General features: G+C 65.8%; 55 protein-coding genes and 1 tRNA gene (1 of these 56 running past the window's edge). 43 read left to right on the top strand and 13 right to left on the bottom strand.

The window, feature by feature from the left end; genetic code table 11:
• Positions 1–45 precede the first annotated feature (45 nt).
• The 6 genes from BC358_RS08625 to BC358_RS08600 all read left to right on the top strand — a co-directional run bounded on the left by BC358_RS08625 (position 46) and on the right by BC358_RS08600 (position 6269).
• Complete coding sequence (locus BC358_RS08625) at positions 46–975, top strand: branched-chain amino acid ABC transporter permease (protein ID WP_066153243.1); 930 nt, start codon at positions 46–48, stop codon at positions 973–975.
• A 16-nt stretch (positions 976–991) separates the two neighbouring features.
• Positions 992–2089: a branched-chain amino acid ABC transporter permease gene (locus BC358_RS08620; RefSeq protein WP_079365490.1), complete on the top strand. Its 1098-nt coding sequence runs from the start codon at positions 992–994 to the stop codon at positions 2087–2089.
• A gap of 16 nt (positions 2090–2105) precedes the next feature.
• Entirely contained in the window at positions 2106–2876 is a 771-nt protein-coding gene (locus tag BC358_RS08615; RefSeq protein ID WP_066153250.1) for an ABC transporter ATP-binding protein, read from the top strand.
• 19 nt (positions 2877–2895) lie between these two features.
• Positions 2896–3612, top strand: coding sequence for an ABC transporter ATP-binding protein (locus tag BC358_RS08610; RefSeq protein WP_066153253.1), 717 nt, complete (start codon positions 2896–2898; stop codon positions 3610–3612).
• Positions 3613–3682: 70 nt separating this feature from the next.
• A complete protein-coding gene (lysS, locus tag BC358_RS08605) occupies positions 3683–5230 on the top strand; it encodes a lysine--tRNA ligase (RefSeq protein WP_079365489.1) in 1548 nt (515 codons plus the stop codon).
• 7 nt (positions 5231–5237) lie between these two features.
• Complete coding sequence (locus BC358_RS08600) at positions 5238–6269, top strand: metallophosphoesterase (protein WP_079365488.1); 1032 nt, start codon at positions 5238–5240, stop codon at positions 6267–6269.
• A gap of 10 nt (positions 6270–6279) precedes the next feature.
• Here the strand turns inward: BC358_RS08600 and rpoH are convergent, their stop codons facing one another.
• Positions 6280–7236 (bottom strand): RNA polymerase sigma factor RpoH, encoded by a 957-nt coding sequence (gene rpoH / locus BC358_RS08595; RefSeq protein ID WP_066153259.1) that lies wholly within the window; start codon positions 7234–7236, stop codon positions 6280–6282.
• Positions 7237–7391: 155 nt separating this feature from the next.
• Between rpoH and imuA the strand changes: the two genes are divergently transcribed.
• Genes imuA through BC358_RS08580 form a run of 3 tightly spaced genes read left to right on the top strand, consistent with a single transcriptional unit; the run spans position 7392 to position 12564 of the window.
• The gene (gene imuA, locus BC358_RS08590) at positions 7392–8180 is read left to right on the top strand and encodes a translesion DNA synthesis-associated protein ImuA (protein ID WP_079365487.1); all 789 of its coding nucleotides are present in this window, start codon (positions 7392–7394) and stop codon (positions 8178–8180) included.
• Positions 8125–9432, top strand: coding sequence for a DNA polymerase (locus tag BC358_RS08585; protein WP_079365486.1), 1308 nt, complete (start codon positions 8125–8127; stop codon positions 9430–9432). The genes imuA and BC358_RS08585 overlap by 56 nt, the downstream gene beginning before the upstream one ends.
• Before the next feature lie 9 nt (positions 9433–9441).
• Positions 9442–12564: an error-prone DNA polymerase gene (locus BC358_RS08580; protein ID WP_079365485.1), complete on the top strand. Its 3123-nt coding sequence runs from the start codon at positions 9442–9444 to the stop codon at positions 12562–12564.
• On the opposite strand, the gene BC358_RS08575 is transcribed toward BC358_RS08580, so the two are convergent.
• Positions 12515–13234 (bottom strand): Crp/Fnr family transcriptional regulator, encoded by a 720-nt coding sequence (locus BC358_RS08575; protein ID WP_066153272.1) that lies wholly within the window; start codon positions 13232–13234, stop codon positions 12515–12517. The two genes, BC358_RS08580 and BC358_RS08575, sit on opposite strands and share 50 nt — an antisense overlap.
• 125 nt (positions 13235–13359) lie before the next feature.
• Here BC358_RS08575 and BC358_RS08570 point away from each other — a divergent pair, with 125 nt between their 5' ends.
• Positions 13360–13893 carry a DUF962 domain-containing protein gene (locus tag BC358_RS08570; protein WP_079365484.1) on the top strand — a complete coding sequence of 178 codons (534 nt, stop codon included), beginning with the start codon at positions 13360–13362 and terminating at the stop codon, positions 13891–13893.
• Here BC358_RS08570 and BC358_RS08565 read toward each other — a convergent pair.
• Positions 13868–14338, bottom strand: coding sequence for an EVE domain-containing protein (locus BC358_RS08565; protein ID WP_079365483.1), 471 nt, complete (start codon positions 14336–14338; stop codon positions 13868–13870). The genes BC358_RS08570 and BC358_RS08565 overlap by 26 nt on opposite strands.
• Before the next feature lie 73 nt (positions 14339–14411).
• Between BC358_RS08565 and BC358_RS08560 the strand changes: the two genes are divergently transcribed.
• The 3 genes from BC358_RS08560 to BC358_RS08550 all read left to right on the top strand — a co-directional run bounded on the left by BC358_RS08560 (position 14412) and on the right by BC358_RS08550 (position 17044).
• Positions 14412–15632: a multidrug effflux MFS transporter gene (locus BC358_RS08560; protein WP_079365482.1), complete on the top strand. Its 1221-nt coding sequence runs from the start codon at positions 14412–14414 to the stop codon at positions 15630–15632.
• Positions 15633–15731: 99 nt separating this feature from the next.
• A complete protein-coding gene (locus tag BC358_RS08555) occupies positions 15732–16256 on the top strand; it encodes a DUF2889 domain-containing protein (protein ID WP_256861451.1) in 525 nt (174 codons plus the stop codon).
• 5 nt (positions 16257–16261) lie between these two features.
• Positions 16262–17044 (top strand): hypothetical protein, encoded by a 783-nt coding sequence (locus BC358_RS08550; RefSeq protein WP_079365480.1) that lies wholly within the window; start codon positions 16262–16264, stop codon positions 17042–17044.
• Between the two features lie 59 nt (positions 17045–17103).
• Here the strand turns inward: BC358_RS08550 and BC358_RS08545 are convergent.
• Positions 17104–17195 (bottom strand) — tRNA-Ser (locus BC358_RS08545).
• Between the two features lie 102 nt (positions 17196–17297).
• On the opposite strand from BC358_RS08545, the gene BC358_RS08540 reads away from it, so the two are divergent.
• Entirely contained in the window at positions 17298–18716 is a 1419-nt protein-coding gene (locus BC358_RS08540; protein WP_079365479.1) for a HAMP domain-containing sensor histidine kinase, read from the top strand.
• Between the two features lies 1 nt (position 18717).
• On the opposite strand, the gene BC358_RS08535 is transcribed toward BC358_RS08540, so the two are convergent.
• The 6 genes from BC358_RS08535 to ppc form a co-directional block, all read right to left on the bottom strand.
• Positions 18718–19311 (bottom strand): LuxR C-terminal-related transcriptional regulator, encoded by a 594-nt coding sequence (locus BC358_RS08535; RefSeq protein WP_079365478.1) that lies wholly within the window; start codon positions 19309–19311, stop codon positions 18718–18720.
• A gap of 212 nt (positions 19312–19523) precedes the next feature.
• Positions 19524–20819 carry a tryptophan--tRNA ligase gene (locus tag BC358_RS08530; protein ID WP_079365477.1) on the bottom strand — a complete coding sequence of 432 codons (1296 nt, stop codon included), beginning with the start codon at positions 20817–20819 and terminating at the stop codon, positions 19524–19526.
• An 18-nt stretch (positions 20820–20837) separates the two neighbouring features.
• Positions 20838–21506: a site-2 protease family protein gene (locus tag BC358_RS08525; protein ID WP_079365476.1), complete on the bottom strand. Its 669-nt coding sequence runs from the start codon at positions 21504–21506 to the stop codon at positions 20838–20840.
• A 4-nt stretch (positions 21507–21510) separates the two neighbouring features.
• Entirely contained in the window at positions 21511–22152 is a 642-nt protein-coding gene (locus tag BC358_RS08520; protein WP_079365475.1) for an L-threonylcarbamoyladenylate synthase, read from the bottom strand.
• 102 nt (positions 22153–22254) lie between these two features.
• The gene (locus tag BC358_RS08515; RefSeq protein ID WP_066153302.1) at positions 22255–23109 is read right to left on the bottom strand and encodes a 3',5'-nucleoside bisphosphate phosphatase; all 855 of its coding nucleotides are present in this window, start codon (positions 23107–23109) and stop codon (positions 22255–22257) included.
• 52 nt (positions 23110–23161) lie between these two features.
• Complete coding sequence (ppc, locus tag BC358_RS08510) at positions 23162–25993, bottom strand: phosphoenolpyruvate carboxylase (protein WP_079365474.1); 2832 nt, start codon at positions 25991–25993, stop codon at positions 23162–23164.
• 149 nt (positions 25994–26142) lie between these two features.
• On the opposite strand from ppc, the gene hemC reads away from it, so the two are divergent.
• The 4 genes from hemC to BC358_RS08490 are packed head-to-tail and all read left to right on the top strand — an operon-like array spanning position 26143 to position 30403.
• Positions 26143–27099, top strand: coding sequence for a hydroxymethylbilane synthase (hemC, locus tag BC358_RS08505; protein ID WP_079365571.1), 957 nt, complete (start codon positions 26143–26145; stop codon positions 27097–27099).
• A gap of 3 nt (positions 27100–27102) precedes the next feature.
• Positions 27103–27948 (top strand): uroporphyrinogen-III synthase, encoded by an 846-nt coding sequence (locus BC358_RS08500; protein ID WP_256861450.1) that lies wholly within the window; start codon positions 27103–27105, stop codon positions 27946–27948.
• Positions 27945–29090, top strand: coding sequence for a uroporphyrinogen-III C-methyltransferase (locus BC358_RS08495; RefSeq protein ID WP_079365473.1), 1146 nt, complete (start codon positions 27945–27947; stop codon positions 29088–29090). Before BC358_RS08500 ends, BC358_RS08495 begins: the two co-directional genes overlap by 4 nt.
• Positions 29090–30403, top strand: coding sequence for a heme biosynthesis protein HemY (locus BC358_RS08490; RefSeq protein ID WP_306292790.1), 1314 nt, complete (start codon positions 29090–29092; stop codon positions 30401–30403). The genes BC358_RS08495 and BC358_RS08490 overlap by 1 nt, the downstream gene beginning before the upstream one ends.
• A 100-nt stretch (positions 30404–30503) precedes the next feature.
• Here BC358_RS08490 and BC358_RS08485 read toward each other — a convergent pair whose 3' ends face one another.
• Entirely contained in the window at positions 30504–33407 is a 2904-nt protein-coding gene (locus BC358_RS08485) for an Rne/Rng family ribonuclease (protein WP_079365471.1), read from the bottom strand.
• Here BC358_RS08485 and BC358_RS08480 point away from each other — a divergent pair.
• From BC358_RS08480 to galU, 7 genes are all read left to right on the top strand, one after another.
• Positions 33406–33762: a hypothetical protein gene (locus BC358_RS08480; protein ID WP_066153320.1), complete on the top strand. Its 357-nt coding sequence runs from the start codon at positions 33406–33408 to the stop codon at positions 33760–33762. The two genes, BC358_RS08485 and BC358_RS08480, sit on opposite strands and share 2 nt — an antisense overlap.
• A 276-nt stretch (positions 33763–34038) precedes the next feature.
• A complete protein-coding gene (locus BC358_RS08475) occupies positions 34039–35025 on the top strand; it encodes an RluA family pseudouridine synthase (protein ID WP_079365470.1) in 987 nt (328 codons plus the stop codon).
• Positions 35026–35059: 34 nt separating this feature from the next.
• Positions 35060–35410: an H-NS histone family protein gene (locus BC358_RS08470; protein WP_255284176.1), complete on the top strand. Its 351-nt coding sequence runs from the start codon at positions 35060–35062 to the stop codon at positions 35408–35410.
• 90 nt (positions 35411–35500) lie between these two features.
• A complete protein-coding gene (locus tag BC358_RS08465) occupies positions 35501–36160 on the top strand; it encodes an HAD family hydrolase (protein WP_066153328.1) in 660 nt (219 codons plus the stop codon).
• Between the two features lie 3 nt (positions 36161–36163).
• Positions 36164–36544, top strand: coding sequence for a Rieske 2Fe-2S domain-containing protein (locus BC358_RS08460; RefSeq protein WP_066153331.1), 381 nt, complete (start codon positions 36164–36166; stop codon positions 36542–36544).
• An 11-nt stretch (positions 36545–36555) separates the two neighbouring features.
• Positions 36556–37539 carry a S49 family peptidase gene (locus BC358_RS08455; protein ID WP_079365469.1) on the top strand — a complete coding sequence of 328 codons (984 nt, stop codon included), beginning with the start codon at positions 36556–36558 and terminating at the stop codon, positions 37537–37539.
• A 26-nt stretch (positions 37540–37565) separates the two neighbouring features.
• Positions 37566–38453 carry a UTP--glucose-1-phosphate uridylyltransferase GalU gene (gene galU / locus BC358_RS08450; RefSeq protein ID WP_079365468.1) on the top strand — a complete coding sequence of 296 codons (888 nt, stop codon included), beginning with the start codon at positions 37566–37568 and terminating at the stop codon, positions 38451–38453.
• 12 nt (positions 38454–38465) lie between these two features.
• Here galU and BC358_RS08445 read toward each other — a convergent pair whose 3' ends face one another.
• Together BC358_RS08445 and BC358_RS08440 are read right to left on the bottom strand one after the other, a co-directional pair.
• Positions 38466–39263: an SAM-dependent methyltransferase gene (locus tag BC358_RS08445; protein ID WP_066153340.1), complete on the bottom strand. Its 798-nt coding sequence runs from the start codon at positions 39261–39263 to the stop codon at positions 38466–38468.
• Entirely contained in the window at positions 39260–39874 is a 615-nt protein-coding gene (locus tag BC358_RS08440) for a nucleoside triphosphate pyrophosphatase (RefSeq protein WP_066153343.1), read from the bottom strand. Before BC358_RS08440 ends, BC358_RS08445 begins: the two co-directional genes overlap by 4 nt.
• Positions 39875–39921: 47 nt before the next feature.
• Between BC358_RS08440 and BC358_RS08435 the strand changes: the two genes are divergently transcribed.
• From BC358_RS08435 to era, 18 genes are all read left to right on the top strand, one after another.
• Positions 39922–40476, top strand: a complete 555-nt coding sequence (locus BC358_RS08435; protein WP_079365467.1) for a DUF177 domain-containing protein — start codon at positions 39922–39924, stop codon at positions 40474–40476.
• A 130-nt stretch (positions 40477–40606) separates the two neighbouring features.
• On the top strand, positions 40607–40789 hold the full coding sequence (gene rpmF, locus BC358_RS08430; RefSeq protein ID WP_011794326.1) for a 50S ribosomal protein L32: 183 nt from the start codon (positions 40607–40609) through the stop codon (positions 40787–40789).
• Positions 40790–40938: 149 nt separating this feature from the next.
• Positions 40939–42000, top strand: coding sequence for a phosphate acyltransferase PlsX (plsX, locus tag BC358_RS08425; protein WP_079365466.1), 1062 nt, complete (start codon positions 40939–40941; stop codon positions 41998–42000).
• Between the two features lie 19 nt (positions 42001–42019).
• Positions 42020–42997: a beta-ketoacyl-ACP synthase III gene (locus tag BC358_RS08420; RefSeq protein ID WP_066153351.1), complete on the top strand. Its 978-nt coding sequence runs from the start codon at positions 42020–42022 to the stop codon at positions 42995–42997.
• Between the two features lie 59 nt (positions 42998–43056).
• Positions 43057–44007, top strand: a complete 951-nt coding sequence (gene fabD / locus BC358_RS08415; RefSeq protein ID WP_066153354.1) for an ACP S-malonyltransferase — start codon at positions 43057–43059, stop codon at positions 44005–44007.
• Positions 44008–44021: 14 nt separating this feature from the next.
• Complete coding sequence (gene fabG, locus BC358_RS08410; protein ID WP_066153359.1) at positions 44022–44783, top strand: 3-oxoacyl-ACP reductase FabG; 762 nt, start codon at positions 44022–44024, stop codon at positions 44781–44783.
• Positions 44784–44885: 102 nt separating this feature from the next.
• Entirely contained in the window at positions 44886–45125 is a 240-nt protein-coding gene (gene acpP, locus BC358_RS08405) for an acyl carrier protein (protein WP_066153362.1), read from the top strand.
• A 7-nt stretch (positions 45126–45132) separates the two neighbouring features.
• Positions 45133–46377, top strand: coding sequence for a beta-ketoacyl-ACP synthase II (fabF, locus tag BC358_RS08400; RefSeq protein ID WP_066153365.1), 1245 nt, complete (start codon positions 45133–45135; stop codon positions 46375–46377).
• A 32-nt stretch (positions 46378–46409) separates the two neighbouring features.
• Positions 46410–46865: a hypothetical protein gene (locus tag BC358_RS08395; protein WP_079365465.1), complete on the top strand. Its 456-nt coding sequence runs from the start codon at positions 46410–46412 to the stop codon at positions 46863–46865.
• Positions 46866–46922: 57 nt separating this feature from the next.
• A complete protein-coding gene (gene rpoE / locus BC358_RS08390; RefSeq protein WP_079365464.1) occupies positions 46923–47567 on the top strand; it encodes an RNA polymerase sigma factor RpoE in 645 nt (214 codons plus the stop codon).
• 42 nt (positions 47568–47609) lie between these two features.
• Complete coding sequence (locus BC358_RS08385; protein ID WP_179130038.1) at positions 47610–48260, top strand: sigma-E factor negative regulatory protein; 651 nt, start codon at positions 47610–47612, stop codon at positions 48258–48260.
• A complete protein-coding gene (locus BC358_RS08380; RefSeq protein WP_256861449.1) occupies positions 48241–49302 on the top strand; it encodes a MucB/RseB C-terminal domain-containing protein in 1062 nt (353 codons plus the stop codon). Before BC358_RS08385 ends, BC358_RS08380 begins: the two co-directional genes overlap by 20 nt.
• A 112-nt stretch (positions 49303–49414) precedes the next feature.
• Positions 49415–50857 carry a DegQ family serine endoprotease gene (locus tag BC358_RS08375; RefSeq protein WP_174545253.1) on the top strand — a complete coding sequence of 481 codons (1443 nt, stop codon included), beginning with the start codon at positions 49415–49417 and terminating at the stop codon, positions 50855–50857.
• A 519-nt stretch (positions 50858–51376) separates the two neighbouring features.
• Positions 51377–53185 carry a translation elongation factor 4 gene (gene lepA, locus BC358_RS08370; protein ID WP_066157781.1) on the top strand — a complete coding sequence of 603 codons (1809 nt, stop codon included), beginning with the start codon at positions 51377–51379 and terminating at the stop codon, positions 53183–53185.
• Positions 53185–54165: a signal peptidase I gene (lepB, locus tag BC358_RS08365; protein WP_373270133.1), complete on the top strand. Its 981-nt coding sequence runs from the start codon at positions 53185–53187 to the stop codon at positions 54163–54165. Before lepA ends, lepB begins: the two co-directional genes overlap by 1 nt.
• Before the next feature lie 26 nt (positions 54166–54191).
• The gene (locus BC358_RS08360) at positions 54192–54539 is read left to right on the top strand and encodes a DUF4845 domain-containing protein (RefSeq protein ID WP_066157784.1); all 348 of its coding nucleotides are present in this window, start codon (positions 54192–54194) and stop codon (positions 54537–54539) included.
• Positions 54540–54573: 34 nt separating this feature from the next.
• On the top strand, positions 54574–55278 hold the full coding sequence (gene rnc, locus BC358_RS08355) for a ribonuclease III (RefSeq protein ID WP_066157787.1): 705 nt from the start codon (positions 54574–54576) through the stop codon (positions 55276–55278).
• Positions 55279–55317: 39 nt separating this feature from the next.
• On the top strand, positions 55318–56038 hold the 5' portion of the coding sequence (era, locus tag BC358_RS08350) for a GTPase Era (RefSeq protein ID WP_079365462.1). It continues 311 nt past the right edge of the window; only the first 721 of its 1032 coding nucleotides appear in the window; its start codon is at positions 55318–55320; its stop codon lies off the right edge, out of view.

The raw sequence follows: 56038 nt of genomic DNA, 5'->3' as shown, positions 1-56038 counted from the left end.
GCGGGATCGGATTTCCCGGCCTGTCAAAAACACGGAGAAAACTTCATGGACGTCTTGCTGCAGCAGATCATCAACGGTCTGGTCCTGGGCAGTATGTATGCGCTGGTGGCGCTTGGGTACACGATGGTGTACGGCATCATCGGTCTCATCAACTTCGCGCACGGTGATGTGCTCATGGTCGGCGCGCTGACCAGCTGGACCATCATAGGCTGGATGAGCAACGCCTCGCCCGGCCTGCCCGGCTGGATGGTGCTGCTGCTGGCCACGGTCATTGCGATGGTGGTGTGCGGTGCGCTGAACTACACGATCGAGAAGCTGGCCTACCGGCCGCTTCGCAACTCGCCCCGGCTGGCGCCGCTGATCACCGCCATCGGCATGTCGCTGCTGCTGCAGACTTTCGCGATGATCATCTGGGAACCCAACCCCAAGGCCTATCCCGCGACCCTGTCGCGTGAGCCGATCGAGTTTGCCGGCGCCGTGATCTCGGTGACGCAGATCGTCATCCTGGCCGCGACGGCCATCACGCTGGCCTTCCTGATGTGGCTGGTGAACAAGACCAACCTGGGCCGTGCCATGCGGGCCACCGCCGAGAACCCCCGGGTCGCCGCGCTGATGGGCATCAAGCCCGACGTGGTCATCTCCGCCACCTTCATCATCGGTGCCATGCTGGCCGCCATCGCCGGCGTGATGTGGGCTTCCAACTACGGCACGGTGCAGCACGCCATGGGCTTCATGCCCGGCCTCAAGGCCTTCGTGGCCGCGGTGATGGGCGGCATCGGCAACCTGGCCGGTGCCGTGGTGGGCGGCGTCGCGCTGGGCCTGATCGAGTCGCTGGGCGCCGGTTACCTGGGCCAGCTCACCGGTGGTGTGCTGGGCAGCCAGTACGTCGACATCTTTGCCTTCATCGTGCTGGCCCTGGTGCTCACGCTGCGTCCCTCGGGCCTGCTGGGCGAGCGTGTCGCCGACCGAGCCTGATACCGGGAGAACCATCATGACGAAGACCAATCCCGGCAAACTTGCGGTCTGGGCCCTGGCCGCCATCGCGCTGTTCATGCTGCCGCTGCTGCTGCAGGCCACAGGCAGCAATTCCTGGGTCCGCATCGTGGACCTGGCACTGCTCTATGTGCTGCTGGCCCTGGGCCTGAACATCGTGGTTGGTTATGCCGGCCTGCTGGACCTGGGCTACATCGCGTTCTTCGCGGTCGGTGCCTATATCTACGGCCTGCTGGCGTCGCCGCACCTGGCCGAGACCTTCCCGGCCATCCAGGCGATGTTCCCCAACGGGCTGCATGTCAACATCTGGCTGGTCATGCTCCTGGCGGCCGTCGTGGCCGGCGTGGTCGGCATGCTGCTCGGAGCACCGACGCTGAAGCTGCGCGGCGACTACCTGGCCATCATCACGCTGGGGTTCGGTGAAATCATCCGCATCTTCATGCTCAACCTGGATCGCCCGGTGAACATCACCAACGGACCCAAGGGCATCGCGCAGATCGATCCGCTCACCGTATTCGGTTTCAACATGGGACAGCGCCACACGCTGACCATTGGCGACTGGAGCTACACCATTCAGCCGGTGACGCTCTATTACTACCTGTTCCTGTTCTTCGTGATCCTGTCGATCGTCCTGTCCTACCGCCTGCAGGACTCCCGCGTCGGCCGCGCCTGGATGGCCATCCGCGAAGACGAGATCGCCGCCAAGGCCATGGGCCTGAACACCCGCAACCTCAAGCTGCTGGCCTTTGGCATGGGCGCCACCTTCGGCGGCATGTCGGGTGTGTTGTTTGCCTCGTTCCAGCGTTTCGTGTCGCCCGAATCCTTCTCGCTGATGGAGTCGGTGATGGTGGTGGCGATGGTGGTGGTGGGCGGCATCGGCCACATCCCGGGCGTGATCCTGGGGGCGCTGCTGCTGGCTGGTCTGCCCGAGGTGCTGCGCCACGTGGCCGGCCCGCTGACCGAACTGACCGGTGGCCGCCTCGGCCCTGAAATCCTGCGCCAGCTGCTGATCGCCCTGGCGATGGTGGTGGTGATGCTGTTGCGTCCGAAGGGACTCTGGCCCGCGCCCGAACACGGCAAGTCGTTGGCCAAGTGAGCGAGAGGACACGAACATGAGCGAAACCATTCTCAAAGTCGCCAACGTCTCCAAGCGCTTTGGCGGTCTGCAGGCCCTCAGCGATGTGGGCATCACCATCCAGCGTGGCCAGGTCTATGGCCTGATCGGCCCCAACGGCGCCGGCAAGACCACATTTTTCAACGTGCTGACCGGCCTTTACACGCCCGACAGCGGCACCTTCGAGCTGGCCGGCAAGCCCTACACGCCGACGGCCGTGCACGAAGTGGCCAAGGCCGGCATTGCCCGCACCTTCCAGAACATCCGCCTGTTCGCTGAAATGACGGCGCTGGAGAACGTGATGGTCGGGCGCCACGTGCGCACCCACTCGGGCATCCTGGGGGCCGTGCTGCGCACCCCTGGCTTCAAGAAGGAAGAGGCAGAAATCGCCGCCCGTGCGAAGGAACTGCTCGACTACGTGGGCATCGGCAAGCTGGCCGACTACAAGTCGCGCACCCTGAGCTACGGCGACCAGCGCCGGCTGGAGATTGCGCGCGCGCTGGCGACCGACCCGCAGCTGATCGCGCTGGACGAGCCGGCTGCCGGCATGAACGCCACCGAAAAGGTGCAGCTGCGCGAGCTGATCGACCGCATCCGCAACGACAACCGCACCATCCTGCTGATTGAACACGACGTGAAGCTGGTGATGGGCCTGTGCGACCGCGTGACCGTGCTCGACTACGGCAAGCAGCTCTCGTCCGGCACGCCGGCCGAGGTGCAGAGCGATCCCAAGGTGATCGAGGCGTATCTGGGCACGGGCGGCCACTGAAAGAGAGAGCGAGAACAACATGGCAAACACACTCCTCAAAGTCAGCGGCCTGAAGGTGGCGTACGGCGGCATCAAGGCTGTCAAGGGCGTCGACCTGGAAGTGCGCGAAGGCGAACTGATTTCCCTGATCGGCTCCAACGGTGCCGGCAAGACCACCACCATGAAGGCCATCACCGGCTCTCTGGGTTTCGAAGGCGGTGACATCGAGTACCTGGGCCAGAGCATCAAGGGCCGTGGCGCCTGGGATCTGGTCAAGCAGGGTCTGGCAATGGTGCCGGAAGGCCGCGGCGTCTTCACCCGCATGACCATCACCGAGAACCTGCTGATGGGCGCCTACATCCGCACCGACAAGGCCGGCATCGAGGCCGACATCGAGCGCATGTTCGGCATCTTCCCGCGCCTGAAAGAGCGCAAGGACCAGTTGGCCGGCACCATGTCGGGCGGCGAGCAGCAGATGCTGGCGATGGCCCGCGCGCTGATGAGCCAGCCCAAGGTGCTGCTGCTGGACGAGCCGTCGATGGGTCTGTCGCCGATCATGGTGGACAAGATCTTCGAGGTGGTGCGCGACGTCTCCGCCCAGGGCGTGACCATCGTGCTGGTGGAGCAGAACGCCCAGCGCGCGCTGCAGATCGCCGACCGCGGCTATGTGATGGACTCCGGTCTGATCACCATGACGGGCGCCGGCAAGGACCTGCTGGTGGATCCGAAGGTGCGAGAGGCCTACCTCGGTCATTGACCGTTTCGCGGAAAACTACAATGACGGGTTGCGCTTTTGTGGCGCAGCCCGTTTTTATTTGTCCAACACCATGACCACCGAACACGCCCACGCCATCCCCGCCGCCGACGACAACCAGCTGATTGCGGAGCGGCGCGAGAAACTCAAAGGCCTGCGCGAGGCGCAGCAGCGCGGCGAGGGCGTGGCGTTTCCCAACGATTTCAAACCGCGCGACACGGCCGAGGCGCTGTTCGCCGCGCACGGCGAATCGAGCAAGGAAGCGCTGGAGGCGAACCCGGTGCGCGCCTGTGTCTCGGGCCGCATGATGCTCAAGCGCGTGATGGGCAAGGCCTGTTTCGCGACCATCCAGGATTCGTCGTTCGGCCCCAGCGGCGGCCGCATCCAGCTCTACCTGAACACCGACAGCGTGGGTGAAGAGAAGCTGGCCGCCTTCAAGCACTGGGACCTGGGCGACATCGTGGCGGCCGAAGGTGTGCTGATGCGCACCCGCACCGGCGAGCTGTCCATCCACGCCGACCAGATCCGCCTGATCACCAAGAGCCTGCGCCCGCTGCCCGACAAGTTCCACGGCGTGGCCGACCAGGAAATCAAGTACCGCCAGCGCTATGTGGACCTGATGACCGACGAAGGCGCCCGCAAGCGCTTCGTCACGCGCAGCAAGGCCCTGGCCAGCATCCGCGAATACATGGTCGGTCACGGCTTTCTCGAAGTCGAAACGCCCATGCTGCACCCCATCCCCGGCGGCGCCAACGCCAAGCCGTTCAAGACCCACCACAACGCGCTGGACCAGGAGATGTTCCTGCGCATCGCGCCCGAGCTGTACCTCAAACGCCTGCTGGTCGGCGGTTTCGAGCGCGTGTTCGAGATCAACCGCAACTTCCGCAACGAAGGCATCTCGGTCCGCCACAACCCCGAGTTCACCATGATGGAGTTCTACGCGGCGTACTGGAACTACCAGGACCTGATGGACTTCAACGAGCAGCTGATCCGTCATGTCGTGAAGCAAGTGCATGGCGACACGCCACTGACCTACAACGGCCAGCCGGTGGACGTGTTCTCGCCCTTCGAGCGCCTGACCATCCGCGAAGCCATCCTCAAGTACACCGACGCCGGCAATGGCGTGGACGACCCGGCCTGGCTGATCCCGGCCCTGCGCAAGCTGGGCATGAGTGAAGAGAAGCACCAGCTCTCGACCCGCTCGCTCGCCAGCCTGCAGGTGCTGTATTTCGAGGAGACGGTGGAAGAGAAGCTCTGGAACCCGACCTTCATCATGGAGCACCCGACCGAGATTTCGCCGCTGGCCCGCGCCAACGACGACCGGCCCGAGGTGACCGAGCGCTTCGAGCTCTACATCACCGGCCGCGAGTTCGGCAACGCCTTCTCCGAGCTGAACGACGCCGAGGACCAGGCCGCGCGCTTCCACGCGCAGGTCGCGGCAAAGGACGGCGGCGACGAAGAGGCGATGTACTACGACGCCGACTTCATCCGCGCGCTCGAATACGGCATGCCGCCGGCCGGTGGTTGCGGCATCGGCATCGACCGCCTGATGATGCTGCTGACCGACTCGCCCAGCATCCGCGACGTGATCCTGTTCCCGGCACTGCGCCGCGAACACTGACACCCCCGTGAGCGACCTGCAGCGCCTGGACCGCCGCGTCTGGTGGCTGTTGGGCGGGGCGCTGCTGCTGTCGCTGGCCATCACGGCCTGGGACCACTGGGGGCGCTGGCACACCCCGCGCCTGGAAGTGCGCAACTTCGTCATGCTCTGGCTCTACTGGGCGCCGCGCCTGGCGGGGCTGCCGCTGCTGGTGGGCCTGTGGCTGCGCTGGCGCATCGAGCGTGGCGCGCGCCGCTGGCGCCACCCGGTCTATGCGACTTTGGTGCTGGTGGGCCTGTGGTCGTCGTGGATCGAGCCTTACTGGATCCGCGTGCGCCACACCACCCTGTCCGGCATTCCGGCCGAAGCACAGCCGCTGAAGCTCGCGCTGGTCGCCGACATCCACTGGGGCCTGTTCTTCCGCGACCGGCAGCTGGACGATCTGGTGAGCCGCATCAACGCCATGGATGTCGACGCGGTGATCGTCGCGGGCGACTGGACGCACGAGCCGACGCAGGACCTGCGTGCGGGCTTCGCACCGCTGGCCCGTCTGCGTCATCCGGTCTGGGGCGTGCTGGGCAACCACGATGTGCAGGCGCCGGGGCCGAAACTCACCGCGCCGCTGCGCGAAGCGCTGACGCAGCACGGTGTTCGCCTGATCGAAGGGCAGGCCGTGCCCTTGAAGGGCTGGGAGCTGGTGGGCCTGGACGACCAGTGGGGTGGTCGGCCACAGCCTCAGATTGAGCGCCTCTGGCCAGGCGGCCTCAGCAACGACTCAACGCGGCGGCTGGTGGTGGTGCACCAGCCCGACACCGTGGCCCTGCTGCCGAAGGGCGCGGCGTTCCTGTCCATGGCCGGGCACACCCATGGTGGGCAGATCTGGATTCCCGGTTTTTCGCCCTGGTTCCTGCGCAAGACCAATTCCCTGCAGCCCTGGTGGAACGGGCTGTACGGCACAAGGGCCGGGCAGCTGCTGGTGACGCCCGGTGTGGGCACGATCGGCCTGCCGGCGCGGCTGGGGGTGCGGCCGACCATCGACCGCATCGATCTCGTGCGCTGAGCCCGCGGGCTCAGGCGAATTCGGCCAGCGCCTTGCGCATCTTCTTCATGGCCGCGACCTCGATCTGGCGGATGCGCTCGGCGCTCACGCCGTACTCGGCGGCCAGTTCGTGCAGCGTCATGCCGCCCGAGCCGTCGTCGTTCACCTTGAGCCAGCGCTCGGTCACGATGCGGCGCGAGCGGTCGTCCAGTTCGCCCATGGCCTGCGCGATGCCTTCGGTGGCCAGCACGTCGCGCTGGGCCGATTCGATCATCGCGGTTGGCTCGTGGTTGGCGTCGGCCAGCCAGGCGATCGGGCCGTAGGTCTCTTCGCCGTCGTCTGCCGGCGAGGGGTCGAGCACCACGTCGCCGCCGGACAGGCGGGTCTCCATCTCGCGCACTTCCTCGGGCTTGACCTTGAGGTCGCGCGCGACCACGTCGATCTCGCTGTCGGACAGGGCCTCGCGGTGGGTGTCGCCTTCGGCGGCCTCGGCGCGGAAGCCCTGCTTCATCGAGCGCAGGTTGAAGAACAGCTTTCGCTGGGCCTTGGTCGTGGCGACCTTGACCATGCGCCAGTTCTTCAGGATGTATTCGTGGATCTCGGCCTTGATCCAGTGGATCGCGTAGCTCACCAGGCGCACGCCCTGGTCGGGGTCGAAGCGCTTGACGGCCTTCATCAGGCCCACGTTGCCTTCCTGGATCAGGTCGCCGTGCGGCAGGCCGTAGCCCAGGTACTGGCGGGCGATGGACACCACCAGGCGCAGGTGCGACATCACCAGCTGGCCGGCGGCTTCCAGGTCGTTGTGGTCGCGCAGGCGGCGGGCGGCCGACTGCTCTTCTTCGAGCGTCAGCAGCGGCATGCGGTTGACGGCGGAGATGTACGCGTCCAGATTGCCCAGCGGCGGCAGCGTCAGCGAACGGTTCCACGGGCTGGCGACGGCCAGCGTGGTGGTCGGCAGGGCGGCGGGGGCGAGCAGGGTGGTGGACATGTGAAGAACCTCCTCAGTGGTCTTGCAGAAATGTTAGCACTCTCTATGAGTGAGTGCTAATTGAATGGTTCCATGACCGTGATATCCGGGGGTGGACAATCGGTTCGATTTCTTTTACTGTATATAAAAACAGTATTTGAATCCTTGCTGCCACCATGCCCACCCCGTTCATCCGCCCGTCCGGCGATCTGCCGGCCAGCCTGTCCGCCCTCGTCTGGCGCGGCGATGCGCTGGGCCGGCCGGTCACGGCCAGCTGCGCCAGCGGGTTCGGGGCGCTTGACGCAGCCTTGCCGGGCGGGGGCTGGCCCGGATTCGGGCTGACCGAACTGTTGTCGAGCCCAGCGGGTGCCCTGGAGTTCCGCCTGCTGGGGCCGGCGCTGGGCCGGGTCTGTGCCGCCGGGCGGGAGGTGGCGCTGGTCGGGCCGCCGCAGTTGCCGCATCTGCCGGGCCTGATGCCGCACGGTGTCACGGCCCGGCAGCTGGTCTGGGTGCAGGCCGGCACCCTGGTCGAGCGCCTCTGGGCCACCGAACAGCTGGTCAAGGCCGGCAGCTGCGGGGCGGTGCTGGCCTGGCTGCCCCAGGCACGGCCGGCGCAGCTGCGGCGCCTGCAGGTGCTGGCCAGTGAGCACGAAGGCCCGGTGTGGCTGTGCCGGCCGGCAGTCTCAGCGCGCGAATCGTCGGCGGCGCCCCTGCGCCTGCTGGTGCGTCCGGGTGCCGGCTGGGCCCTGGCGGTCGACGTGATCAAGCGCAAGGGCCCACCACTGGCGCACACGCTGCAGCTGCCGGCGCTGCCGGCCGGGCTGTCGGCGGTGCTGCCGCCCCGGCTGCTGGACCTGGACCTGGGCCATGGAGCCGCCGACCGTTTCCCTGTTCCTCGCGAGGCCGACCATGCTGTGGTCCGCACTCCGACTGCCGAGCACCGACGACCCGCCGTCCCCCACTGACGCGGCGCTGCAGGCGCTGGCGGTCTGGGCGCTGCAGTTCACGCCCCGTGTCGCCATCGCCGAAGAGGCCGTGTTGCTGGAGGTGGCGGCCAGCCTGCGCCTGTTCGGCGGGCGGGCGGCGCTGCGCGAACGGCTCTGGGGCGGGGCGCAGGAACTGGGGGCGGTGGCCCTGGCCTGGGCACCGAATGCCCTGGCTGCGCTGGCGCTGGCGCGCGCGGGGGTGGAGGACGGGGTGTCGCCGCCGCTGGCGCGCGCGCTGGACGCGCTGCCGATGGCGACCCTGAGCGCCGTGCGGCCGCATCTGCCGACCCTGGCGCGCATCGGCTGCCGCACGCTGGGCGATCTGCGGCGGCTGCCGCGCGCCGGCCTGGCGCGGCGGTTCGACGCGGCGCTGCTGGCGGCGCTGGACCAGGCCTACGGCCGCGCACCCGAGACGCATGTCTGGGTCACGCTGTCGCCGGTGTTCGATGCGCGGCTGGAGCTGCCGCACCGGGTCGACAACGCGGAGGCGCTGGTCTTCGGCGCGCGCCGGCTGCTGCTGCAACTGGCCGCCTGGCTGGCCGCACGGCACAGTGGCGTGACGGCCTTCACCCTGCACTGGGCGCACGACGCGATGCGCTCGCGCGGGGTGGGCGAGGGCGGGCAGCTGACCGTGCGCACGGCCGAGCCCACGCGCGAGGCCGGGCACCTCGCGCGGCTGCTGGCCGAGCACCTGTCGCACGTGTCGCTGGCCGCGCCGGTGGGTGACCTGCGGCTGACGGCCGAAGGCGTGGTGCCGCTGGCGCCGCAGAGCGCCTCGTTGCTGCCCGACGAGGCCCGCGGCCGGGAGCCGCTGGCCCAGGTGCTGGAGCGGCTGGCGGCGCGGTTGGGCGAGGACCGGGTGGTCCGGCCGCTGCTGTGCGAGGACCACCGGCCCGAGGCGATGGGCCGCTGGCAGCCGGCCGCCCAGGCGCTGCCGCGCGATGCCTGGTCGGTGGCGCCCGCCGGGCCGCAGCCATCCTTGCTGCTGGACCGGCCGCTGAAGCTGTTGGTGCGCCAGCACCGGCCGCTCTACCAGGGCGAACTGCAGCTGCTGCTCGGCCCGCAGCGCGTGGAGGGTGGCTGGTGGGACCGCGACGAGGCCACCGGCCACACCCGCCACGCGGTGCGCGACTACTGGGTCGCCCGGTCGCCGCTGGCGGGGGTGCTGTGGGTGTTCCAGACACGGCTGGCCGACGAACCGGCCTGGTATCTCCACGGTGTGTTTGCCTGAAGAGTTGCCATGTCCCTGCCCGATTACGCCGAGTTGTTGTGCTGCTCCAACTTCACGTTCCTGCGTGGCGCCAGCCACGCCGAGGAGCTGGTGCTGCGCGCCCAGGCCATGGGCTACACCGCACTGGCCGTCACCGACGAATGCTCCATGGCCGGCATCGCGCGGGCACACGTGGCCGCGAAAAAGCACGGCCTGCCGCTCATCGTGGGCAGCCAGTTCCTCGTGCGGGCCGACGGTGACCCCAGCGGTGACTTCACCCTGCTGCTGCTGGCCACGAATCTCAACGGTTACGGCAATCTCTGCGAGCTCATCACGCGGCTGCGGCGCTCGGCCGACAAAGGCACGTACCGGCTGCGCCTCGGCGATGTGAACCCCGAGATCCTGACCGACTGCCTGGCCATCGCCGTGCCGCCGCGCGGCACCACACAAGACCAGTGCAACGCCACCGCGCGCTGGTTGCTCGGCACCTTCCTGGGGCGCTGCTGGCTGGGCGTGACGCAGCTGGGCCGGCTGGACGACGCCATCCACCTGCACCGCCTGCGCGAGGCCGGCGCTCTCACGGCCGTGCCGCTGGTGGCGGTGGGCGATGTGCACATGCACGTGCGCTCGCGCAAACCGCTGCAGGATGTGCTGACCGCCATCCGCATCGGCCGGCCACTCACGGACTGCGGCTTTGCGCTCGCGCCCAACGCCGAGCAGCACCTGCGCACCCGCGTGCGGCTGGCTCAGAGCTTTCCGCCCGAGCTGCTGGCCGAAACCCTGCACATCGCCGGCTGCTGCACGAAGTGGTCACTGGACGAGCTGTGCTACCAGTACCCGGCCGAGGTGGTGCCCGAAGGCCGGACACCGGCGCAGCACCTGCGCGACCTGACCGAAGCCGGCGCCGCCGAACACTGGCCGGCGGGCGTGCCGCCCAAGGTGCGTGCGCAGATCGAACACGAGCTGGCCCTCATCACCGAGCTGGGCTACGAGCACTACTTCCTCACCGTGCACGACATCGTGGCCTTCGCGCGTTCGCAGGGCATCCTCTGCCAGGGCCGCGGCTCGGCGGCCAACAGCGCGGTCTGCTACTGCCTGGGCGTGACAGCGGTGGACCCCGCGCGCTCCTCGCTGCTGTTCGAGCGCTTCCTGTCCAGAGAGCGCAACGAGCCGCCCGACATCGACGTGGACTTCGAACACGAGCGGCGCGAAGAGGTCATCCAGTACCTCTACAGAAAGTACGGGCGCGACCGCGCCGCGCTGACGGCCACCGTCATCAGCTACCGCCCGCGCAGCACGGTGCGCGACGTGGGCAAGGCCCTGGGCTTTGACGACGAGCTGCTGGAGCGGCTGGCGCGCGACCACCGCTGGTGGGACGAGGACGGCCTGGCCGACACGCGGCTGCGCGAGGCCGGGCTGGACCCGGACAGCCTGGCGGCGCGCCAGTTCGTCACCCTGGTCAAGCAGTTGCTGGGCTTCCCGCGCCACCTCTCGCAGCACACCGGCGGCTTTGTGCTCACCAGCGGACCGCTGGCGCGGCTGGTGCCGATCGAGAACGCGTCCATGCCCGACCGCACGGTGATCCAGTGGGACAAGGACGACCTGGATGCCATGAGGCTGCTCAAGGTCGACGTGCTGGCGCTGGGCATGCTCACGGCCATCCGCAAGTCGCTGGACTTCATCGGCCAGCGCCGTGGACGGCCCATGCCGATGCACACCATCCCCGACGGGGACGAGGCCACCTACGACATGATCTGCGCCGCCGACACCGTGGGCGTGTTCCAGATCGAAAGCCGCGCGCAGATGGCCATGCTGCCGCGCCTGCGGCCACGCAAGTTCTACGACCTGGTGGTCGAGGTCGCGCTGGTGCGGCCCGGCCCGATCCAGGGCGGGGCGGTGCATCCGTATCTGCGGCGGCGCCAGGGCAAGGAAGACGTCGATTACCCCAAGGGCCTGGAGGCCGCGCTGGAACGCACGCTGGGCGTGCCGGTGTTCCAGGAGCAGTGCATGCAGATCGCCATGATCGCGGCCGACTTCACCCCCGGCGAGGCCGACGGCCTGCGCCGCGCCATGGGCGCCTGGCGGCGCACCGGCGGCCTGGGGGCCTACGAACACCGGCTGATCGACGGCATGACGCGCAACGACTACCCGCTCGAATTCGCGCAGCGCGTGGTCGAACAGGTCAAGGGCTTCTCCAGCTACGGCTTCCCAGAAAGCCACGCGGTCAGCTTTGCGCTGCTGGTCTACGACAGCTGCTGGATCAAGCGCCACCACCCGGCCGAGTTCCTGGCCGCCATGCTCAACAGCCAGCCGCTGGGCTTCTACACCCCCAGCCAGCTGGTGCAGGACGCGCAGCGCCACGGCGTGGTGGTGCGACCGGTGGACGTGGGCCACAGCGACTGGGACTGCACGCTCGAAGACATGCCCGCGCCCGAGGCACCGGGCCACCCGGTGGTGCGGCTGGGGCTTCGGCTGGTGAGCGGACTGTCCAAAGAAGAGGCCTTGCGCATCAGCGCCGCCCGCGCCGAACGGCCCTTCACCAGCACCGAGGATCTGGCCCTGCGCGCGCAACTCGACCGCCAGACCCTGCAGCAACTGGCCGCCGCCGACGCGCTGCAGAGCCTGGCCGGCCACCGCCGCCAGCAGGTCTGGGACGCCTCCGCGCTGCAGGCGGCGCCCGCCATCCTGCGCCGCGCGCCGGTCAACGAGGCCACGCTTGCACTCGACGAAGCGCCCGAAGGCGAGGCCATCGTCTGGGACTACGCGAGCACCAGCCTGACCCTGCGCCGGCACCCGCTGGCCCTGCTGCGCGAGCGGCTGCAAAAGCGCCGCTTCATGACCGCCGAACAACTGAAGGCCGCGCCCGACGGCCGCCTGGTGCGCGCCTGCGGCATCGTCACCTGCCGCCAGCAGCCGGGCACCTCGCAAGGTGTGGTCTTCGTGACGCTGGAGGACGAGACCGGTACGGTGCAGGTCATCGTCTGGCGCGCGCTGCGCGAGCGCCAGCGCGCCGAGCTCACCGGCTCACGCCTGCTGGCTGTGCACGGCGTCTGGCAGCGCGAAGGGGAGGTCTGCAACCTGATCGCCGGCCGGCTGGAAAACCTCAACCCGCTGCTGGGCCGGCTGGCGCCGGGGAGCCGGGATTTTCACTAGGGGCCGGCAGCTCGATCTCCCCATAGTGCAGCCGCAGCCGCCCGCCGGCTTCCAGCGCCTTGAGCGCCTTGTTGATGCTCTGGCGGCTCACGCCCAGCATTTGGGCCAGCAGCTCCTGCGACAGGCGGATGCGCCGGCGCGGCGCGTCGCGGCTGCCGTAGCCGCGGGCCACCAGCTGCAGCCGGCGCCACACGCGCTCTTCCAGCGGCAGCTGGGCCAGCTCTTCCACCGCGATGAACAGCACACGCAGCTTGCGGCAGGCCAGCCGAGCCAGTTCGCGCCACATCGCCGGGTGGGTGTCCAGCCAGGCCAGCAGCGCCTCTCGCGGCACCACCAGCACTTGGGTGGGACCGTCGGCCACGGCGTCGTGGGTGCGCGGGCGACCGTCGATGAGCGAGATCTCGCCGAACCATTGGTAGGGCTCCAGGTAGGCGAGCAAGGCGTTGTGGCCCTCGGCGTTGAGGGCGCCAATGCGCAACGCGCCCGCGACCACGGCACACAGGCCGTCGGCTTCGCCGCCACGCGCGAAAAGCGGTTCACCGGGCACCAGGTGGCGCATGCGGGCCAGGCGCAGCAACTCGGCCTGCAGCGCCGGGTCGCAGGCGCTGAACCATTCATCGCTGGCCAGGGCAGTGTGCAGGCCGGGCGGGGCCGGGGTGGATGCGGGCATGGCGGCTAGGGGTTTGCCCGCAAGACGGTGCGGTGCCGGCAGGGTTTGTCGAAATTTTGACAGACGCCCTGGCGCCGTACCGCCATCCTTGCCGCTTTCACGGCTGCCACGACAAGGAGACACGCATGGACACCGCCACCCGCCAGCTGATCGAGTACGCGCGCTACCACCGCGACCCGCGCAACATCGCGACCCACTTTGTCGGCATCCCGCTGATCGCCTTCGGCATCGCGGTGATGCTGGCGCGCGTGCCGCTGGGCGGGGCCGATGCCCTGCTGCCGGGCGCGCACTGGCTGGTCTGGGCGCTGACAGGCGTCTGGTACTTGAGGCAAGGGCGCTGGTCGCTGACGGTGCCCACCCTCGCGGTGCTGGGGGCGATGGTGGCGCTGGCCGATCCCCTCGCTGAGGCGGACATGCCCTCCTGGCTCGCCTGGGGGCTGGGCAGCTTTGTGGTCGGCTGGGTGTTCCAGGCGGTCGGGCATGTGTGGGAAGGCCGCAAACCGGCCTTTTTCGACGACCTGCGCGGCCTGCTCGTGGGCCCGATGTTCCTGGTGGCCGAGGTGCAGATGGCGGTGGGTTTGCAGCGCGACGTGCGCGCGGCGGTGATCGCCGGCGCCGGCCCGATGCGCGTTGTCAATCGCCCAACAGCCGCCGAGTGATGAAGGTCCAGTGCGCCTCGCTCACCGGCGTGATCGAGAGCCGGCTGCCGCGCTGCAGCACCACCATCTCGGCCAGCTCGGGCGTGGCGCGCAGCTCGGGCAGACCGATCAGCCGGGTCTTCTTCAGCGCCTGCACATCCCGCAGCAGCCAGCGCGGCTTGTCGGGTGAGGACTTGGTGTCGAAGTAGGGCGAGGCCGGGTCGAACTGCGTCGGGTCAGGCTTGATTTCCGAGGCCACGCGCGCCAGGCCCACGATGCCCGGTTCGGCGCAGCTGGAGTGGTAGAACAGCACGCCGTCGCCTATGCGCATCGCGTCGCGCATGAAGTTGCGCGCCTGGTAGTTGCGCACGCCGGTCCAGGGCACGGAGGCGCCGGGCGCGGCCAGGGCGTCGTCGATCGAGCACTCCTCGGGCTCGGACTTCATCAGCCAGTACTGGGTGTTCATGGCGCCATGTTAGCGGGGGGTATCTCGCAGTGGACGCGACTTGCGTGCAAATCACGGTAGCCTCGGGGGCTTCATGACCGCATCCGCCACTCCCACCGCTCCCCACCGCCTGCTGATCGCCAACCTGCTGGCTCAGCTTGCCTTCGGCCTGTTGGCCATGACCATCTGCCTGCCGTCGATGCAGGAATGGGGTGCGATTTTCGGCTCCAGCCAGGCGGCGGTGCAGCTGACCTTCAGCGGCTACGTCGTCACCTACGGCTCGCTGCAGCTGGTCTACGGCCCGCTGTCGGATCGGCTGGGCCGCAAGCGCATCCTGATGATCGGCCTGGTCATCGCCTTCGCCGGCTCGGTGATGGCGGTCTTCGCGCCCGACCTGCCGACCCTGGTGCTGGCGCGGCTGCTGCAGGGCGCGGGCAGTGCGGCCTGCATGGTGATTGGCCGGGCGCTGGTGCAGGACCTGTTCGCCGGGCCCGAGCGCACGCGCGTGATGGCCTACGTGGGCATGGCCATGGGCCTGTGTCCCCCGCTGGCCACCATCATCGGCGGGCAACTGCATGTGCGCCTGGGCTGGCAGTCGAACTTCGTCGTCATGGCGGTGCTCGCCGTGCTGCTGTTCATTGCGGCCTGGCGCGGCCTGCCCGAGCACCAGAGCGGCACCGGCGTGCAGCCGCACTGGCTCAAGGCCATGCTCTCGTCCTACGCACAGCTGGCGCGCGAACCTTCGTTCGGGCTGCACGTGTTGCTGCTGGCCATGACCACCGCCACCTTTTACGCCTTCCTCGGTGGCGCGCCCATCGTGCTGGGCAGCTATGGCGTCAAGCCCGACGGCATCGGCTTCTACATCATGGCAATCCCGGGTTCCTACATCCTGGGCAACTACCTGACCACGCACCTGTCGCACCGTATCAGCGAACGCCGCATCATGCGGCTTGGACAGATCCTCACGGTCGGCGGGGTGGCGCTGATGCTGCTGCTGGCGCTGATGGGGCTGAACACACCGCTGGCGTTTGCGCTGCCGCTGGTGCTGCTGGGCATCGGCCACGGCCTGCTGGTGCCGCCGGCGCTGGCCGGCACGGTGGGCTTGCTGCCGGCGCTGGCAGGGTCGGCCGCCGCCGTGGCCGGCCTGTCGCAGCAGCTCATGGGCGCGGTCGGTGGGTTTGCCGTCGGCCTGTTCCACCACGAGGGCGCGGTCAACCTGGGCTGGCTGATGCTGGGCCTGGCGCTGTGCGGTGCCGCCGCGCAGTGGCGCCTGCACCGCGGCCAGCAGCCGCCACCTCCGCAGCGCCTCGGGTGACATGACCGGGCCGGCGCTGCGGAGACAATGGCGTCTGTTTGTCTGTTCCCCGATGGAGCTTCTGCCTTGCCTCTGCCGCCGCCCGTTGCCCGCACCCCCATGCACACCCGCCGTGTCGAGTACCGCGGCTTCCGCCGCGACGACGGCCTGTGGGATGTCGAGGGCGAGATGCTCGACACCAAGCCGCACGCCTTCGAGATCGAGGGCGAGGGGGAATGGGCACCCCACGAGCCGATCCACCACATGAGCATCCGGGTCACGGTCGACGAGGCCATGGTGATCCGTGATGTGCAGGTCAGCATGGATGCCCATCCGCACGACCCCTGCCCGCAGGCCATGCCGCCGATGCAGGGCCTGATCGGCGAGACGCTGGGCAAGGGCTGGCGCAAGACCATTGAACGCCACCTGGGTGGCACCATCGGCTGCACCCACCTGCGCGAGCTGCTGTTCAATCTGGCCACTGCGGCCTTCCAGACCCGCTCGTCCTCGTTTGCGCCTGCGGGCGACGGACGTCCGCCCATGCACCTGGGCCAGTGCAAGGCCTGGGCCTTCGACGGACCGGTGGTCGAGAAGGTCTACCCCATGTTCTTCCGCTGGCAGCCACCACCGAAAGCCGCCGGCTGATCCGCATGGCCATCGAGATCCACTTCGACGCGGTCGACTGCGCGCCAATCGACTCCGCCACCGTGATGGTGCTGCGCGATGGCGCGCGCGGCCTGGAGGTGCTGATGGTGCGCCGCCACGGGGATTCGGGCGTGCTGGGTGGCGTACACGTGTTCCCGGGTGGCAAGCTGGACGCGCAGGACAGCGAGGCGGCGCTGCCGGGCCTGGACCACGACGCCGGCTGGTTTGCACAGGCGCTGGCCGAGCCCGGTCTGGCGCCGGTGGTGGCGCGCGGCCTGTTCGCCTCGGCGCTGCGCGAGACCCGCGAGGAATGCGCGCTGGCGCTGCCTGCGGATTCGTTGTGGCCCTGGTCACGCTGGATCACGCCACGCCAGCCGTCGGTGACCCGCAAGCGCTTCGACACCCGCTTCTTCGTTGCCGTCGCGCCGCCGGACCAGGAGGCGGTGCACGACGACTTCGAGGCCACCGACGTGGTGTGGGTGCCTCCGGCCGAAGGCTTGCGGCGCTACTGGGCCGGCGAGATCGACCTGGCGCCGCCGCAGATCATGAGCCTGGTGCAGCTGGTGCGCATCCGGGATGTGGTCGGGGCGCTCGACCTGGCTCGCCAGCGCCCGCCGGCCCTGATCGAGCCGCAGCCGTTCGACGACCACGGCGAGCGCGTGATCTGCTACCCGGGTGATCCCGCGCACCCGGTGCGCGAGCCCGCCTGGATCGGGCCGACACGGCTGCGCTACCGCAACCGGCGCTTCGAGCCAGAGGGCGGTCTGGCGGCCCTGCTGGGGGACTGAACAACGCTCAGAAACGACAACGCCCACTCGGAGGTGGGCGCTGAAGTGGAACGAATTCCTGGCGGAGAAGGAGGGATTCGAACCCTCGGTACAGGAGAACCTGTACGCCGGATTTCGAATCCGGTGCATTCGACCACTCTGCCACCTCTCCGCGGTCAAGCCCTGCATTCTAGCAGCAGCTTGGGTGTCGCTTTTTCCGCGACTCACCGGCCCGGGCGCGGTGCGACAATGCCACCCACCCAGAGCGCATCACATGCTTGTCGACACCCAGCCCGCCACCTACCAGCACGTACCGGCCACCGCCGAGGTGCGAGACCAGTGGGTGAATTCACGGTTGATTGCCGTGCTCATGGACAACGTGATGCCCACCCTCGGGGCCGCCCTCATGGCCATTCCCCTGGTGGTCTTCATGCTGTGGAACGAGGTCAACCTGTTCGTGCTCCTGGGCTGGGTGATCGCGCTGCTCTTCATGATCGGGTTCCGCTACCGCATGCTGGGCGTCTACCGCCTCAAGTTTGACATTCAGGAAGGCTCGCGGCGCAAGACCTTCATCAGGCGCTACCAGTGGTCCTGGGTGGCCATCGCCTTCCTCTGGGCCAGTGTCGTGCCAATGAGCTACGGACGATCGGGTGTCGGGGTGCAGTTCATCTGCGGGATGCTGGTGATGGGCCAGGGACTGATTTCGCTGGTTTCGTTCAGCCCCTACCTGCCTGTGTTCCGCGTCTACGCCAACACCGTGGTGCTGGTGGTTGCGGGCGCTCTGGTCGCGGCGCCTTTCACGGTGTCCCAGCAGTCGCCCAACGCGATGCCCATTGACACCAGCGCGGGTCTGCTGGTCTTGCTGGTGCTGTTCTGGTGGTTGCTGATGTCTGCCGGCAAACGCCTCAACGAGGTCTACCGTTCCAGTTTCGAGCTCCAGTTTTCAAACCAGGAGCTGATCGACTCCCTGACGCAGCAAACCCGGGCTTCCCTGCGCGCCGTGGCAACCAAGAACCGCTTCCTGGCCTCTGCCGCACACGACCTTCGCCAGCCGGTGCATGCGCTCAGCCTGTACGCCGACTGGCTGGCCACCGAGCCGGAGATGGCGCGCGACATCTCACCGCGCATCCTGCAGTCCACCCGGGCGATCAACGAGCTGTTCGACTCGCTGTTCGACCTCACGCGCATCGATGCAGGCAACTACAAGGTGCGGCTCCAGCACGTGGATGTCCAGCAATTGTTCGCCGATCTGTCGCTGCAATTCGCACCGGTGGCTGCGGGCAAGTCGATCCGGTTGCGCACCCACACCCGTCCTGCCGTGATCTGGGCCGATCCTGTGGTGCTGCGGCGCATCCTGGGCAACCTGCTGTCCAATGCCCTCAAGCACACGAGCAAGGGGGGCGTGTTGCTGGGCCTGCGCTACCGCGAGGACATGCTGTTGTTCGAGGTGTGGGACACCGGTGTGGGCATCGCCCGCGAGCACCAGCAGGCCATCTTCCAGGAGTTCTTCCGGGTTTCGCAGCACCATGGCACCGAGGACAGCCTGGGCCTGGGGCTCACCATCGTCTCCAAGCTGGCGACCATGATGGGCTACCAGCTGGCCCTTTCCTCCGAGGCCAACCGGGGCAGCGTGTTCCGGGTGATGATCCCGCTCTACACCCAGCAGCAGGGTGTGCCGGACGTGCCGACCTGAATCACATGTCAAGGAGGCCCGCGGTGCGGGCGAGGTGGCTGGCCTGCGAGCGGCTCTTGACGTTCAGGCGGCGGAACAGGCGCCACAGGTGCACCTTGACCGTGTGCTCGCTGATCTGCAGCTGCTCGGCGATGTCGCGGTTGGACAGACCCCGGTCGAGCATGACCAGCAACTGTTTCTGGCGCTTGGAGAGCTTCTCGGGAATCGTCGGAGCGTTCTCGTCTTCCGGCTCATCGGCCAGGAATTCGCGCAGCACGCGGCCGATCTGCGCCGCTCCGGCCGACTTTTCCACATAGGCGTCGGCGCCGGCTTCGCGGGCCAGGTCCTCGTAGTCGGAAGCCGGGGAAGCCGACAGCACGATGAGCGAGGTGTCGGGCAGCATCTGGCGGATTTCCCGCACACCCGACACACCATGGGTGTCGGGCAGCTTGAGGTCCAGGCACACCAGTTCGGGCTCGCCGTGTTCGGCGATGGCACGGCTGACGGTCGCCAGACGCTCCAGTTCAATCACCTGGGTCGAGGTCCGCAGGCGGCGAAGCAGCATGACGACGGCCTCGCGCATCAGGGGATGGTCGTCAATGACAAAGATACTCATGGCAAATGCTGTAGGAATAGGTGCTTCGAGGGTCCAGCATATAGATATCGACGGTACTTGGCGATACCAATTTGCGCCCCGTTGCAGTCCTTGTTTTTAGTTTTCCCCGGCTCAAGGCGCTGTACGTGGAACTCCAGTCCTCATATTGCATTGTCTCACCGGGGTCATTTCATGGGGAAAGACGAGGGCTGAATGGGCGGCCAAACCCGGACTCAGGTCACGGTTGCCGCGAAATACTGCAGGGCCGAGGCGACCTCGGAGGAACTCCCGGTCACCGACAGCCGGTCCTGAAGAGCCCCAAGTGCGGCCTCTCCCTGCGATTGCAACTGCCGGATGGCGTCCGCCGCGTCCCGCGGAGCCGGGAACCCGGCGCTCTGGATCAGCAGTTTGCCTTGTGCGTCGACCAGCTTGAAATAGAACTGTCCGTCTTTTTCGCGGTACTGCTTGAAGGCTGGCGCAGCCGCCTTGGTCGCCTTGGTGGTCGATTCGCTGGGCAAATCAGCCAGCGAGCGCAGGCCCACCGCGTGGCGCAGCCGGGCGGTGAATGGCGTCGCGATGGCACGGGCCTTCTCGGCACCCGCCTTGAGGGTCTTCTCAATCTGTGCCGGGTTCTGGATGAGGGCGTCGTAGACCTCGCGCATCGGCGCGATCTCGCGCTCCAGCCGGTCGAACAGCACCTGCTTGGCTTCCCCCCAGGCGACGCCGTCGGCGTAGGCCTGGGCGAGGGCCGCGGTTTCTTCGGCGCTGGCGAAGGCCTGGTAGAGCTGGAACAGGGCCGAGCCTGCTGTGTCCTTGGGCTCGCCTGGCGCCCGCGAGTCGGTCAGGATGCCCATGATGAGCTTGCGCAACTGCTCCTTCGGGGCGAACAGCGGAATCGTGTTGTCGTAGCTCTTGCTCATCTTGCGGCCGTCCAGGCCGGGCAGCAGGGCCACATGGTCCTCGGTCACCGCTTCTGGCAGCGTGAAGTGCTCGCCATAGAGGTGGTTGAAGCTGGAGGCGATGTCACGCGCCATCTCGATGTGCTGGATCTGGTCGCGGCCCACCGGCACCTGGTGGGCGTTGAACATCAGGATGTCGGCCGCCATCAGCACCGGGTACATGAACAGGCCGGCGGTCACGCCCGCATCCGGGTCCTCGCCGGCGGCGTGGTTCTTGTCGACCGAAGCCTTGTAGGCATGGGCGCGGTTGAGCAGACCCTTGCCCGTGACACAGGTCAGCAGCCAGGTCAGCTCCGGAATCTCGGGGATGTCGGACTGGCGGTAAAAGGTCACCTTCTCGGGGTCCAGGCCGCAGGCCAGCCAGGTAGCCGCGATCTCCAGCGTGGAGCGCTGCACGCGTTCCGGGTCGCCGCCAGTTTTGATGAGCGCGTGGTAGTCGGCCAGGAAGTAGAAATTCTGGGTGTCGGGCAGGCGGCTGGCGCGCACGGTGGGGCGCACGGCGCCGACGTAGTTGCCCAGATGGGGGGTGCCGGACGTGGTGATGCCGGTCAGGACGCGTTGGAGGCTCATGGACAGTCGGGGAAAAAATCAGAACAGCAGGGCGCGCACGGGGGTCAGCAGCAGCTCAATCAGCGAGTTGGTCAAACCCATCAGCGGGTACATCCAGAGCGAGCCGATCACGCCCATGATGACCAGACCCATCACGATGAAGAATCCCCAGGGTTCGATGCGCGAGACCATCACGGCCTGCTTCCAGGGCAGCAGGCCGACCAGGATGCGGCCACCGTCCAGGGGAGGCACTGGAAACAGGTTGAAGGCGAACATCACCAGGTTCACCAGCACGCCAGCGCGACCCATCTCCAGAAAAAACCGCTCGTCCACACCTGAGAAGATCATCAGGTACAGCGCCAGAGTCCAGCCGATGGCCTGCGCCAGGTTGGCGCCTGGCCCGGCCAGCGCCACCCAGACCATGTCCCGCTTGGGGTTCCTCAGACGCCCGAACTGCACCGGCACCGGCTTGGCGTAGCCGAACAGGAAGGCCCCGGAGGTCGCGAAATACAGCACCAGTGGCATGAGGATCGTGCCGATCGGGTCGATGTGCTTGACCGGGTTGAGCGTGATGCGGCCCAGCTTCCAGGCGGTGTCGTCGCCGAAGTGCCGGGCGGCGTAGCCGTGGGCCGCCTCGTGCACCGTGATGGCGAACAGCACGGGCAGGGCGTAGATGGCGACGGTTTGAACGATCTGCGCGAAATCCATCGGCCTATTGTCCCAGACCCAGGGCCTGCAGCGGCCCGCGGCCCTCGCGCACCACCTCGGGCTCGCCGCCGGTGCCCATGGAGGTGAGGTCGACCACGGTGGTGGGTTCCAGGGCGCAGGCGCCCGCATCGATCACGCCGTCGATCTCACGTTCGAAGCGCTCGCGGATCTCGCCGGCGTCGTTCATCGGGTCGCTTTCGCCCGGTGCGATCAGCGTGGTGGCCAGCAGCGGGGCGTTGTGCAGGTCCAGCAGCGCCAGCAGGGCAGCGTGCTGCGGCACACGCAGCCCGATGGTCTTGCGCGAGGGGTGGCTCACCCGCCGGGGCACCTCCTTGCTGGCTTCGAGGATGAAGGTGTAGGGCCCCGGCGTGGCCAGCTTCAGCAGCCGGTACTGCCGGTTGTCAACCTTGGCGTAGCTGGAGAGCTGGCTCAGGTCGCGGCAGAGCAGCGTCAGGTGGTGCTTGTCGTCGACCTGGCGGATGCGGCGCAGCCGGTCGGCCGCGGCCTTGTCGTCCAGGTGGCAGGCCAAGGCGTAGCTGGAGTCGGTCGGCACGGCGAGCACGCCGCCCCGTTCAAGCAATTGCACCGCCTGCTTGAGCAGTCGCGGCTGTGGGTTGTCGGGGTGGACTTCAAAGAACTGGGACATGACGCGATTGTGCGCTGGACAGAGCGCGGTTTCAGCCTTGCGGTGGCAGCCAGGCCAAGCCCACAACGGCGCGATGGCCGTGGGCAACCGGAAGCGCAGCCGTCACTGGATGCGCGATTCGAGCAGGGACCAGACCGGCGTGACGCCGCCCGGCAGGTCGGGCAGCTTGCCCAGGTCGGTGTGGCTTTCGTCGGGGCTGTGGAAGTCGCTGCCGCGCGAGGCCAGCAGATCGAACTCGCTGCAGAACTCGGCGTATTTCACATAGTCGGCCTGGCTGTGGGCGCCAGTGACCACCTCGACACCACGGCCCCCGTGCGTGCGGAACTCGTTGAACAGCGCGAATTCTTCGTTGGCGGTGAACTTGTAGCGGGCGGGATGAGCGATCACTGCGACACCACCGGCGCCGGTGATCCACTTCACCGCATCACCCAGGTTGGCCCAACGGTGCGGCACGAACCCGGGCTTGCCCTCTGCCAGGTACTTGCGGAACACGGCGTTGGTGTCGGGGCAATGGCCTGACTCGACGATATAGCGGGCGAAGTGGCTGCGCGAGATCAGGTCGGGGTTGCCGACGTATTTCATCGCGCCTTCGAAGGCGCCGGGAATGCCCGCGCGCGCCAGCTCCACACCCATCTGCCGGGCGCGTTCCTCGCGGCCGCCACGGGTCTGGCGCAGCCCGTTGACCAGCGCCCGATCGGTGGGATCGAAGCCCAGCCCGACGATGTGCACCGTGACGTTGGCGAACGTGACCGAGATTTCGGTGCCGGTGAGGTAGGGCAGACCCACCTGCCGGGCCGCCGCTGCCGCGCGCTCCTGACCGCCGACCTCGTCGTGGTCGGTCAGCGCCCAGAGTTCGACGCCATTGGTCTTGGCCCGGGGCGCGAGCTCCTCGGGCATGAGCGTGCCATCCGAGACAACGGAGTGGCAGTGCAGGTCGGCGTTGGTCAAATGGGTCACCTATTCATTTTAGTGGCCGCCCTCTGCCCCCGCTGTCGTCGCGGGGATGGCCTCAGCCGGTGTTCCGCAGACCGGCTGCGATGCCGTTGATCGAGAGGTGGATACCCCGGCGCACCTTCTCATCCTCGTTGTCCAGATCACCCGACCGGTGGCGTTGTACCAGTTCGACCTGCAGGTGGTGCAGCGGGTCGATGTAGGGGAAGCGGTGGCGCACCGAGCGCTGCAGGGCTTCGTTGTTGGCCAGGCGCTGCTTCTCGCCGGTGATCAGCGTCAGGGCTTCGGCCGTGCGGTGCCATTCGGCCTCGATGGCGTCGAACACCTTCTTGCGCAGCTTCTTGTCCTCGACCAGCTCGGCGTAGCGCGTGGCCAAGGCCAGGTCGCTCTTGGCCATCACCATGTCCATGTTGGACAGCAGGGTGCTGAAGAAGGGCCATTGCTTGAACATCTTCTGCAGCAGCTCCTTGCGCTGGGTCTGGCCCTTGGCGCCGCCGGCCTTGAGGAAAGCCTGGACCGCCGAACCGAAGCCGTACCAGCCGGGCAGCGTCAGGCGGCACTGGCCCCAGCTGAAGCCCCAGGGGATGGCCCGCAGGTCTTCGATCTTCTGCGTCGCCTTGCGCGAAGCGGGGCGCGAGCCGATGTTGAGTTCGGCGATTTCGCGGATCGGTGTCGCGGCGAAGAAGTACTCGGGGAAGCGCGGCGTGTCGTAAACCAGCGCGCGGTAGGCCTTCATGCTCGCGATGGACAGCTCGGCGGCGGCGTCCAGGAAGGCCTTGGGCGCATTGCGCGTGGGCTGCAGCAGCGTGGCCTCCAGCGTGGCAGCGACCAGGGTTTCGAGGTTGCGCCGGCCGATCTCGGGGTTGGCGTATTTCGAGCCGATGACCTCGCCCTGTTCGGTCAGACGGATCTGGCCGCGCACCGTGCCCGGTGGCTGGGCCAGGATGGCCTGGTAGCTCGGACCGCCGCCACGGCCCACGGTGCCGCCGCGGCCGTGGAACATGCGCAGACCGATGGTCTTCTCGGCCCCCGCGTTGAGGTGGTCGAACAGCTCGACCAGCGCGATCTCAGCACGGTAGAGCTCCCAGTTGCTGGTGAAGATGCCGCCGTCCTTGTTGCTGTCGGAGTAGCCGAGCATGATGTCCTGCTCGCCATAGCCGTCGGCCGCGCCGCGCAGCACCATCTCGCGCACGCCCGGCAGTGCGTAGTACTCGCGCATGATGGGTGCGGCGTTGCGCAGGTCTTCGATGGTCTCGAACAGCGGCACGACGATCAGTTCGGCCACCGCGTTTTCGGACAGCAGGCCGTGGACCAGTCCGACTTCTTTCTGCAGCAGCAGGACTTCGAGCAGGTCGCTGACTGTTTCGGTGTGGCTGATGATGGCGTGTCGGATCGCCGCATTGCCGTAGCGCTGTCGTGCCAGGCGCGCGGTTTCGAAGATGGCCAGCTCGCTCTGCGCGTGGGCCGAGTAGTCGACGCCAGGCACCCGCAGCGGCCGCGCGTCGTTGAGCTGTTTCAGCAGCAGGGTGCGTTTGGCGTTTTCGTCGAGGGCGCTGTAGTCCGGCTCGATGCGGGCCGTGGCCAGCAGTTCGGCCACCACCTCTTCGTGTTTGTCCGAGCTCTGGCGGAGGTCCACCGTGGCGAGGTGAAAACCGAACACCTCCACCGCACGGATCAGCGGCCGCAGGCGGCCGCGCACCAGGTGGGCGCCGTGGTGCGCCAGCAGCGAGGCTTCGATGGTGCGCAGGTCGGCCAGCAGCTCTTCGGGGCCGCTGTAGGGGTCCTGCGGTGCGATGGCATGCCGTGCCGCTTCGCCGCCGGTGAGCGTCTGCAGGGTGGCGGCCAGACGGGCGTACATGCCGGTGAGGGCTCGGCGGTAGGGTTCGTCCTGGCGGTGGGCGTTGCGGTCGGGCGAGCGCTCGGCCAGCGCCTGCATCGCGGGCGAGACCTGCGTGAGGATGGCCGACACAGACAGCTCGGCGCCGAGCAGGTGGATCTGGGTCAGGTGGTGGCGCAGCACCATCTCGCACTGGCTGCGCAGGGCGAGGTCCAGTGTGGGGGCGGTGACGTTGGGGTTGCCATCGCGGTCACCGCCGATCCACTGACCCATGCGCAGGAAGGGCGCGAGGCCCTCGGCCGCGGCCTCGCCGAGCCCCTCTTCGAGGTCGCGGTAGATGCGTGGGATCTCGCTCAGGAACGTGGCCTGGTAGTAGCTCAGCGCGTTCTCGATCTCGTCGGCCACAGTGAGCTTGGTGTAGCGCAGCAGTCGTGTCTGCCACAGCTGGGTGACGCGGGCGCGCAGCTGCAGCTCGTTGTCGGCCAGTTCGCGCGGCAGCAGGTGGTCGCGCTCGGCCAGCAGGCGGGCGATGTCGCGCTCGGCGTCCAGGATGCTCTTGCGCTGCACCTCGGTGGGGTGGGCTGTGAGCACGGGGGAAATGTGCGCTTCGGCCAGGGTCTGCACGATCTGCGGCGGCGCGATGCCGGCCTTGTGCAGACGTTGCAGGGTCATGGCCAGGCTGCCGGGCTGCACATCGCCTGCGCGCTCGTGGATGGCGCGGCGGCGGATGTGGTGGCGGTCCTCGGCCAGGTTGGCCAGGTGGCTGAAGTAGGTGAAGGCGCGGATCACGCTGACCGTCTGCTGGCCCGACAGACCCTTGAGCAGCTTCTTGAGCGTCTTGTCGGCCGATTCGTCGGCGTGCCGGCGAAACGCCACCGAGAGCTGGCGGATCAGCTCGATCAGTTCGAACATCGCCTTTCCCTCCTGTTCCCGGATCACATCACCCAGGATGCGGCCCAGCAGGCGAATGTCTTCGACCAGGGGCAGGTCCTTGTCGGCGCTGGCACGGCTGCGGGATGCGGGGGCTGCTTTGCGGGCGGGGGAGGGGCTCATGCGGGGTGGTGGCGAGGGGATGCCGAGAGAGGTATTGCTGAAAATTTGGGCAGGGGGCATGCTAGCATCCAAAGCTCCCCGCACCGTTACCAACGGGGTACGAAAACGCCGGTTCCGGCCTGATCTTTTTTTGATAGTGCACCGTGTCCATTTCAAACCCGCCCGCCTCGCTTGACATCACGATCGCCACGCGGGAGAGCCGTCTGGCGCTGTGGCAGGCCGAGCACGTCAAGGCGCTCTTGCAATCTCTGGGCCACCGCGTGACGCTGCTGGGCATGACGACCCAGGGTGACCAGATCCTGGATCGCAGCCTCTCCAAGGTGGGTGGCAAGGGTTTGTTCGTGAAGGAGCTGGAGGTGGCGCTGCAAGAGCGGCGGGCCGACATCGCCGTGCACTCGCTCAAGGACGTGCCGATGGACCTGCCCGACGGGTTCGCCCTGGCCTGTGTGATGGAGCGCGAAGATCCGCGCGATGCCTGGGTGTCCGCCACCTGTGCCTCGCTGGCCGACCTGCCCAGGGACGGGGTGGTCGGTACGTCCAGCCTGCGCCGTCTGGTGTTGCTGCGCGAGGCGCTGGACCGTCTGGGCCGGCAGGACGTGCGCATCGAACCGCTGCGCGGCAACCTCGACACCCGCCTGCGCAAACTCGACGAAGGCCAGTACCACGCCATTGTGCTGGCGGCCGCTGGTCTCAAGCGTCTGGGCCTGTCTTCGCGCATCCGCGGCATCTTCGACCCCGAACAGTCGCTGCCCGCCGCCGGGCAGGGCGCGCTGGGCATCGAGATTCGCAGCGACCGCACCGATCTGATGCAGGCCCTTGCGCCGCTGGTGCATATGCCCACTTGGTTGCGCGTGGCGGCCGAACGCACGGTTTCCCGCGCCATGGGCGGCAGCTGCTCGATGCCGCTGGCCGCCTATGCCCGCTGGGACGCCGAGGCGCCGCAGACCCTGCGCCTGGACGCCGCCTGGGGCGATCCCGAGGGGCGCTTGGCGGTGGTGAGGGTGCAGGAGCAGGCGCGCGTCGAGACGCTCGAACAGGCGGAGTCCCTGGGTCACCGGGTGGCGCAGGCCCTGCGCGCCGGTGGTGCCCGCGCAGCGGGAGGCTGAGCCTTGGCCGGGCACGCGGCCGTGCCGTCCCGCTGGTCCCGGGTGATCGTGACGCGGCCCGCCGGCGAAGCCGGTGCATGGGTGGCGGCGCTGCAGGCCCGGGGATGGGAGGCGCACAGCCTGCCCCTGATCGACATCGGTGCGCCGCGCGATCCGCAGGTCCTCGCGCGGCTGCGCGATGTCCAGGCCCGCTGGAGCCACTGGGACGCCCTGATGTTCGTGAGCACCGCGGCGGTGCAGCACTTTCTCGACGGTGTGCTTCCGGACGGCGGAGCGCATCGGACAGGCACACGGTTCTGGGCGCCGGGGCCGGGCACGGCGCGAACGCTCTCGGTGGCCTTGCAGCGTCTCGGCCTGGGGCCCGAGCGGATCGACCAGCCACCGGCCGATGCACTGCAGTTCGATTCCGAGCATCTGTGGCCTGTGGTGTCGTCTCAGGCGAGGGCTGGTGCACGTTTGCTGGTGGTGCGGGGCGTGTCCACCTCGGCCGACGGCGTGCCCATGGGTGGGACCGAGGGCAGTGGGCGCGAGTGGCTGATGGAGCAGTGCCGCGCGCGCGGGGCCGCGGTTGAGGTCTGCGCCGCCTACGAACGGCATGCGCCCCGGTGGACCCCGTCCGACCGGGCCCTGGCAGAGCAGGATGCCCTCTGGCTCTTCAGCAGTTCAGAGGCTGTGGCCCATCTGCGGACGGCGATGCCAGCGGCCGACTGGTCCCGCGCCGGGGCCTTGTGCACCCACGAACGGATCGCGGCGGCGGCGCGGGCGACGGGCTTTGTACACGTGTACACCAGCCGCCCGTCATTGCCCGATGTGTTGGTCGCCCTAGAATCGGTGCGGAGCCCGATATGAGCAACGACACTCCCGAACCTTCCCCCGCTGCGCCGACCCCGGTTCTTCCCGTGGTGACCACCGGCTCAGGCTCCCCTGCACCTGCTGCCCGGCGCGGTGGGGTCTGGCTGGGCGCGCTGGCGCTGCTGCTGGCAGTGCTGACGCTAATGATGGCCGGCCTGCTGTGGCAGAAGGTGGATTTCACCCAGAAGGAACTGGCGCGCCGCACCCAGGTCAGCGAAACCCAGTCGTCGGAAACACGGACGGTGGCAGCGCAGGCCGAGGCCCAGGTCAAGGAACTGCAGGCGCGTCTGGCGGTGGCCGAGGTCCGCCTGTCCGAGGTCAGTCTGCAGCGCTCCCAGCTCGAAGAGCTGATGCTGGCGCTGTCCCGGTCCCGGGACGACAACCTGGTGCAGGATCTGGAGTCCTCCCTGCGCCTGGCCCAGCAACAGTCTCAGCTCACTGGCAGCGTGCAGCCGTTGCTCGCGGCCCTGCAGTCGGCCGATGAGCGCATCGCCCGTGCCGCGCAGCCGCGGCTGAACCCGGTCCAGCGCGCCATTGCGCGCGATGTGCAGCGCATCCGCAGCACCTCGGTGGCCGATGTGCCCTCGCTGGTACAGCGGCTGGACGAGCTGGTGCAACGGGTGGACCAGTGGCCGGTGCCCAACGACGTCGGCCCCCGTTCACCGGCGGCACGCAAGGCGTCTGGCTCCGGCAGCGCTTCGACAGCATCCGCGAACCCTGCCGAACCTGCCGCGCCCGCGGCCGGCGGCTGGGACCGCGCGGTGCAGACCTGGTCCGGCTTCTGGTCGCGCGTGTGGGAGGAAACCACCCGCAGCGGACGGGAGCTGGTACGGGTGAGCCGCATCGACCGGCCCGAAGCGGTGCTGCTGGCGCCGGAGCAGGCGTTCTTCCTCCGGGAGAACCTCAAGCTGCGGCTGCTCAACGCACGGCTGGGCCTGCTGGCCCGCCAGATGGACGCGGTGCAGGACGACCTCAAGACCATTGATGCGGCGCTCGCCCGCCACTTCGACACCACCGCTCCCGACGTGGCCGCCGCACAGGCCGCTGTCACGCAGCTGCGCGCCGAACTGGTGCTCACCGAATGGCCCCGGCCCGAAGAGAGCCTGGCGGCGCTCGCGGTGGCCGCGGGAGGACGCTGATGAACGGGCCGCGGCGCCAGCGGGGTGCGATGCGCAATGTCTTCTGGTTGCTGGGTCTGGCCGCCCTGGCGGTGGCGCTGGCCCTGCTGACCGGACAGAACCAGGCCATGGTGAGCCTGTTCTGGCCGCCCTACCGGTTCGATGTCTCGTTCAACTTTGTCCTGTTCTGCCTGGTGGCGGGTTTCGTGCTGCTGTACCTGGCCCTGCGGGCATTGAGCATGTTCCGCGAGCTGCCCCGCCAGGCGCAGCGCTGGCGCAGCCAGCAGATGGAGCGGGCGGCGGTCGGCGCGCTGATGGACGCCTTGTCCAACCAGATCGCGGGCCGGTTTGTCCGGGCGCAGGCGGCCGGGCTGTCGGCGCTGGAGCAGCTCAACAGCCACCCGGCGGCCCAGTGGCCACGGCGTGGACAACTCCAGCAACTGGCCCACCTGCTGGTGGCCGAAGCGGCGCAATCGCTGCAGAACCGCCGCACCCGCGACGAGCACCTGCAGGAGGCCCTGCATCCGAAGCTGGCCAAGGAGTCGGCCGAGGCCCGCGAAGGTGCCCTGATGCGGGCGGTCCGCTGGGCGGTCGAAGACCGTGACCTCCAGGCGGCCCGCAGCCACCTGGACGAACTTCCCCAGGGAGCGTCCCGCCGCATCCAGACGCTGCGCCTGAAGCTTCGGGTGGCGCGTCTGGGGGGGGCGACCGCCGAGGCACTGGAAACAGCGCGTCTGCTCGCCAAGCACCGCGCCTTTTCGCCAGAGGCCTCGCGCAGCATCGTGCGCGGTCTGGCGCTGGACGCGCTGCGCGAGGCGCACGACCTGGCCCAGCTGCAATCCGTGTGGTCGCGCCTGGATGCGTCCGAGCGCGCCATGCCCGAGCTGATCCTGGCGGCAGTGGAGCGTGCCCATCGGCTGGTGGCCCTGGCGCCGGACGAAGACATGGCAGCACAGGCCCACGAATTGACCGGTGGCTGGCTGGAACCCGTCTGGCAGGGATTTGCTGCACTGGATGAGGGCTTGCAGCACAAGCTGGCGCTGGCAATGGAACCCGGGCTGATGCGGCTGGACGCCACGGGGCTGGCGCGTCTCGAACAGAGCCAGCGGCAGTGGCCCAACAACGCCTACCTGCAGTACCTCACCGGTCAGGCCTGCCGGCAGCGCCAGCTCTGGGGCAAGGCGTCCCAGTTGCTGGGCCAGGCCAGCCACAGCCTGCGCGAACCGGCCCTGCTGCGCCGTACGTGGTGTGCCCTGGCGTTGCTGGCGGAGGAGCGCCAGGACCAGGCGGGTGCCCAGGCCGCGTGGAAGCGGGCGGCGCTGCTGGGCGACTGAGGCTGGCGGGCTGGTTTGCCCGCTGCCTTGCAGCCACTGACACAAAGAAAAAGCCGGCCCAAGGGTCGGCTTTTTCTTTGCTGGGAACCTGGGTCCGGAATCAGCGATTCTCGAACGGGAGGCTCACATCGCGCAGGTCCTTGCGGGTCTCCACCAGCACCAGCGGGCCTTCATCGACCAGCACCACCGGCCTGGGTTCGCGGGGCACATGGATCGGCCTGGGCTCTGCAGCGATGGCGGCCTGGATCTCGGCGACCTTTGCTGCGTCCGAATTGACCCATTCGAGCCCGCTGGCCTGTGCCACGCGGTGCAGGTCGTCCATCGACAACGTGTACGGCACGACCTTGGGCATGCCGGCGGTTGCCGCCGCGACCGAAGGCGCGGGGGCGGCGGGAGCCACCACATCAGGAATCACCGCGACCGGTTCGGCCACCACCACGGGCGCGGGCTCGACCTGTGACGGCGCTGGGCTCGCGGGCTGGGTGAAGTAGCTGCGCACCGGGCGTTGCTCGTCCTGCTGGTCGGTGGCCACCGGGGCCACTGGCTCCGCACCTGCGGGGACTTCTTCCCTGTTTTCACCGTCACGAGGCGCGCGCTCGCGGCGGTCGCGGCCATAGCGGTCGCGGCTGCGGCGTTCGCGCGGCGCGCGGGGTGCGGCGGCATCGCCTTCCGCCATCTCTGCGGGCGCTGCCTCGGACGGCTCCGAGGTCATCGCGTCAGCAGGGGCTGCGTTGAGCAGCGCGGTGTCCGCCACGCCTTGTGATGCGTTGTCGACGGGCTCCTGCCCCTGGCGCCGGCGGTTGTCACCACGGCCACCACGGCGTTCGCGGCGAGCGCCTTCGGCGGCGGCCTCAGGTGCTTCACCTGCCGGCGTGGTGGAGACCTGTCCTTCCAGTGCGGTGCTGTCGGCGACCTGGTCCTGGCGGTTGTCTCGGCGGCTGTCCCGACGCCCACCGTTGCGACCCTGTCCCTCGGCGCGTTCACCCCGCGGTTCGCCGCTGCGACCCTCGGCGCGGTGGTCACCACGGCGGCCTTCACCATTGCCGCGGCCCTGGATCTCGGTGCGCTCTCCCCGGTTTTCGCCGCGGGGCGGGCGGTTGCCCTGGCGCTCGCCGCGGTCACCGCGACCTTCGCCATTGCGGCCACCACGACCACGGCCGTCCCTGGACGACTTGCCTTCGCCGCGATCGGTTTTCGGCGCTTCAGCAGCGGCCGGTGCCGGAGCAGGCGTCACTGGTGCTGCAGCGGGTGCCATGCCGAACAGGCTCTTGAGCCAGCCAAAGAAGCCTTTTTCGGCAGGGGCGGCGGCACGCGCTGGCGCGGGCTCGACCACCACCGCAGGGGACGCGACCACCGGTGCGGGCGCAGCCACCTCGGGCTTGGGCGCAGCCACTGGTGCCGGGCCGTCGGGCAGCACACCCTTGATCACCGGCTCCTGCTTGTTGGTGCGCTCCTGACTTCGGCGCGTGAAGCTGGCCACATCGTCCACTTCCTCGGCCAGCTTGTAGCTGGAGTCGAGGTTGTCCAGGCGCGGATCGTCGTGCTTGAGACGCTCGAGCTTGTAGTTCGGCGTGTCCAGCGACTTGTTGGGCACCAACAGCACGTTGATGCGCTGCTTGAGTTCGATCTTGGTGATCTCGGTGCGCTTCTCGTTGAGCAGGAAGCTGGCCACTTCGACAGGCACCTGCACCAGTACGGCGGCCGTGCTGTCCTTGAGCGACTCCTCCTGGATCACGCGCAGGATCTGCAGCGCCGAGCTTTCGGTGTCGCGGATGTGGCCGGAGCCACCGCAGCGCGGGCAGGGGATGGACGAACCTTCGCTGAGCGTGGGCTTCAGGCGCTGTCGGCTCATTTCGAGCAGGCCGAACTTGCTGATGGAGCCGAACTGCACGCGGGCGCGGTCCTGGCGCAGCGCGTCGCGCAGGCGGTTTTCCACCTCGCGGCGGTTCTTCGACTCTTCCATGTCGATGAAGTCGATCACGATCAGGCCACCCAGGTCGCGCAGGCGGGCCTGGCGCGCCACTTCGTCGGCGGCTTCCAGGTTGGTGCGGGTGGCGGTTTCCTCGATGTCACCGCCCTTGATGGCGCGCGCCGAGTTCACGTCGACCGCCACCAGCGCTTCGGTCTGGTCGATCACGATGGCGCCACCGCTGGGCAGCTGCACGATGCGGCTGTAAGCGGTCTCGATCTGGTGTTCGATCTGGAAGCGGCTGAACAGCGGCGCATCGTCGCGGTAGCGCTTGACGCGGTGACCGTGCTCGGGCATCACATGGCTCATGAATTGGTGAGCCTGTTCGTAGATGTCGTCGGTGTCGATCAGGATCTCGCCGATGTCGCTGTTGAAGTAGTCGCGGATGGCGCGGATCACCAGGCTCGATTCCTGGTAGATCAGGAAGGCGCCCTTGCCACCCTTGGCCGCGCCGTCGATGGCGTTCCACAGCTTGAGCAGGTAGTTCAGGTCCCACTGCAGTTCGGCCGCCTCACGGCCGATGCCGGCGGTACGGGCGATGATGCTCATGCCGTTGGGATACTCCAGCTGGTCCAGTGCCTGCTTGAGTTCCTGGCGGTCTTCGCCCTCGATGCGGCGGCTGACGCCACCGCCGCGCGGGTTGTTGGGCATCAGCACCACATAGCGGCCGGCCAGGCTCACGAAGGTGGTGAGGGCTGCGCCCTTGTTGCCGCGTTCTTCCTTCTCGACCTGGACCAGCAGTTCCTGGCCTTCCTTGATCACGTCGTTGATGCGGGCCTGGGAGGGCGAGGCATTGCCCTGGAAGTACTGCTTGGAGATTTCCTTGAACGGCAAGAAGCCGTGGCGGTCTTCGCCGTAGTCGACGAAGCAGGCTTCGAGCGAGGGCTCGACGCGGGTGACGACGGCCTTGTAGATGTTGCCCTTGCGCTGTTCGCGCCCTTCGATTTCGATTTCGTAGTCGAGCAGTTTCTGCCCGTCCACGATCGCCAGGCGGCGCTCTTCGGCCTGCGTGGCGTTGATCAGCATGCGCTTCATGTTGCGTTTCCTTTTCACTGTCGCTGACAAGGCGCGCGGACAGGCCGCACACCAGGATGCCGTGAGCCAGCGAAAGAACGCGAACGGGAGGAATTGCCGGAGAGCCGTTGACCCGGTGATGTCCCGACTGCATCGGGTGGTCTGTCGGCAGGGGCTGTGCGCACAGCGGCGCGCCAAGGCCCTGCGGCCGGGTCAGGGCGTAGGCGCGTGGATGTGGGTGAGCAGGCAGGGCATGACGGATGTCGTTGACATGGATCTTGCCGTTTCGGTCACTGTCTTCACTTTGTCCTCGGTCAGCCGCACCAGCCCGCCTGTGGCGTTGCAAGAAGGGCTGACCGATTGGGGTATTCCGTAATCTGGTTCGCTACTCTTTTGTCGGCTCTCCTGTGGCTTCCATCCGGATCGCTTCCCGCCATGGAGACGTCTGGGACGTCGTGCGCAGGATGGTTCGAGCCGGGTGCCACAGGTGGCACGGGTCGCCAATCGCATCCGGTTTCAGCCTTGCTGTTCCGGGTCGCTGGACGTGACTGCCTTAAACTCAGGAAAATCAATCACTTACAACGCGCGACTGGCGTGACACATTATAGGGGGCTGCCCTTGATGGTGGCACAGGTCTGATGGTGTTTTTCCCTTGAATTCTCCAGTTTCTGACGGTTCCGGGGCCGTGCGACATCTCCTTGTGGACGAAGATTCGGCTGGGCAACGGCTGGACAACTACCTGTTCCGCGAGCTCAAGGGTGTTCCCAAGACCCACATCTACCGGATCATCCGTTCGGGTGAGGTGCGGCGCAACAAAGGCAGGATTTCGGCAGACGACCGGGTGCAGGCCGGGGATGTGTTGCGCATTCCTCCCATCCGGCTGTCCGAGCGTCCGGCCGAGAAAGCGGCGCAGCCGGTTCCAGTGCGCGATTTTCCGGTCATCCACGAAGACGACGCTTTCCTTGCGCTAGACAAACCGGCGGGTGTGGCTGTGCATGGGGGCAGCGGGGTCAGTTTCGGGGTGATTGAACAGTTGCGCAGGTCACGTCCGGGTGCCCGTTTCCTTGAGTTGGTCCATCGGCTGGATCGCGAAACCAGCGGTCTGCTGTTGATCGCCAAAAAGAAAAGTGCCCTGAAGTCGCTGCAGGATCAGTTCCGCGAGCGTGAAACCGGTAAAACCTATTTGGCTCTGGTCCGGGGGCGCTGGCCTTCCAAACTGAAAGTTTTAGACCAGCCGCTGCACAAATACCTGCTGCCCGATGGAGAGCGGCGGGTGCGTGTGGTCGATGCCGCACATCCCGATGCCATGCGCGCTGTCACGCTCGTGGCGGTGCGAAAGCATCTGCCCGCGCCCTCTGGGCTGGAGGCGGTTTGCCCGGATGGATTGACTTTGCTGGAAGTCACTATCAAGACCGGGCGCACCCATCAGATTCGTGTCCATCTGTCCCATGCCGGCTTTCCAATCGTTGGGGACGACAAGTACGGGGATTTTGATTTCAACCGGCTGTTGGCGAAGGCTGGTTTGCGCCGCATGTTTCTTCATGCCTGGCGATTGCGCCTGACCCATCCTATTTCTGGTCAGTCGATGGAGTTACATTCTGAATTGCCTGTCGAGCTTGGGCCTTGGGCAGGTTCCTGAAAATCCCATTAGAATTTCTGCCGGCATCGTTGGGATGTCCATATCGCTGAAATTTACCAATACCAAAGGAAACGCAATGGCAACCTATTCTGAACTGATGGCACAGGCGCAGGCATTGATGAGTCAGGCCGAGCAGGCGCGCAAGAACGAACTGGCCGCCGCTATCGCCGACATCAAAGCGAAGATGAAGGAATATGGCATCACGGTGGCTGATTTGGGTGGTGCAGCGGCTGGCGCCAAAAAGGCCGCCAAGTCGAAATCCAAGGCTGTCGCCAAGTACCGTGGCCCCAACGGGGAACTGTGGGCCGGCGGCCCGGGCCGCAAGCCGGAGTGGGTGCGCGCGGTGCTGGCTGCGGGCAAGAGCCTTGAGGATTACCGCATTTGAGGGTGTAAGAGCCCCAACGCACACAGGGCACCTGCGGGTGCCTTTTTTGTTGAGCCGCAGCAATAATCGACTGCTTTCGACTCCCTTTCCATGCGCCCACGCCAATACGACCTCATCGCCTTCGACTGGGACGGCACTCTGTTCGACTCCACCGCCATCATCGTGCGCAGCATCCAGGCAGCGGTGCGGGACGTGGGGGGGGCGGTTCCGAGCGAGGCAGCGGCCAGCTACGTGATTGGCATGGGCCTGATGCAGGCCCTTGCCCACGCGGCGCCCGACGTGCCTCCTGAGTTGTATCCCCGGCTGGGCGAGCGTTACCGGCATCACTACCTGTCCCGTCAGCACGACATCAGCCTGTTCGATGGCGTGCTGCCCATGCTGGCATCCCTCAAGGAACGTCACCACTGGCTGGTGGTGGCGACGGGCAAAAGCCGGCGGGGGCTGGATGAGGCGCTGGACGCCGTGGAGCTTCGGGACGTGTTTGATGGTTCCCGCACGGCCGATGAAACAGCCGGCAAGCCCAGTCCGCTGATGCTGGAGCAACTGATGCGCGAGTTCGGTGTCGACCCTGGCCGCACCCTGATGATCGGTGACACGACCCACGATCTGCAGATGGCGGTCAATGCCGGATGTGACAGCGTCGGAGTGAGCTATGGCGCCCACGAACCCGCCGCGTTTGCGTCGTTGTCACCCAGGTTTGTCGCCCACTCGGTCGGAGAGCTGAGCGATTGGCTGAAGGCACATGCCTGAGGGATGGCGATGAGCGGTGAAAGCGACCTCCATGCCCTGTGCAACAGCCGCGACCTGTTGGATGGCGGGCTGGCCGTGCCTTTTGACGTGATGTACGCCGGGCAGACCTGCAGGGCGTTCGCGATCCGGTTCCGGGGTGTGGTCCACGCGTATCTGAACCGTTGCTCCCACGTGGCCATGGAAATGGACTGGCAGCCCAACCGCTTTTTCGACGACAGCGGGCAGTGGCTGCTGTGCTCTACCCACGGCGCCGCCTATGACCCTGCCACCGGTGCCTGCAAAGGCGGGCCTTGTCGCGGTGGGCTGGTGACGGTACCTCTGCAGGAACGGGAGGGCGTTGTGTACTGGCAGGCACAATATCCATTTGCGCCGCTGGCGTTTTGACCAGGACCACCATGAACCTCGATCCACTGGACAACCCGGTGCCGGCATCGGCGACCTCCCGGCAAGAGGGATCCTGGGAGCGGGAGACCCTTGAAAGGCTGATGTTCGAGACGCTGCGCGAACAGCGGGCCGCACGCCGCTGGAAGCTGTTTTTCCGGCTGGTGTGGCTGGTGATCATCGGCTCGGTGCTCTGGCTCTGGTTTCAGCAGGCGGAGATGGCCGGGGCCGTGAGCGCACCGCACACCGCGCTGATCGAAGTCAAGGGCGAGATCGCGTCGGGTGCAGAAGCCAGCGCCGACAACGTGCTCAGCTCGGTGCGGGCGGCGTTCGACGACGAAGGTGCCCAGGCGGTGGTGTTGTTGATCGACTCCCCGGGTGGCAGTCCCGTGCAGGCGGGCATCATCAACGACGAGATCACGCGACTAAAGGCCTTGCACCAGAAGAAGGTCTATGCCGTGGTGGAGGAGACCTGCGCCTCCGCTGCCTATTACATCGCCGCAGCAGCCGACGAAATCTATGTCGACAAGGCCAGTCTCGTGGGCAGTATTGGCGTGTTGATGGAAGGGTTCGGGTTCACCGGGTTGATGGACAAGGTGGGGGTGGAGCGTCGCCTGATGGTGGCGGGCCAGAACAAGGCCATGCTCGACCCTTTCAGTCCGCAGGACGAGGCGCAACGGGCCTATATCCAGTCGATGCTTGGCGAGATCCACGCGCAGTTCATCGAGGTGGTCAAGAAGGGGCGGGGCGCGCGACTCAAGGAAACGCCGGACACTTTCACGGGGCTGGTCTGGAGTGGGCAACAGGCCGTGCAGCAGGGGTTGGCCGACGGACTGGGCAGTCTGGACTATGTGGCGCGCGAATTGGTGAAGGCCGAGGAAATCGTGGACTACACCCAGCGAGAAAACGTGGGGCTGAGACTGGCTCGCGAGTTGGGTGTGCACATGGGCGAAGGCATCTTCAAAGCTGCCCGCGGAGCAGGCATTGAACTGCGGTGATGGTTAAATTAAGAGAGGAAATGGCAATGCGCATTCAAAAAGCGGTGTTCCCGGTTGGCGGGCTCGGCACCCGGTTTCTGCCAGCCACCAAGGCGATTCCCAAAGAGATGCTGCCGGTGGTGGACAAGCCGCTGATCCAGTACGCGGTCGAAGAAGCTTATGCGGCCGGGATCCGCGAGATGATCTTCATCACCGGGCGCCACAAGCGCGCCATCGGAGATCATTTCGATGCGGCTTTCGAGCTGGAATACGAACTGGAACGGGGCAACAAGACCGAGCTGCTCAAGCTGGTGCACGACATCAAACCGGAAGACATGGACTGCGTCTTCATCCGCCAGCCGCGCCCATTGGGACTCGGGCACGCGGTGCTTTGTGCGGAGCGGGTGGTCGGCAACGAGCCGTTTGCGGTGCTGCTTGCCGACGACCTGATGTTGGGAGCTCGCCAGAACGCGGGCGGACCGACGGTGCTTCAGCAGATGGTGGAGGCATACCGGTCGCATCCCGGTACGGTGCTGGCAGTGCAGGACGTTCCCAAGGAAGAGACTGGGCGGTATGGAGTGGTGGACGTGCATGGCGCCCACGCCGAGATCGCCGAAGTGTTCGCCATGGTCGAGAAGCCGAAACCGGCCGTGGCGCCTTCCACGCTCGCAGTGGCGGGACGCTACATCCTCACACCCGGCGTTTTCGAGAGCATCCGTCGCCAGCCCCGTGGTGCAGGCGGCGAAATCCAGCTGACCGATGGCATCGCAGCGCTCATCGGCGAGGAGAAGGTCTATGCCTTCCGCTACGACGGCAAGCGCTATGACTGTGGCAGCAAGGAGGGCTTTCTCCAGGCCACCATCGACCTGGCGCTGGCCAACCCGGCTCTGAGCGCTGCGGTGCGCGCGCACATGCAGGCTGCTCTGGCGGCCTGACCGGGAGCGCTATTAGCGCCCTAGCAGGAACACCGACGGCAGATCTAGCGGCAATTGCGCTGCCAGCGCGCCTGATTTCCATTCGCTCAGCAGCGCGCTGCGGGTGCGTTGCTGTGGAAGACCTAGGCCGCTAGACACAGCCAGCCGGGTGTGAGGGTGCAGCGTTTGAAGCAGCGCCTGCAGGAGGGCTGCGTTGCGATAGGGGGTTTCGATCAGGATCTGGGTCTGGCCTGTTTTGAGGGCGGTGGACTCCAGTTCGCGCAAGCGCCGGCTGCGTTCGGCAGGGTCTTGTGGGACGTAGCCCACGAAAGAAAACGATTGACCGTTCAACCCGCTGGCCGCCAGCGCGAGCATCAGGGACACGGGGCCCGTGAGGGGGCGGACGTCGATGCCCAGGGCATGTGCTGCGCGAACCACCGAACTGCCTGGATCGGCAATCGCGGGCATCCCCGCCTCACTCACCAGGCCCATGTCGTGTCCTTGCTGCGCGGGGCCGAGCAGCAACTTGGCCTGTGCATCCGCGGTGCCGGCGGGTGCATGGTCCCCTTTCTTGTGGGCCTGGCGGGGCAGTTCGACGATTTGAAGGTTTTGCACAGGGGTGGCAAGACCGTGTGCGGCGTCCACCCGCTTCAGGAACGCCCTTGTGCTCTTTGCATTCTCGGCAACCCAGTGGACCAGGCGCGCCGCGACCTGGATGGTGTCATCGGGCAACAGCAGCCCCAATGGCACCGGATCTTGCGGGCTGCATCCGAAGTCCAGCGGCGTTGGCACGAGAAACAGCGCGCCTTTGGGCGCAGCCGGGGTGCTCACAGGATGGACACGCCTGCGGCGCGCAGCATGTGGCAGGTGCGAATCAGCGGTAGGCCGACCAGGGCGCTGGGATCGTCGTTGTCAATGCGGGACAGCAGGGCGATGCCAAGTCCTTCGCTTTTTGCGCTTCCGGCGCAGTCGTACGGTTCTTCTGCCCGAAGATAGCGTTCGATCTCCTGGTCGTCGAGGTCGCGGAACACCACGTTGACTGCGGCCAGGTCCAGTTGTTCGAAGCCCGTGGCCGCGCAGACCACGGCAACCGCGGTCTGGAACACCACGGTTTGCCCGCGCATGCGCCGCAATTGAGCGATCGCCCGATCATGGGTGCCGGGCTTGCCAAGCGGTTCGCCACCGAGGTCGGCCACCTGATCGCTGCCGATCACCACTGCTTCCGGAAAGCGCTGGGACACCTCCCGGGCCTTGGCCAGAGCGAGCCGCCGCGCCAGAGTCGCTGGCGCCTCGCCTGGCAGCGGGGTTTCGTCCACGTTCGGGCGCTCGGTGTCGAACGGCACGCGCAGGCGCTCGAGCAGTTCCCGTCTGTAGCGTGAAGTCGAGCCGAGGATGATCTTGCGTTGGGGCGGCGCAGGAATTTGAGAGGAAGGAGCACTCATCACCCTATTGTCCGCGGCTTTCTGGTGTCATCTTTTACACTGGCCGTATGAAAGTGTCTCCCCACAGGTCCTGGAACCCTCGTCGATTCGATGCCCGTGCCTTCGCCGAGGCGGGCGGTGTGCTGGAGAGCGAGGATTCATTGGCATCCTTTGATCGTCTGTCTGCCGAGATTCATGCTGACGGCGAGGTCGGCGCTCTGGTTCGATGGTCGGTGCAGGGAGAGATTCGCCCGGACGCTGCCGGCCAGTCGTCTGTCTGGATGCGCCTGCGTGCGGCGCTTGATTTGCCTGTGGGGTGTCAGCGATGCCTCGGTCCGGTGGTCGTTCCGCTGGAGGTGGATCGCTGGTTCAGGTTCGTTGCCGACGAATCCACGGCCGAGGCCGAGGATGACCAGAGCGAGGAGGATGTCCTGGCTTTGGAGCCCAAGCCGGACCTGCTGGCGCTGATCGAAGACGAGTTGTTGATGGCGATGCCTCTGGTGCCGATGCATGACGTCTGCCCTCAGCCCTTGCTGCTTTCTGCGGGGACGGTGAACGGTGACGAGGCTGCGTCGGAAGTGCGCCCCAATCCGTTCGCCACCCTGAGCCGCCTTAAGAAGTGATCGCAGCCGGAGTTTTGCGCCGCCTGTCATTCAGGCTATAATCCTTGGCTTTGCGCTGCCGCCCGGATCAGAGGGCAGGACTGCTGATTGGCGCAACCCACCGACACCCAACCGATTCCAGGAGCCCATCATGGCCGTCCAGCAAAACAAAAAGTCCCCTTCCAAGCGCGGCATGCACCGTTCGCACAATGCCCTGACCGTGCCCGGCATCGCCGTGGAGCCGACCACCGGCGAAACCCATCTGCGCCACCACATCAGCCCCAACGGCTTCTACCGTGGTCGCCAGGTGCTGAAGAACAAGTCCGAGGCTTGAGTTCTGGGCGGCTCCATCCTGCCGCGTCTGAGCGCCGGATGCCGTGATTGCCGCCTGCAAACAGGTCCAGTACGGGCCCGCATGAGCACCATGCGGGCTTTTTTCTTGTTGGTGGCGCTGCGTTGCAGTGCCCGCATCGGGACATTGACATGATTACCGTTGCCGTGGATTGCATGGGAGGAGATGTCGGTCCGGCGGCCACCTTGCCGGCCTGCGCGGCCTTTCTTGCCAGCCACCCGCAGGCCCAGTTGCTTCTTGTGGGGCAGCCTGAGGCATTCAATTCCTGGCCCCAGTTGCTCAACAACGTCCGTTGCCGGGTTGTGCATGCGTCCGAGGTGGTCACTATGGACGACCCGGTCGAGGTGGCCATGCGCCGGAAGAAGGACTCTTCCATGCGCGTGGCGATCCAGCAGGTCAAGGATGGCGCGGCGCAGGCGGCGGTGTCCGCCGGAAACACCGGCGCCCTGATGGCCATCTCGAGGTACTTGCTCAAGACGATGGAAGGCATTGACCGCCCAGCCATCGCCAGCCAGATGCCCAACGCACGTGGAGGAGCGACCACCGTGCTGGACCTGGGGGCCAACGTGGATTGCACCGCCGAGCACCTGCTCCAGTTTGCCGTCATGGGATCTGCCTTGGTCGTGGCGATCTCGGGCAGGGAAGATCCGACGGTGGGGCTGCTCAACGTTGGTGAGGAGGTGATCAAGGGTAGCGAGGTCATCAAGCAGGCCGGCGTTCTGCTGCGAAACGCGGCTAACACCGGTGATTTGAACTTTTTCGGCAATGTCGAGGGCAACGACATCTTCAAGGGCACGACAGACATCGTGGTGTGCGATGGATTTGTCGGCAATGTGGCGCTCAAGGCCAGCGAAGGGCTGGCGACCATGATTGGTGGTTTCATCAAGGCCGAGTTTTCGCGCAGCATTTTCACGAAACTGGGGGCATTGTTTGCTTATCCAGTGATATCTGCATTCAAGAAGCGGATGGACTATCGCCGCTACAACGGCGCAGCACTGCTGGGTTTGCGTGGGCTGGTGTTCAAGAGCCACGGGTCGGCCGACGCTTTCGCTTTTGAGCAGGCCTTGGCCCGGGCTTATGATGCAGCCCACAATCAGTTGCTCGAGAAGGTCCGGGAGCGTATTGCACACGCAGCACCGCTCATCGATCCAGAAGCGATCCCCAGCGATCTCAAGAGCATTCCGACGATCTGAGACCTTCTCCCCCGCCCGCATGACACGTTTTGCCCGCATCACTGGCACCGGTAGTTGCCTGCCGCCTCAGCGCCTGACCAATGCCGACATGGTGGGTCTTTTGAAATCGCGGGGTGTTGAAACGAGTGACGAGTGGATCGTTGAGCGCACGGGGATCCGAGCGCGGCATTTTGTGGGCGACGGCGTCTTCTCGAGCGATCTGGCCGCTGAAGCCTGCCGCAAGGCATTGTCGGCCGCCCAGGTTGGGCCGGGCGATATCGATCTGATCATCGTGGCCACATCGACACCCGACATGGTGTTTCCTTCGACGGCCGCCATCCTCCAGCACAAACTGGGCATTGCAGGCTGCCCGGTGTTCGATGTGCAGGCCGTTTGCAGCGGCTTCATCTATGCGCTCACGGTTGCCGATGCAATGATCCGCACAGGATCTGCCAGCAAGGCGCTGGTGGTGGGGGCCGAAGTGTTTTCGCGCCTGCTGGACTTCAATGACCGTACCACCTGTGTGCTGTTTGGCGATGGTGCCGGCGCCGTGGTACTCGAAGCCAGCGATGTGCCGGGGATCTTGGCGACCGATATCCATGCGGACGGCAAGCACGTGGGCATTCTGTGTGTGCCGGGGCACGTCAGCGGTGGCCAGATCCTGGGTGATCCTTTGCTGAAGATGGATGGTCAGGCCGTCTTCAAGCTGGCTGTTGGTGTATTGGAGGAGACCGCACGTGCTGTGCTGGCGAAGGCTGGCCGCACCGAGGCCGACATCGACTGGCTGATTCCTCATCAGGCGAACATCCGCATCATGACCGGCACGGCGCGCAAGCTGAAGCTGCCCATGGACAAGGTGGTGGTCACTGTTGACCAGCATGGCAACACCTCGGCGGCTTCGATTCCACTGGCGCTGGATCATGCGGTCCGCAACGGCCAGGTCAAGAAAGGTGACACCTTGTTGCTGGAAGGTGTGGGCGGAGGTTTTACCTGGGGTTCGGTGCTGCTGGACTTCTGACGCCGCTTTGGCGGTTGGCTCCTTTCCCCGTTTCTTGTTGATTCATTGCTGATACGTCCATGACCGAATTTGCATTCGTCTTTCCCGGCCAAGGTTCTCAGTCAGTCGGCATGCTCGACGCCTGGGGCGACCATCCGGAGGTGGCCCTGGCCGTCCAGGAGGCTTCCGATGCCCTGGGTGAAGACGTTGGCCTACTGATCAAGGAAGGCCCCAAGGAGGCGCTGGCGCTGACCACCAACACCCAGCCCGTGATGCTGGTGGCGGGTGTCGCTGCCTGGCGTGTCTGGTGCGCCGAAGGCGGGGCAGCTCCGTCCGTGGTGGCTGGGCATTCGCTGGGTGAATACAGCGCCCTGGTGGCGTCTGGCGTGCTGACTCTGGCGCAAGCGGCGCCGCTGGTGCGTTTTCGTGCGGCGGCCATGCAGGAAGCGGTGCCGGTCGGAACTGGGGCCATGGCCGCCATCCTGGGCATGGACTCGGACAAGGTGATCGCGGGTTGCGCCGAGGCGCAGGCTTTCTTCCCCCCGGGCAGTGGCGAGGTCGTGGAGGCGGTCAATTTCAACGACCCGGCTCAGACCGTGATCGCTGGCAGCAAGGCTGCGGTTGAGAAGGCTTGCGAGGTGCTCAAGGCCAACGGCGCCAAGCGGGCCCTGCCGTTGCCAGTGTCGGCGCCGTTCCATTCCAGCCTGATGAAGCCTGCGGCCTACAAGCTGCGCGAGAAGCTTGCGACCATGCCACTGGCGGCACCCCGGATTCCGGTGCTCAACAACATTGATGTGTCGGTGGAGTCCGATGTGGACGGCATCCGCGATGCACTGTTTCGCCAGGCGTTCGGTCCGGTTCGATGGGTGGAGTGCGTGCGTGCAATCAAAGCACGTGGCATCACCACGCTGGTCGAATGCGGCCCTGGCAAGGTGCTGGCTGGCATGACCAAGCGCATCGACGGCGAGCTGACCGGCGCGGCGCTCTACGACCCGGCCACGCTGGCCGAAGTGAAAAACCTGCTGGCCTGAAGGGAGAGACTGGTATGTCCGAAGTGAAATTTGCGGGCCAAGTGGCCCTGGTGACCGGTGCTTCCCGTGGCATTGGCGCGTCCATCTCGGCCGAACTGGTGTCGAAGGGGCTGATCGTCGTCGGCACGGCCACTTCCGATGAGGGGGCAGCCAAGATCTCGAATGCGCTGAAGGCGGTGCCTGGAGCGGCTGAGGGCTGCCGGGGGGTGAAGCTTGACGTGAACGATGGCGCTGCCGCCGAGGCCTTGATCGACGAAATGACCAAAGCCCATGGTGCCCTGCACGTGCTGGTCAACAACGCCGGCATCACGCGCGACATGCTTGCCATGCGCCTCAAAGATGAGGACTGGGATGCGGTGCTCGACACCAACCTCAAGGCAGTATTCCGTATGAGCCGGGCGGTGATCCGACCCATGATGAAGCAGCGCTATGGGCGCATCATCAGCATCACCAGTGTGGTCGGCGCCTCTGGCAACCCTGGCCAGGCGAACTACGCCGCTGCGAAGGCAGGCGTTGCGGGCATGACCCGCGCGTTGGCGCGCGAACTCGGCAGCCGCAATATCACGGTCAACTGTGTGGCGCCTGGCTTCATTGAGACCGATATGACGGCCTCGCTGCCCGAAGAACAGCAAAAGGCCCTGCTGGGCCAGATTCCCTTGGGGCATCTGGGCAAACCTTCTGACATCGCGCATGCAGTGGCCTACCTGGCCAGCCCGCAGGCCGGCTACGTGACGGGGCAGGAACTGCACGTCAACGGTGGCATGTTCATGGCCTGATCCACTCTTACCGCCGCGGAGCCGTCCGGCGGGCCACCTAGGGGCTACTTCCTAGCCCGGCTAAAATGGCGGTTTGTCATCCAACCACCCTCAGAGGGACTTATGAGCGATATCGAAGCACGTGTGAAGAAAATCATTGCCGAGCAACTCGGCGTGGAAGAAGGGCAAGTGACCCCTGAGAAGGCTTTTGTGGCCGACCTGGGCGCCGACTCCCTGGACACGGTGGAACTGGTGATGGCCCTGGAAGACGAATTCGGTATCGAGATCCCCGACGAAGACGCCGAGAAGATCACCACGGTGAAGAACGCCATCGACTACGCGATGTCGCACCAGAAGGCCTGATGCATCCATGAGCCGTCGTCGCGTTGTCGTGACCGGCCTGGGTTGTGTCTCGCCCGTGGGTAACACGGTGCCAGAAGCCTGGGCCAACCTTGTCGCCGGACAGTCCGGCATTGACCTGATCACCAAGTTCGATGCCTCGGGCATGTCCTGCAAGATCGCTGGTGAGGTCAAGGGGTTTGATCTGGAGTCCTACATCAGTGCCAAAGAGGCGCGGTCGATGGACACCTTCATCCATTACGGAATCGCCGCAGCCCACCAGGCCGTGGTCGACTCGGGCCTGCCTACGGGCGAGGCGCTGGATGACGAACTGGCCACGCGCATCGGCTGCATCGTCGGGTCCGGTATCGGCGGGCTTCCGCTGATCGAAGAAACCCACGCCGAGTATGTCAACCGTGGCGCACGGCGGATCTCGCCGTTCTTTGTCCCCGCATCGATCATCAACATGATCTCTGGACATGTCTCGATGCGCTTCGGGTTCAAGGGGCCGAACTTGGCTGTGGTCACGGCCTGCACCACTGGTCTGCACTGCATCGGTGAAGGGGCTCGGAAGATCGAGTACGGGGATGCCGATGTGATCGTCGCTGGTGGCTCCGAAGCCACGGTCTCTCCTCTGGGTGTGGGTGGCTTCGCCGCCATGCGGGCGCTTTCCACCCGCAACGACGATCCCAAAACGGCCTCACGACCCTGGGACAAGGACCGCGACGGTTTCGTGCTGGGAGAGGGCGCCGGGGTGATGGTGCTCGAAGAATACGAGCACGCCAAGGCGCGCGGTGCCAAGATATACGCCGAAGTGATCGGGTATGGCATGAGCGCCGATGCCGGCCACATGACGGCGCCGAACATGGACGGGCCCCGTCGCGCGATGGTCAATGCGCTGCGCAACGCGGGGATCAATGCCGACCAGGTGGACTACCTGAATGCCCACGGAACCTCGACGCCGCTGGGCGATGTGAATGAGAGCAATGCTATCAAGGCGGCGCTCGGTGACCATGCCAGCAAGATCGTCGTGAACTCGACCAAGTCCATGACGGGTCATTTGCTGGGCGGGGCTGGCGGCATTGAAAGCGTGTTCACGGTGCTGGCGTTGCATCATCAGAAGAGCCCTCCGACCATCAACATCTTCAATCAGGATCCCGAGTGCGATCTCGACTACTGCGCCAATACTGCGCGGGACATGAAGATTGATGTCGCGGTGAAGAACAACTTCGGCTTCGGCGGTACCAACGGCACCCTGGTGTTCAAGCGCGTCTGACGAACTCTGTTCGGACGCGGTCCTTCCCGAACATGCGCAACGCCCCATCGGTCACGTACCCGGTGGGGCGTTCGTCTTTTTACGCCCGTCTGATGTGGGGTGCCGGCGTATCGGGCTTGCTGGGCGTGCTCATGAGCTTCCTCTACGGATCATGGCGGACGGCCGTGTTCTGTGGCGTGGTCTGGTGCTTGTGGCTGTTGGGGTCGATGTGGGCTTGGCGGCGGATGCCGCGAGGAAAGCTCGCATGGCAGTCGGATCGGATGCGGCCCGAGGCTCCTCAGGGCTCGTCGGGTGTCTGGTCTTGGGCCAGTGAGGCGTATCGGGAAGGTGTGGAACTGAAAAGGGTAGAGCGCGTGTATGACCTGCAACGGGCCATGTTGCTGCGCCTGCACAATCCCGACGGTGCGCGCACCTGGATCTGGGTGGAGCGGTTGGCGGAGCCGTCCCGATGGCTGGATCTCCGGCGGGCGCTCCTGGCACATGCCTGACGGCGAGCGTCGGCTCGAACCTTTGGGGTATATTTCCGCGGCCCTCACACCCTCTGCATGACTTCTTCCGACGACCACTCAGCCCCACCCTCTCCCGACAGCGATGCCATGCTGGTCCAGCGCACACTGGCCGGGGAAATGCGGGCTTATGAGCTCTTGGTCATCAAATACCAGCGCCGTGTGGAACGCCTGATCGGGCGCATGGTCCGCGACAGCGATCTCGTTCAGGACATCGCCCAGGAGACGTTCATCCGTGCCTACCGGGCACTGGCCCAGTTCCGGGGGGATGCCCAGTTCTACACCTGGCTCTACCGGATTGCCGTCAACACCGCCAAGAAGCAGCTGCTGGAGCTCAAGCGGGACCCGCTGGTATTCCAGTCCCAGCTCAATTCCGGGGACGAAGACGAAACTTCTTCGGCGGAACGCGAACTAAACAGCAGCGTGGCCGACACCGAGACCCCTGAGGCAGTGTTGGCCAGCAAAGAGATTGCCCAGGCAGTGAACGCGGTGATGGACTCATTGCCAGACGAGTTGCGAATGGCCATCACTTTGCGTGAAATCGAAGGGTTGAGTTATGAAGAGATTGCCCTGGCGCTCGATTGTCCGATCGGAACGGTGCGTTCCCGGATCTTCCGAGCCCGCGAAGCGATCTCTTCCCGAATCAAGCCCATGCTGGAGCGTCAATCCGGCAAGCGCTGGTGAGATTGATTTGTTGATGCCGGAACACCGTATCGGATGTCGAACATGAATGCCGTCCCAATCCATGAAACCACAGATTCAGGGCAGATGCTTGTCCGGGAGCGCAGCCGCGAGGCGCTCTCCGCACTGCTGGACGGAGAGGTGCGCACAGACGACTTGGATTTGCTGCTCGCGCCTGGCTCCGAGGAGATGGCAGCCCTGCTGTCCGATGGGCATACCTACGAGCTGATTGGCGACGCTCTGCGTGGGCGACCCGTGCAGGGCTCGGTCGGCGGGGCGGCGTTTGCTGGGGCGGTCATGGCCCGTTTGCGCGATAAACCTTTGGCGCTGCCTCAGCCTGTGGTGCGACAGGCTGGAGTAGGCCGGCCCGTGGCGGCCAATGATGCGGTGTTTCGCTGGAAGCTGGTGGCGGGCCTCGCTTCGCTTGCCGCCGTCGTCGCCGTGACCTGGACCATCGGAACAGGGGGGCAGGACGGTCAGTTGGCCGGTCCCCAGATGGCCAGCGCCACCCCGATGTCCGAGTCCGCGTCGACAATTCAACCGGTGGTTGTGCAGACTGCGCAGGGTCAGGTGCTGCGCGATGCCCGGCTGGAACAGTTGCTGTCCGAGCACCGCCAGTTTGGCGGGATGTCTGCGCTTCAGGCTCCCGCCGGATTCCTTCGCAACGCAACCTACGATGCTGCTCCGCAGCGCTGAGGCCGACATGGGAAGTGCTGCTTCGTTGGGCATGTCGTCGGCGCGCAAGGCCTGGACCCGCTGGCCTGCGGTGGGGCTGCTGGCTCTGGGGTTGTGGCAGTCGTCCTTTGCACAGACCGTGCCTGTAACGTCGCCGTCCTCGCGGTCCATCACCGAGTGGCTCACGCGCATGCACGAGGCCTCCCGGCAGCGGGCCTACACGGGGACCTTGGTCGTATCGGCTGGTTCGGCCATGTCTGCCTCGCGCATCTGGCATGTCTGCGATGGCACGCAACAGATGGAGCGCGTGGAGACGCTGACGGGTGCACCACGCTCGACCATTCGCCACAACAACGACGTGATCACCTTTGCGCCGGATCACAAGGTGGCCTGGGTGGACAAACGCGAGTCGCTGGGCGTTTTTCCCGAGCTGCTGCGCACACCCAGCAACGCCATTCCAGACTTCTACAGCGTGAGCGAATCGGGCGTTGAAAGGGTTGCGGGTCATCTGGCCGACGTGGTGCAGATCGCCCCACGCGATGCACTGCGTTTCGGCTATCGCATCTGGTCGGAAAAGAAAACGGGCCTGGTGGTGAAGCTGCAGACCCTTGGGGAGCAGGGCTCGGTGCTGGAACAGGTGGCGTTTTCAGAGTTGCAACTGGATGCGCCGGTCCGGATGGACAAGCTCAAACGGCTCATGGGTGACACCAAGGGCTATGAAGTGCATCGTCAGACGCTGCGAAAGACCACGCCTGAGGCGGAAGGCTGGCGATTGAAGGAACCTGTTCCCGGTTTCCAGTCCATGAGCTGCCACACTAGAGAAGACGACACCGTCGCATCCGGGGCGTCTCCCATGCAGTGGGTGTTTTCGGACGGCTTGGCTTCGGTCTCGCTGTTTGTTGAGCCGTTTGATCCGCAGCGCCATGGAACGGAGAAGTCGGCCGTGACCGGCGCGACCCATTCCCTCAGCAGGCGCATTGGCTCCTATTGGCTGACCGCGCTCGGTGAGGTGCCACCGGCCACTCTCAAGCGGTTTGCTTCGGCTCTCGAACGAACCCGTTGAAACCTGAGACTCAGCCACCATGGTGTGGCTGCCGGGTGTTTCCTGTGTCTGCAAAAACTCTCTCACCGCAAGGATGAACATGAATATGGCCGTTCTCCGTTCCCGTCGAGCGATGTCGTTGCTGCTGAGTGCCTCACTGATCGGGCTGGTCATGGTCGGGGCGTCTGCATTGCCTGCCCCCGCCCATGCGCAGCAGATGCGCGGGCTGCCTGATTTCACAGATCTTGTTGACCAGGTGGGGCCGTCCGTGGTCAACATCCGGACGCTGGAGCGAGCCAACGCCGATGGGGGAAGCAGCACCGACGAACAGATGCTTGAGTTCTTCCGTCGTTTCGGCATACCGGTTCCGCCTGGGGCGGTGCCGCGCGGTCCACGCCAGGAGCGCGGCGGATCCGGTGAAGAGGCCCAACCCCGCGGGGTGGGCTCCGGGTTCATTCTCAGTTCCGATGGCCTCATCATGACCAACGCGCATGTGGTCGATGGCGCCGACGAACTGGTGGTCACCCTTCCCGACAAACGCGAGTTCAAGGCCAAGCTGGTGGGCGCCGACAAGCGAACCGACGTGGCTGTGGTGAAGATCGACGCCAGCGGGCTGTCCGCTGTCCGCATCGGTGATGTGAACCGGCTCAAGGTAGGCGAATGGGTGATGGCCATCGGCTCTCCTTTCGGTCTTGAGAACACGGTGACCGCCGGTATCGTGAGTGCGAAGAAGCGTGACACCGGGGATTTCCTTCCGTTCATCCAGACCGATGTCGCCATCAACCCGGGCAACTCGGGAGGGCCTCTGATCAACATGCGCGGTGAGGTGGTAGGCATCAACAGCCAGATCTATTCCCGCTCGGGTGGGTTTCAGGGCATCTCCTTTGCCATCCCCATTGATGAGGCCGTCCGGGTCTCCGATCAGTTGCGTTCCAGTGGTCGTGTGACCCGAGGTCGCATCGGTGTGCAAATCGGTCAGGTGAGCAAAGAGGTGGCCGAATCCATCGGTCTGGGGCAGGCTCGTGGTGCTCTGGTGAACGCGGTGGAAGCGAACTCACCTGCCGCCAAGGCCGGACTCGAACCGGGTGACGTGATCCTGAAATTTGATGGCCGGGAGATCGAACGGTCGGTCGACCTGCCGCGCATCGTCGGCAATACAAAGCCGGGCAATCGCAGTTCGATGACGGTGTTCCGGCGCGGCGCCCAACGCGATCTGAGTATCACGGTGGCCGAGCTGGAGCCTGAGCGCAGCGACCGGAAGGCTGCAGCACCGGAGGCCAAGCCGCCCGCTTCGAGCAGCCTGCCCTCTTTGGGGCTGACTGTGGGTGATCTCAATGCTGCAGAGAAAAAAGAACTGAACATCAAGTCGGGGGTGCGTGTCGAGACGGCGGAAGGGGTGGCGGCGCGTGCCGGGCTCAAGGAGGGCGACGTGATTGTGGCGGTCGCGAACACCGAAGTGGGCAGCGTGAAGGAACTGGAGGCGGTGCTGGCGAAGCTGGACAAGTCCAAGCCCGTGAATGTGCTTTTCCGGCGCGGTGAGTGGGCCCAGTATGCGGTGATCCGGCCTCAGCGCTGAGCCAGCGCAAAGCTCGAAATCCTCTGAGCTGCCCCGAATAAACCCTTGATCCAGCTTGGGTTTATGGGCTTGTTCTGGGAGTTGGTTGTTTTGCCACAGGTTACCCGCTATCGATTTGGGTCTTCCGTTTGAACCGAAAGTTTGTGAACACTCACAATCTTGAGGTGGAAGTTGACTGATTTCGATAAAATCGGGGCTCCAAGACCTTGATTGCAGTGTCGAACAATGTTCAGCGTTCACGATGTGAGAGCGCCCTCAAGTTGTTCTCGCTTGCTCCACAGGTGGCGCACAACATGTTCATTTTTTTGTGGACGACCTGTGAATAAGTTTCCCGTTGCTGCGTTGCAACAGGCGGTAGAGGGTGGTTTCGGGCTGTGCAGCCGGGGCTTTTTGCCTACAATGAAATCCCAACTATCGCAGTTGCCATTGATTGTTGGTTACGGGCGCGTCACCAGTTGACGCGCCCTTTTTTATGGCCTTCCAGAGAGTGGCGGGGCCTGGTTTCTGGCTGTTTTTCCGATGCACCACATCCGCAATTTTTCGATCATCGCGCACATCGACCATGGCAAGTCCACGCTGGCCGACCGCATCATCTCCCGCTGTGGCGGCCTGTCCGACCGCGAGATGAGCGAACAGGTGCTCGACTCCATGGACATCGAGAAAGAGCGCGGCATCACCATCAAGGCGCAGACCGCAGCGTTGCAGTACAAGGCGCGCGACGGCAAGGTCTACAACCTCAACCTGATCGACACACCCGGCCACGTGGACTTCTCTTATGAAGTGTCGCGCTCGCTGTCGGCGTGCGAAGGCGCGCTGCTGGTGGTGGACGCGAGCCAAGGGGTGGAGGCGCAGACCGTGGCCAACTGCTACACGGCGCTGGACCTGGGTGTCGAGGTGGTGCCGGTGCTGAACAAGATGGATCTGCCCAACGCCGATCCGGACAACGCAAAGGCGGAGATCGAGGACGTCATCGGCATTGATGCGACCGACGCCATTCCCTGCTCGGCCAAAACAGGCATGGGCGTGGAGGACATTCTGGAAGCGGTGGTCGCGCGCATCCCGCACCCCAAGGGCAATCCCGATGCGCCGCTGCGCGCCATGATTGTGGACAGCTGGTTCGACACCTATGTGGGCGTGGTGATGCTGGTGCGCGTGGTCGATGGCCGCCTGCGAAAGGGCGAGCGTTTCAAGATGATGGCGACCAACGCCGCCTACAACGCCGACAACCTGGGCGTGTTCACGCCGGCCAACCAGCCGCGCGAGTCGCTGGAGGCGGGCGAGGTGGGCTACATCATTGCCGGTATCAAGGAGCTGCAGGCCGCCAAGGTGGGCGACACCATCACGCTGGAAAAGAAGCTGCCCAACAACCTCGGCCCTGCCGAGGAAGCGTTGCCCGGTTTCAAGGAAGTGCAACCTCAGGTGTTTGCCGGCCTGTACCCGACCGAGGCCAGCGAGTACGACGCGCTGCGCGACGCGCTCGAAAAGCTCAAGCTCAACGACGCTGCACTGCACTACGAACCCGAGGTGTCGCAGGCACTGGGCTTTGGTTTCCGTTGTGGCTTCCTGGGGCTGCTGCACATGGAGATCGTGCAGGAGCGGCTGGAGCGCGAGTTCGACCAGGACCTGATCACCACCGCGCCCAGCGTGGTCTACCAGGTGGTCAAGCCCGACGGCGAAGTCATCATGGTGGAGAACCCGTCCAAGATGCCGGACCAGGGCCGCATCGAAGAGATTCGCGAACCCATCGTGACCGTGCACCTGTACATGCCGCAGGAATACGTGGGTGCGGTGATGACGCTGGCCAACCAGAAGCGCGGGGTGCAGCTGAACATGGCCTACCACGGCAAGCAGGTCATGCTGACCTACGACATGCCGCTGGGCGAGATCGTGCTGGACTTCTTCGACAAGCTCAAGTCGGTCAGCCGCGGCTATGCGTCGATGGACTACGAGTTCAAGGAATACCGGCCGTCCGACGTGGTGAAGGTCGACATCCTGCTCAACGGCGAGAAGGTGGACGCGCTGTCCATCATTGTGCACCGCTCCCAGTCCCAGTACCGCGGCCGAGCCGTGGCGGCCAAGATGCGCGAGATCATCAGCCGCCAGCAGTTCGACGTGGCGATCCAGGCGGCCATTGGTGGCAACGTGATCGCACGCGAGACCATCAAGGCGCTGCGCAAGAACGTGCTGGCAAAATGCTACGGCGGTGACATCACCCGCAAACGCAAGCTCCTCGAAAAGCAGAAGGCAGGCAAGAAACGCATGAAACAGATCGGCTCGGTCGAAGTGCCCCAGGAGGCTTTTTTGGCCATCCTGCAGGTGGAGGAGTGATGCAACAGACCATGGGCGCGATCACCGCGGTGATCCTGGCGGCTTTCGGGGCCTACGCGGCGGCGTTTTTCTTTGGCGCCATCGAGGGGAACTTTGCGCTGCTGCTTTTTCTGGCCACGGCGGTCACGGGTGTTTACTGGCTGGCCGAAAAGTTCTATTTCTTCCCGAAGCGTAGGCGAGACGCCGAGCGGCTGGTGTCGACGCGCAACGAACGTGCGGCTGAACTGGCTCGCCAAGGTTTTGCACAGTCCTCGGACGAAGAGTTGTCGATGGCGCGTCACAAGCTGCTGGCGCAACCCTGGTGGTTGGACTGGACCGCCGGCCTGTTCCCGGTGATCCTGGCGGTGTTTGTGCTGCGGAGCTTTCTGTTCGAACCGTTCAAGATCCCGTCGGGCTCGATGATCCCGACACTTCAGGTCGGGGACTTGATTCTGGTGAACAAGTTTCACTACGGCGTGCGGCTACCGGTGATCAACACCAAGGTGATTGCCAACAACGAACCGCAGCGTGGGGACGTCATGGTGTTTCGCTATCCCCCGCAACCGAGCCTGGACTACATCAAGCGGGTGATTGGCGTGCCAGGCGACGAGGTGGCCTATCTGAACAAGCGCCTCACGGTCAACGGCCAGCCCGTGCCCCGCATCAACCAGCCCGACTATTTTGATGGCGAGCAGATGCGCTATACCAAACAGTTCGGTGAGGAGCTGGGTGGTCGACGCTACAACACCCTCAACGACGACATGCGGCCGCCGTTCGTGTCGCCCATCACGGATTTTGCGTTCCGTGAAAATTGTCGCTATCCGGCCGAAGGCGTCGTGTGCAAAGTACCCCCTGGGCACTATTTCATGATGGGTGACAATCGGGACAACTCGCTCGATTCGCGTTTCTGGGGTTTTGTCCCAGAGTCCAACATTGTGGGCAAGGCCTTCTTTGTCTGGATGAATTTTGGCGATTTCGGGCGGATCGGTTCGTTCGAGTAAGACACGCAACTACTGGAGGTGGGGTGATGAAGCAGAAACAGCGGCAACGCGGCCTGACGTTTTTCGGGTTGTTGTTCGTGGGCATTTTGCTGGCCTTCGCTGGTGTGGTGGTCGCCCAGGTGGTGCCCACCTACATCGAGTATCTGGCGGTGCAGAAGGCCGTGAAGAAGGCTGCGGACGGATCGACCGTTGCCGAGGTGCGTTCCCTGTTCGACAAGGCCGCCCAGATTGATGACATCAGCAGCATCTCTGGCAAGGATCTGGAGATCGGCAAGCAGGGTGACAAAGTGGTGGTGTCGTTCGACTATGTTCGTGAAATTCCGCTGGCGGGTCCTGCCTATCTGGTGATGAAGTACAACGGGTCCTCTCAATGACACTGGGTGGCTGTCCGGCCGGGGGCGCACGCCTTTGAGCCAGGAATTGACGGCGTTGCAAAAACGCCTGGGACATGTGTTTTCCAGTCCGCGCCTGATTGAACGCGCGTTGACGCACCGAAGCTTTTCGGCGGACCACAACGAACGGCTGGAGTTTCTGGGCGATTCGGTGCTGAGTCTGGCTGTGTCTGGTCTGCTGTTCGAAAAACTCAGTCAGTTGCCAGAGGGTGATCTCTCACGTGTGCGGGCCAACCTGGTCAAGCAGGACACGTTGCATCAGATCGCGACACGCCTGGGTCTTTCGGCCTGTTTGCGGCTGGGTGACGGCGAAAAGCGGTCCGGAGGACACAAGCGCCCCTCCATTCTCGCGGATGCCCTGGAGGCCTTGATCGGGGCGGTGTATCTGGACGCCGGTTTCGAGACTGCTTCGCTGCTGGTGCGGCGCCTGTATGGTGATATCGAGCTCAGTGCCCAGATGGGGGCCATGGGCAAGGATCCCAAAACCGATTTGCAGGAGTGGTTGCAGGCGCGCAAGATGCAACTGCCTCAGTACCGGGTGGTGGCCACCATGGGTGAGGCGCATCGACAGACCTTCGACGTCGAGTGCACGGTCCCGGAGGCCGGTCGCAGCGAGCGCGGCATCGGTGCGTCGCGGCGGGCTGGAGAGCAGGCGGCAGCGGCTGCGATGCTGACGTTTTTGCGGGCCGCCGAGCCCGCACCCACCAAGGCGGGCGGCTGACGATCTCGGCGCTTGGCCGGTTTCTGTCCGGATCCATTCATGAGCAAATCCTCCCGTCCTCCCTCCAGTGCCCCTGCGGCCCCTGTTCCCACCGACGCATCGCTCGAGGCCATGCTGGCCAAGGCCTTGCGCAAGACGCCAGCAGAGGCCGTCGCCGACCCGGCACAGGAGCACGAACCTGTGGCGCCGGAGCAGCAGCACTGTGGCTATGTGGCCATCGTCGGCAAGCCCAACGTGGGCAAGTCCACGCTGCTCAATGCGCTGGTGGGACAGAAGATCAGCATCACTTCGCGCAAGGCGCAGACCACGCGCCACCGCATCACGGGTTACCGCACCGTGGGTCCGAACCAGTTCGTGTTCGTCGACACACCTGGCTTCCAGACGCGGCACGGCAACGCGCTGAACCGTGCGCTCAACAAGACCGTGCTCGGCGCGGTGACCGATGTCGACCTGATCCTGTTTGTTGTCGAGGCGGGGCACTTCCATCCGGCGGACGCCAAGGTGATGGAACTGCTGCCCTCGAACGTGCCTGTGGTGTTGCTGGCCAACAAGTTCGATCTGGTGCACAGGCGTGGCGAACTGGCCCCCTGGCTCAAGTCCATGCAGGAGAAGCACCCGTTCGCCGAGTTCGTGCCGATGTCGGCCAAGAACGCCCGGGATGTCGATCGCCTGTTCGCTATCTGTGCCAAGTACCTGCCGCAACAGGCCTGGATGCACGATCCCGAGGAGCTGACCGACCGCAGCGAGCGCTTCATGGCGG

The organism is Hydrogenophaga sp. H7 (assembly GCF_002025745.1).
GTDB lineage: Bacteria > Pseudomonadota > Gammaproteobacteria > Burkholderiales > Burkholderiaceae_C > Hydrogenophaga > Hydrogenophaga pseudoflava.
The sequence above is the reverse complement of the archived record's forward strand: the minus strand, read 5'-3'. Positions and strand labels throughout refer to the sequence as shown.

Excerpts from the sequence above, each read along its gene's own strand:
- BC358_RS08625 (WP_066153243.1), top strand. The coding sequence starts at position 46 with ATGGACGTCTTGCTGCAGCAGATCATCAACGGTCTGGTCCTGGGCAGT.
- BC358_RS08620 (WP_079365490.1), top strand. The coding sequence starts at position 992 with ATGACGAAGACCAATCCCGGCAAACTTGCGGTCTGGGCCCTGGCCGCC.
- BC358_RS08615 (WP_066153250.1), top strand. The coding sequence starts at position 2,106 with ATGAGCGAAACCATTCTCAAAGTCGCCAACGTCTCCAAGCGCTTTGGC.
- BC358_RS08610 (WP_066153253.1), top strand. The coding sequence starts at position 2,896 with ATGGCAAACACACTCCTCAAAGTCAGCGGCCTGAAGGTGGCGTACGGC.
- lysS (WP_079365489.1), top strand. The coding sequence starts at position 3,683 with ATGACCACCGAACACGCCCACGCCATCCCCGCCGCCGACGACAACCAG.
- rpoH (WP_066153259.1), bottom strand. The coding sequence starts at position 7,236 with ATGTCCACCACCCTGCTCGCCCCCGCCGCCCTGCCGACCACCACGCTG.
- imuA (WP_079365487.1), top strand. The coding sequence starts at position 7,392 with ATGCCCACCCCGTTCATCCGCCCGTCCGGCGATCTGCCGGCCAGCCTG.
- BC358_RS08585 (WP_079365486.1), top strand. The coding sequence starts at position 8,125 with ATGCTGTGGTCCGCACTCCGACTGCCGAGCACCGACGACCCGCCGTCC.
- BC358_RS08580 (WP_079365485.1), top strand. The coding sequence starts at position 9,442 with ATGTCCCTGCCCGATTACGCCGAGTTGTTGTGCTGCTCCAACTTCACG.
- BC358_RS08575 (WP_066153272.1), bottom strand. The coding sequence starts at position 13,234 with ATGCCCGCATCCACCCCGGCCCCGCCCGGCCTGCACACTGCCCTGGCC.
- BC358_RS08570 (WP_079365484.1), top strand. The coding sequence starts at position 13,360 with ATGGACACCGCCACCCGCCAGCTGATCGAGTACGCGCGCTACCACCGC.
- BC358_RS08565 (WP_079365483.1), bottom strand. The coding sequence starts at position 14,338 with ATGAACACCCAGTACTGGCTGATGAAGTCCGAGCCCGAGGAGTGCTCG.
- BC358_RS08560 (WP_079365482.1), top strand. The coding sequence starts at position 14,412 with ATGACCGCATCCGCCACTCCCACCGCTCCCCACCGCCTGCTGATCGCC.
- BC358_RS08555 (WP_256861451.1), top strand. The coding sequence starts at position 15,732 with ATGCACACCCGCCGTGTCGAGTACCGCGGCTTCCGCCGCGACGACGGC.
- BC358_RS08550 (WP_079365480.1), top strand. The coding sequence starts at position 16,262 with ATGGCCATCGAGATCCACTTCGACGCGGTCGACTGCGCGCCAATCGAC.
- BC358_RS08540 (WP_079365479.1), top strand. The coding sequence starts at position 17,298 with ATGCTTGTCGACACCCAGCCCGCCACCTACCAGCACGTACCGGCCACC.
- BC358_RS08535 (WP_079365478.1), bottom strand. The coding sequence starts at position 19,311 with ATGAGTATCTTTGTCATTGACGACCATCCCCTGATGCGCGAGGCCGTC.
- BC358_RS08530 (WP_079365477.1), bottom strand. The coding sequence starts at position 20,819 with ATGAGCCTCCAACGCGTCCTGACCGGCATCACCACGTCCGGCACCCCC.
- BC358_RS08525 (WP_079365476.1), bottom strand. The coding sequence starts at position 21,506 with ATGGATTTCGCGCAGATCGTTCAAACCGTCGCCATCTACGCCCTGCCC.
- BC358_RS08520 (WP_079365475.1), bottom strand. The coding sequence starts at position 22,152 with ATGTCCCAGTTCTTTGAAGTCCACCCCGACAACCCACAGCCGCGACTG.
- ppc (WP_079365474.1), bottom strand. The coding sequence starts at position 25,993 with ATGAGCCCCTCCCCCGCCCGCAAAGCAGCCCCCGCATCCCGCAGCCGT.
- BC358_RS08495 (WP_079365473.1), top strand. The coding sequence starts at position 27,945 with ATGAGCAACGACACTCCCGAACCTTCCCCCGCTGCGCCGACCCCGGTT.
- BC358_RS08490 (WP_306292790.1), top strand. The coding sequence starts at position 29,090 with ATGAACGGGCCGCGGCGCCAGCGGGGTGCGATGCGCAATGTCTTCTGG.
- BC358_RS08480 (WP_066153320.1), top strand. The coding sequence starts at position 33,406 with ATGTTGCGTTTCCTTTTCACTGTCGCTGACAAGGCGCGCGGACAGGCC.
- BC358_RS08485 (WP_079365471.1), bottom strand. The coding sequence starts at position 33,407 with ATGAAGCGCATGCTGATCAACGCCACGCAGGCCGAAGAGCGCCGCCTG.
- BC358_RS08470 (WP_255284176.1), top strand. The coding sequence starts at position 35,060 with ATGTCCATATCGCTGAAATTTACCAATACCAAAGGAAACGCAATGGCA.
- BC358_RS08465 (WP_066153328.1), top strand. The coding sequence starts at position 35,501 with ATGCGCCCACGCCAATACGACCTCATCGCCTTCGACTGGGACGGCACT.
- BC358_RS08460 (WP_066153331.1), top strand. The coding sequence starts at position 36,164 with ATGGCGATGAGCGGTGAAAGCGACCTCCATGCCCTGTGCAACAGCCGC.
- BC358_RS08455 (WP_079365469.1), top strand. The coding sequence starts at position 36,556 with ATGAACCTCGATCCACTGGACAACCCGGTGCCGGCATCGGCGACCTCC.
- galU (WP_079365468.1), top strand. The coding sequence starts at position 37,566 with ATGCGCATTCAAAAAGCGGTGTTCCCGGTTGGCGGGCTCGGCACCCGG.
- BC358_RS08440 (WP_066153343.1), bottom strand. The coding sequence starts at position 39,874 with ATGAGTGCTCCTTCCTCTCAAATTCCTGCGCCGCCCCAACGCAAGATC.
- BC358_RS08435 (WP_079365467.1), top strand. The coding sequence starts at position 39,922 with ATGAAAGTGTCTCCCCACAGGTCCTGGAACCCTCGTCGATTCGATGCC.
- rpmF (WP_011794326.1), top strand. The coding sequence starts at position 40,607 with ATGGCCGTCCAGCAAAACAAAAAGTCCCCTTCCAAGCGCGGCATGCAC.
- plsX (WP_079365466.1), top strand. The coding sequence starts at position 40,939 with ATGATTACCGTTGCCGTGGATTGCATGGGAGGAGATGTCGGTCCGGCG.
- BC358_RS08420 (WP_066153351.1), top strand. The coding sequence starts at position 42,020 with ATGACACGTTTTGCCCGCATCACTGGCACCGGTAGTTGCCTGCCGCCT.
- fabD (WP_066153354.1), top strand. The coding sequence starts at position 43,057 with ATGACCGAATTTGCATTCGTCTTTCCCGGCCAAGGTTCTCAGTCAGTC.
- fabG (WP_066153359.1), top strand. The coding sequence starts at position 44,022 with ATGTCCGAAGTGAAATTTGCGGGCCAAGTGGCCCTGGTGACCGGTGCT.
- acpP (WP_066153362.1), top strand. The coding sequence starts at position 44,886 with ATGAGCGATATCGAAGCACGTGTGAAGAAAATCATTGCCGAGCAACTC.
- fabF (WP_066153365.1), top strand. The coding sequence starts at position 45,133 with ATGAGCCGTCGTCGCGTTGTCGTGACCGGCCTGGGTTGTGTCTCGCCC.
- BC358_RS08395 (WP_079365465.1), top strand. The coding sequence starts at position 46,410 with ATGCGCAACGCCCCATCGGTCACGTACCCGGTGGGGCGTTCGTCTTTT.
- rpoE (WP_079365464.1), top strand. The coding sequence starts at position 46,923 with ATGACTTCTTCCGACGACCACTCAGCCCCACCCTCTCCCGACAGCGAT.
- BC358_RS08385 (WP_179130038.1), top strand. The coding sequence starts at position 47,610 with ATGAATGCCGTCCCAATCCATGAAACCACAGATTCAGGGCAGATGCTT.
- BC358_RS08380 (WP_256861449.1), top strand. The coding sequence starts at position 48,241 with ATGCTGCTCCGCAGCGCTGAGGCCGACATGGGAAGTGCTGCTTCGTTG.
- BC358_RS08375 (WP_174545253.1), top strand. The coding sequence starts at position 49,415 with ATGTCGTTGCTGCTGAGTGCCTCACTGATCGGGCTGGTCATGGTCGGG.
- lepA (WP_066157781.1), top strand. The coding sequence starts at position 51,377 with ATGCACCACATCCGCAATTTTTCGATCATCGCGCACATCGACCATGGC.
- lepB (WP_373270133.1), top strand. The coding sequence starts at position 53,185 with ATGCAACAGACCATGGGCGCGATCACCGCGGTGATCCTGGCGGCTTTC.
- BC358_RS08360 (WP_066157784.1), top strand. The coding sequence starts at position 54,192 with ATGAAGCAGAAACAGCGGCAACGCGGCCTGACGTTTTTCGGGTTGTTG.